This is a genomic window from Streptomyces sp. NPDC059740 (assembly GCF_042733155.1).
In the GTDB taxonomy this organism is placed as follows: domain Bacteria; phylum Actinomycetota; class Actinomycetes; order Streptomycetales; family Streptomycetaceae; genus Streptomyces.
On record NZ_JBHWGP010000007.1, the window covers coordinates 172210 to 229096 of the forward strand.

At 72.3% G+C, this 56887-nt stretch carries 47 protein-coding genes and 2 pseudogenes (1 of these 49 cut by a window edge); 24 read left to right on the top strand and 25 right to left on the bottom strand.

Features of this window, described 5'->3' with window-relative positions:
• The first annotated feature begins 197 nt into the window (after positions 1–197).
• A complete protein-coding gene (locus tag ACFV3R_RS11905) occupies positions 198–1238 on the top strand; it encodes a vWA domain-containing protein (RefSeq protein WP_385579571.1) in 1041 nt (346 codons plus the stop codon).
• Between the two features lie 203 nt (positions 1239–1441).
• On the opposite strand, the gene ACFV3R_RS11910 is transcribed toward ACFV3R_RS11905, so the two are convergent.
• On the bottom strand, positions 1442–3175 hold the full coding sequence (locus tag ACFV3R_RS11910) for a chitinase (protein ID WP_385579574.1): 1734 nt from the start codon (positions 3173–3175) through the stop codon (positions 1442–1444).
• Between the two features lie 183 nt (positions 3176–3358).
• On the opposite strand from ACFV3R_RS11910, the pseudogene ACFV3R_RS11915 reads away from it, so the two are divergent.
• Positions 3359–3541 (top strand): annotated as a pseudogene (locus ACFV3R_RS11915) (alpha/beta hydrolase); the annotation flags it as partial.
• Between the two features lie 154 nt (positions 3542–3695).
• Here the strand turns inward: ACFV3R_RS11915 and ACFV3R_RS11920 are convergent.
• The 4 genes from ACFV3R_RS11920 to ACFV3R_RS11935 all read right to left on the bottom strand — a co-directional run bounded on the left by ACFV3R_RS11920 (position 3696) and on the right by ACFV3R_RS11935 (position 6789).
• Complete coding sequence (locus ACFV3R_RS11920) at positions 3696–4463, bottom strand: TetR/AcrR family transcriptional regulator (RefSeq protein WP_385579577.1); 768 nt, start codon at positions 4461–4463, stop codon at positions 3696–3698.
• Between the two features lie 10 nt (positions 4464–4473).
• Positions 4474–4992, bottom strand: a complete 519-nt coding sequence (locus tag ACFV3R_RS11925; RefSeq protein WP_385579580.1) for a DUF393 domain-containing protein — start codon at positions 4990–4992, stop codon at positions 4474–4476.
• A 3-nt stretch (positions 4993–4995) separates the two neighbouring features.
• Positions 4996–5403 carry a hypothetical protein gene (locus tag ACFV3R_RS11930; RefSeq protein WP_385579583.1) on the bottom strand — a complete coding sequence of 136 codons (408 nt, stop codon included), beginning with the start codon at positions 5401–5403 and terminating at the stop codon, positions 4996–4998.
• Positions 5404–5829: 426 nt separating this feature from the next.
• On the bottom strand, positions 5830–6789 hold the full coding sequence (locus ACFV3R_RS11935; protein WP_385579921.1) for a MerR family transcriptional regulator: 960 nt from the start codon (positions 6787–6789) through the stop codon (positions 5830–5832).
• Positions 6790–6924: 135 nt separating this feature from the next.
• Between ACFV3R_RS11935 and ACFV3R_RS11940 the strand changes: the two genes are divergently transcribed.
• Positions 6925–8430 (top strand): alpha/beta fold hydrolase, encoded by a 1506-nt coding sequence (locus tag ACFV3R_RS11940; protein WP_385579587.1) that lies wholly within the window; start codon positions 6925–6927, stop codon positions 8428–8430.
• A 262-nt stretch (positions 8431–8692) separates the two neighbouring features.
• Here ACFV3R_RS11940 and ACFV3R_RS11945 read toward each other — a convergent pair whose 3' ends face one another.
• The 3 genes from ACFV3R_RS11945 to ACFV3R_RS11955 all read right to left on the bottom strand — a co-directional run bounded on the left by ACFV3R_RS11945 (position 8693) and on the right by ACFV3R_RS11955 (position 10902).
• Positions 8693–8887 (bottom strand): ferredoxin, encoded by a 195-nt coding sequence (locus tag ACFV3R_RS11945; RefSeq protein ID WP_385579590.1) that lies wholly within the window; start codon positions 8885–8887, stop codon positions 8693–8695.
• A 32-nt stretch (positions 8888–8919) separates the two neighbouring features.
• Entirely contained in the window at positions 8920–10149 is a 1230-nt protein-coding gene (locus ACFV3R_RS11950) for a cytochrome P450 (RefSeq protein ID WP_385579593.1), read from the bottom strand.
• 87 nt (positions 10150–10236) lie between these two features.
• A complete protein-coding gene (locus tag ACFV3R_RS11955; RefSeq protein ID WP_385579596.1) occupies positions 10237–10902 on the bottom strand; it encodes a TetR/AcrR family transcriptional regulator in 666 nt (221 codons plus the stop codon).
• Positions 10903–11302: 400 nt separating this feature from the next.
• Here ACFV3R_RS11955 and ACFV3R_RS11960 point away from each other — a divergent pair, with 400 nt between their 5' ends.
• The 3 genes from ACFV3R_RS11960 to ACFV3R_RS11970 all read left to right on the top strand — a co-directional run bounded on the left by ACFV3R_RS11960 (position 11303) and on the right by ACFV3R_RS11970 (position 13522).
• Positions 11303–11713, top strand: coding sequence for a VOC family protein (locus ACFV3R_RS11960; RefSeq protein WP_385579599.1), 411 nt, complete (start codon positions 11303–11305; stop codon positions 11711–11713).
• 100 nt (positions 11714–11813) lie between these two features.
• The gene (locus ACFV3R_RS11965) at positions 11814–12164 is read left to right on the top strand and encodes a PRC-barrel domain-containing protein (protein WP_385579602.1); all 351 of its coding nucleotides are present in this window, start codon (positions 11814–11816) and stop codon (positions 12162–12164) included.
• Between the two features lie 263 nt (positions 12165–12427).
• Positions 12428–13522 carry a PP2C family protein-serine/threonine phosphatase gene (locus ACFV3R_RS11970; RefSeq protein ID WP_385579605.1) on the top strand — a complete coding sequence of 365 codons (1095 nt, stop codon included), beginning with the start codon at positions 12428–12430 and terminating at the stop codon, positions 13520–13522.
• A gap of 117 nt (positions 13523–13639) precedes the next feature.
• Here the strand turns inward: ACFV3R_RS11970 and ACFV3R_RS11975 are convergent, their stop codons facing one another.
• Positions 13640–14350, bottom strand: coding sequence for a TetR/AcrR family transcriptional regulator (locus ACFV3R_RS11975; protein WP_385579608.1), 711 nt, complete (start codon positions 14348–14350; stop codon positions 13640–13642).
• Positions 14351–14469: 119 nt separating this feature from the next.
• On the opposite strand from ACFV3R_RS11975, the gene ACFV3R_RS11980 reads away from it, so the two are divergent.
• Together ACFV3R_RS11980 and ACFV3R_RS11985 are read left to right on the top strand one after the other, a co-directional pair.
• Complete coding sequence (locus tag ACFV3R_RS11980) at positions 14470–15603, top strand: FAD-dependent oxidoreductase (protein ID WP_385579612.1); 1134 nt, start codon at positions 14470–14472, stop codon at positions 15601–15603.
• 140 nt (positions 15604–15743) lie between these two features.
• Positions 15744–16274, top strand: a pseudogene (locus ACFV3R_RS11985) (TetR/AcrR family transcriptional regulator C-terminal domain-containing protein); the annotation flags it as partial.
• 277 nt (positions 16275–16551) lie between these two features.
• Here the strand turns inward: ACFV3R_RS11985 and ACFV3R_RS11990 are convergent.
• Positions 16552–17112: a transglycosylase SLT domain-containing protein gene (locus ACFV3R_RS11990; RefSeq protein ID WP_385579615.1), complete on the bottom strand. Its 561-nt coding sequence runs from the start codon at positions 17110–17112 to the stop codon at positions 16552–16554.
• A 632-nt stretch (positions 17113–17744) separates the two neighbouring features.
• Here ACFV3R_RS11990 and ACFV3R_RS11995 point away from each other — a divergent pair.
• Positions 17745–18344: a hypothetical protein gene (locus ACFV3R_RS11995; protein ID WP_385579618.1), complete on the top strand. Its 600-nt coding sequence runs from the start codon at positions 17745–17747 to the stop codon at positions 18342–18344.
• A 204-nt stretch (positions 18345–18548) separates the two neighbouring features.
• Here the strand turns inward: ACFV3R_RS11995 and ACFV3R_RS12000 are convergent, their stop codons facing one another.
• The 4 genes from ACFV3R_RS12000 to efeO form a co-directional block, all read right to left on the bottom strand.
• Positions 18549–18854 carry a helix-turn-helix domain-containing protein gene (locus ACFV3R_RS12000; protein WP_385579621.1) on the bottom strand — a complete coding sequence of 102 codons (306 nt, stop codon included), beginning with the start codon at positions 18852–18854 and terminating at the stop codon, positions 18549–18551.
• 241 nt (positions 18855–19095) lie between these two features.
• Positions 19096–19944 (bottom strand): iron uptake transporter permease EfeU, encoded by an 849-nt coding sequence (gene efeU, locus ACFV3R_RS12005; RefSeq protein WP_385579624.1) that lies wholly within the window; start codon positions 19942–19944, stop codon positions 19096–19098.
• Positions 19945–19968: 24 nt separating this feature from the next.
• The gene (efeB, locus tag ACFV3R_RS12010; protein ID WP_385579628.1) at positions 19969–21234 is read right to left on the bottom strand and encodes an iron uptake transporter deferrochelatase/peroxidase subunit; all 1266 of its coding nucleotides are present in this window, start codon (positions 21232–21234) and stop codon (positions 19969–19971) included.
• 57 nt (positions 21235–21291) lie between these two features.
• The gene (gene efeO / locus ACFV3R_RS12015; protein WP_385579632.1) at positions 21292–22434 is read right to left on the bottom strand and encodes an iron uptake system protein EfeO; all 1143 of its coding nucleotides are present in this window, start codon (positions 22432–22434) and stop codon (positions 21292–21294) included.
• A 540-nt stretch (positions 22435–22974) separates the two neighbouring features.
• Between efeO and ACFV3R_RS12020 the strand changes: the two genes are divergently transcribed.
• Positions 22975–23481 (top strand): hypothetical protein, encoded by a 507-nt coding sequence (locus ACFV3R_RS12020; protein WP_385579635.1) that lies wholly within the window; start codon positions 22975–22977, stop codon positions 23479–23481.
• Positions 23482–23686: 205 nt separating this feature from the next.
• On the opposite strand, the gene ACFV3R_RS12025 is transcribed toward ACFV3R_RS12020, so the two are convergent.
• Positions 23687–24454, bottom strand: coding sequence for a helix-turn-helix domain-containing protein (locus tag ACFV3R_RS12025; protein WP_385579638.1), 768 nt, complete (start codon positions 24452–24454; stop codon positions 23687–23689).
• Positions 24455–24773: 319 nt separating this feature from the next.
• On the opposite strand from ACFV3R_RS12025, the gene ACFV3R_RS12030 reads away from it, so the two are divergent.
• Both ACFV3R_RS12030 and ACFV3R_RS12035 read left to right on the top strand, forming a co-directional pair.
• Positions 24774–25571: a sulfite exporter TauE/SafE family protein gene (locus tag ACFV3R_RS12030; protein WP_385579641.1), complete on the top strand. Its 798-nt coding sequence runs from the start codon at positions 24774–24776 to the stop codon at positions 25569–25571.
• Positions 25572–25770: 199 nt separating this feature from the next.
• Positions 25771–26019, top strand: a complete 249-nt coding sequence (locus ACFV3R_RS12035) for a hypothetical protein (RefSeq protein WP_385579644.1) — start codon at positions 25771–25773, stop codon at positions 26017–26019.
• A 223-nt stretch (positions 26020–26242) separates the two neighbouring features.
• Here ACFV3R_RS12035 and ACFV3R_RS12040 read toward each other — a convergent pair whose 3' ends face one another.
• The 7 genes from ACFV3R_RS12040 to ACFV3R_RS12070 form a co-directional block, all read right to left on the bottom strand.
• Entirely contained in the window at positions 26243–27706 is a 1464-nt protein-coding gene (locus tag ACFV3R_RS12040) for an amidase (protein ID WP_385579647.1), read from the bottom strand.
• Positions 27707–27980: 274 nt separating this feature from the next.
• Positions 27981–29561, bottom strand: a complete 1581-nt coding sequence (locus ACFV3R_RS12045) for a purine-cytosine permease family protein (RefSeq protein WP_385579650.1) — start codon at positions 29559–29561, stop codon at positions 27981–27983.
• Positions 29562–30014: 453 nt separating this feature from the next.
• Complete coding sequence (locus ACFV3R_RS12050) at positions 30015–31970, bottom strand: amino acid transporter (protein ID WP_385579653.1); 1956 nt, start codon at positions 31968–31970, stop codon at positions 30015–30017.
• A gap of 481 nt (positions 31971–32451) precedes the next feature.
• Positions 32452–33216 carry an acireductone synthase gene (gene mtnC, locus ACFV3R_RS12055; RefSeq protein WP_385579656.1) on the bottom strand — a complete coding sequence of 255 codons (765 nt, stop codon included), beginning with the start codon at positions 33214–33216 and terminating at the stop codon, positions 32452–32454.
• Complete coding sequence (locus tag ACFV3R_RS12060; protein WP_385579659.1) at positions 33213–33791, bottom strand: acireductone dioxygenase; 579 nt, start codon at positions 33789–33791, stop codon at positions 33213–33215. Before ACFV3R_RS12060 ends, mtnC begins: the two co-directional genes overlap by 4 nt.
• A complete protein-coding gene (gene mtnA, locus ACFV3R_RS12065) occupies positions 33791–35620 on the bottom strand; it encodes an S-methyl-5-thioribose-1-phosphate isomerase (RefSeq protein WP_385579662.1) in 1830 nt (609 codons plus the stop codon). Before mtnA ends, ACFV3R_RS12060 begins: the two co-directional genes overlap by 1 nt.
• A 156-nt stretch (positions 35621–35776) precedes the next feature.
• On the bottom strand, positions 35777–36973 hold the full coding sequence (locus ACFV3R_RS12070; protein ID WP_385579665.1) for an MFS transporter: 1197 nt from the start codon (positions 36971–36973) through the stop codon (positions 35777–35779).
• Between the two features lie 368 nt (positions 36974–37341).
• On the opposite strand from ACFV3R_RS12070, the gene ACFV3R_RS12075 reads away from it, so the two are divergent.
• The 10 genes from ACFV3R_RS12075 (at position 37342) to ACFV3R_RS12120 (ending at position 51013) form a co-directional block, all read left to right on the top strand.
• Complete coding sequence (locus ACFV3R_RS12075; protein ID WP_385579668.1) at positions 37342–38415, top strand: TauD/TfdA family dioxygenase; 1074 nt, start codon at positions 37342–37344, stop codon at positions 38413–38415.
• Positions 38412–39158, top strand: a complete 747-nt coding sequence (locus ACFV3R_RS12080) for an alpha/beta fold hydrolase (protein WP_385579671.1) — start codon at positions 38412–38414, stop codon at positions 39156–39158. Before ACFV3R_RS12075 ends, ACFV3R_RS12080 begins: the two co-directional genes overlap by 4 nt.
• Positions 39155–40774, top strand: coding sequence for a condensation domain-containing protein (locus ACFV3R_RS12085; protein ID WP_385579675.1), 1620 nt, complete (start codon positions 39155–39157; stop codon positions 40772–40774). Before ACFV3R_RS12080 ends, ACFV3R_RS12085 begins: the two co-directional genes overlap by 4 nt.
• Positions 40775–40851: 77 nt before the next feature.
• The gene (locus ACFV3R_RS12090; protein ID WP_385579678.1) at positions 40852–41583 is read left to right on the top strand and encodes a phytanoyl-CoA dioxygenase family protein; all 732 of its coding nucleotides are present in this window, start codon (positions 40852–40854) and stop codon (positions 41581–41583) included.
• Between the two features lies 1 nt (position 41584).
• Positions 41585–42997 (top strand): hypothetical protein, encoded by a 1413-nt coding sequence (locus ACFV3R_RS12095; protein ID WP_385579681.1) that lies wholly within the window; start codon positions 41585–41587, stop codon positions 42995–42997.
• The gene (locus ACFV3R_RS12100) at positions 42994–43803 is read left to right on the top strand and encodes a hypothetical protein (RefSeq protein ID WP_385579683.1); all 810 of its coding nucleotides are present in this window, start codon (positions 42994–42996) and stop codon (positions 43801–43803) included. The genes ACFV3R_RS12095 and ACFV3R_RS12100 overlap by 4 nt, the downstream gene beginning before the upstream one ends.
• A 4-nt stretch (positions 43804–43807) precedes the next feature.
• The gene (locus ACFV3R_RS12105) at positions 43808–45532 is read left to right on the top strand and encodes an asparagine synthetase B family protein (protein ID WP_385579686.1); all 1725 of its coding nucleotides are present in this window, start codon (positions 43808–43810) and stop codon (positions 45530–45532) included.
• 44 nt (positions 45533–45576) lie between these two features.
• Positions 45577–47352 carry an amino acid adenylation domain-containing protein gene (locus ACFV3R_RS12110; RefSeq protein WP_385579689.1) on the top strand — a complete coding sequence of 592 codons (1776 nt, stop codon included), beginning with the start codon at positions 45577–45579 and terminating at the stop codon, positions 47350–47352.
• On the top strand, positions 47349–50114 hold the full coding sequence (gene acnA / locus ACFV3R_RS12115) for an aconitate hydratase AcnA (protein ID WP_385579692.1): 2766 nt from the start codon (positions 47349–47351) through the stop codon (positions 50112–50114). Before ACFV3R_RS12110 ends, acnA begins: the two co-directional genes overlap by 4 nt.
• Before the next feature lie 116 nt (positions 50115–50230).
• A complete protein-coding gene (locus tag ACFV3R_RS12120) occupies positions 50231–51013 on the top strand; it encodes a class I SAM-dependent methyltransferase (RefSeq protein WP_385579695.1) in 783 nt (260 codons plus the stop codon).
• 151 nt (positions 51014–51164) lie between these two features.
• Here ACFV3R_RS12120 and ACFV3R_RS12125 read toward each other — a convergent pair whose 3' ends face one another.
• From ACFV3R_RS12125 to ACFV3R_RS12135, 3 genes are all read right to left on the bottom strand, one after another.
• A complete protein-coding gene (locus tag ACFV3R_RS12125; protein WP_385579698.1) occupies positions 51165–52301 on the bottom strand; it encodes a DUF4185 domain-containing protein in 1137 nt (378 codons plus the stop codon).
• A 363-nt stretch (positions 52302–52664) separates the two neighbouring features.
• Entirely contained in the window at positions 52665–53045 is a 381-nt protein-coding gene (locus tag ACFV3R_RS12130) for a VOC family protein (RefSeq protein ID WP_385579701.1), read from the bottom strand.
• A 261-nt stretch (positions 53046–53306) separates the two neighbouring features.
• The gene (locus ACFV3R_RS12135) at positions 53307–54242 is read right to left on the bottom strand and encodes a MurR/RpiR family transcriptional regulator (protein WP_385579705.1); all 936 of its coding nucleotides are present in this window, start codon (positions 54240–54242) and stop codon (positions 53307–53309) included.
• 191 nt (positions 54243–54433) lie between these two features.
• Here ACFV3R_RS12135 and ACFV3R_RS12140 point away from each other — a divergent pair, with 191 nt between their 5' ends.
• Together ACFV3R_RS12140 and ACFV3R_RS12145 are read left to right on the top strand one after the other, a co-directional pair.
• Positions 54434–55846: an MFS transporter gene (locus ACFV3R_RS12140; protein WP_385579709.1), complete on the top strand. Its 1413-nt coding sequence runs from the start codon at positions 54434–54436 to the stop codon at positions 55844–55846.
• Positions 55843–56887, top strand: the 5' portion of a protein-coding gene (locus tag ACFV3R_RS12145; RefSeq protein ID WP_385579712.1) for an amidohydrolase family protein. It continues 197 nt past the right edge of the window; the window shows 1045 of its 1242 coding nt (coding positions 1–1045); its start codon is at positions 55843–55845; the stop codon falls past the right edge of the window. Before ACFV3R_RS12140 ends, ACFV3R_RS12145 begins: the two co-directional genes overlap by 4 nt.

Here is a 56887-nt window from a genome sequence, read left to right on the forward strand (position 1 = left end):
GCCCCTGGCGTCCGGCTGGAAGTCGAGCGCCGCCCGGCGCACGGCGGAACTCCGTCCGGGCCGCGCCGGCAGCCCGGACGGCTCGTCCCCATTCGCGTCCCGGGCGTTCCGCTGCGGCATCCGACCCGGTGCTCACCCTCGATTGTCAGTGGTGGGTGGGAAGGTGAGTACATCAAGACGGAGAAGGGGGAGGACTCATGTCCGGGAACCAGAACTACATCAATCACGTCGCTCTTGTGCTGGATGCCAGCTCGTCCATGTCACACCTGAGCCACAAGGTCGTCGAGGTCGCCGACCAACAGATTGCCTATCTGGCCCGCCGGTCCAAGGAACTGGACCAGGAAACCCGCGTCACGGTGTACGTCTTCGCGGACAAGGTGGAATGCGTCATCTACGACAAGGACGTGTTGCGGATGCCGTCCTTGAAGCAGCTGTACCGGGTGGGCGGAATGACGGCGCTGCTGGCGGCCACGCTGAAGTCACAGCAGGAGCTGGCGCAGACGGCGCAGCTCTACGGGGACCACAGCTTCCTGACCTTCGTCCTGACCGACGGGCAGGAGAACGCAAGTCACCGCTCCCCGGACGCGCCCGCCAGGGACCCGCGGGAACTGGTGCAGGCGGTGGCCAGGATGAGCGCGACGCAGGAGGACAACTGGACGCTGGCCGTGCTGGTGCCGGACCAGATGGGCAAACGCGAAGCCATGCAGTGCGGTTTCCCGAAGGACAACATCGCCATCTGGGACGCCACGAGCACGCAGGGCCTGGAGGAGGCCGGTCAGGTCATCAAACAGGCGACGGAGAACTTCATGGTGGGTCGCGCCCGGGGTATCCGGGGATCGCGGGCGGTTTTCTCCACGGGCGCCGAGGCCGTCAACGAGGGCACCATCAAGGCAGCCGGCCTCACCCCGCTCGGTCCGTCCCAGTACCAGCTGATACCGGTGGCTCGCGACGCGGCGATCCGGGAATGGGTCATCGAATGCGGCCACACTTTCCGTACCGGATGTGCTTTCTACCAGCTGAGTAAGTCGGAGAAGATTCAGGCGCGGAAGCAGATCGCGGTACTGGAGAAGAAGACGGACCGGGTGTACACGGGCCCGGAGGCCCGCACCCTGCTCGGCCTGCCGGATTCGGAGGTCCGCGTCAAGCCGGACCACAACGACGACTTCACCATCTTCGTGCAGAGCACGAGCGTGAACCGGAAGCTGGTGCCCCACACGCGGCTGCTGCTCATGATCTGAGGCCTCGCCGGCCCCGTCGGCGGGGGCTGGACCACCTCCGCCCGCCACCGGCGCGCACCACGCGCCACGTGCGGCTGCGAGACTTCCCGCAGCCGCGCGCTGCGTCCCCCTACCGGGAGGGCGTGGCACAGCCGATCGGCACGGCCGTGAACACACAGCCGCGCCGATCCCGCTCCCGGGAGGAGGTGCACCACAGTGCGTACCTACGGGAGGGCGTGGACGTGCGGCCCGACCGTGTTGGACCAGGCGTTCCCGGAGGAGGCGTCCCAGTTGGTGGACCAGGTCATCGCCCCGCGCAGCGCCGGGTAGGTCTTGGCCGGTTTGAACGCACCGCAGCCCGTGCCCCTGGTCAGGCAGTCGAGTGCGTTGTTGACGACCGTCGGTGAGACGTAGCCGCTGCCGGCGCCGCTTGTCGAGGCGGGCAGCCCGAGGCCCACCTGCGAGGGGTCGAGTCCACCCTGGAGTTGGATGCAGGCGAGCGCGGTGAGGAAGTCCACCGATCCCTGCGAGTACACCTTGCCGTCACAGCCCAGCATCGAACCGCTGTTGTAGTACTGCATGTTGACGACAGTGAGGATGTCCTTGATGTTCAGCGCCGTCTGGAAGTACGAGCCCGAGGTGGACTGCATGTCGATGGTCTGGGGAGCCATGGTGATCACGGCCTTGCCGCCGGCCTTCTGGGAAAGGGTGCGCAGCGCCTGGGACATGTAGGTGGCGTTGAGTCCGTTCTCCAGGTCGATGTCGACGCCGTCGAAGCCGTAGGTCTGCATCAGCGAGTAGACGCTGTTGGCGAAGTTGGAGGCCGATGTCGTGTCGGAGACCGAGACCGTGCCGTTCTGCCCGCCCACCGAGATCACCACGGACTTGCCTGCGGCCTGTTTCGCCTTGATGTCCGCCTTGAACTGATCGACGGTGTAGCCGCCCAGGCCGGCGGAGTCGAGGTTGAAGGTGACGGCGCCCGGCGTCGTCGTGGCGTCGGCGAAGGCTACCGCGATGATGTCGTACTGGCTGGGGACGTCGCTGATCCTCTGGACCGCCGCGCCGTTGTTGAAGTTCTGCCAGTACCCCGTCACCGCGTGCTTGGGGACGCTGGGGTGGGTGCCGCCGTCGCCGCCGCCCGGGGCCGTCGTGGCCTTCACCGCGGCGGACTTGGGTGACTCGCCTGCCGCGTTGCTCGCCGTCACCTGGAACTGGTAGGCCGTGGCGGCGGCGAGTCCTGCGACCGTGGCGGAGGCACCGGACGCCGTCTGGACCTTCGTACCGTTCTGGTAGACGGTGTAGCTCGTCGCCCCGCTCACCGCGGTCCAGGACAGCGCCACCGACGAGGACGTCACCGTGCCGACCCCGAGTCCCGTCGGGGCGGCCGGGACGGTGGGGCCGGGGTCACTGCCGCCCCCGCCGTCCGGGCCGAGGACGCTGATGTCGTCGGCGTAGTAGGCGGGCTGCCCGTACCAGCCGTGCGTGTAGACCGTGACCGACGTGGTGTTCGGCCCGGTGGTGAAGCTGGTGGACAGCTGCTGGTAGCCGGAGGTGCCGGCGGTCCACGTCGAGACGTCGGTGGTCCCGGTCCCGGAGGCCCCGAGGTAGACGTAGGAGCCCTGGACCCATTCGGAGAGCCGGTAGGTGGAGTTCGGCTTCACCGTCACCAGCTGGGAGCACTGGGCGTTGTCGGAACCGGCCGGTGTTCCTTTCAGGGCGAGGCCGCCGCCGTGCACCGGGCTGCTGACGGTGGTCCCACTGCCGGACGAACAGGTCCAGCCGCTCAGGCCGGACTCGTAACCGGCGTTGCGGGCGACGTTGACGTCGGCCTGGGCGGCCGCGGTGGCGGTACCGGGCGCCGTGACGGTGGCGAGCGCCGCAGCGGCCAGGGCCGCCAGCACCGGGGTGAACCAGCGTCTGTGACGGGTGGGAAGGGACTGGGATAGGGCACGGAACATGGCTGTCTCCGGGTCGTGAAAGCGGGGTGTCGCCGGACGGCACTGCGCTGTGACGGTGGCCACCGTTCCTGCCGTGAAGATGGTTCAGACCAATCGGGATGTCAAGAGGTCGACACCCCGCCACGCTCGGATTTGACCGGCTATAGGGCGAGTTGAGGTGATGTTCAGGGGCAGCGCCTCCCCGGGTGGCGCCTCACACCACCCGGGGGAGCTCACAGGGGCGGGCTGGAGCGCCGGCTACGTCCGGTCACCGACGGCCTCACCGGCCCTCTCCTCGAAGACTGCGGGCACATCATCCCGCTGCACCGTCCCGACGCCCTGCCCGGTCTCCTCCGCCCGTTCCTGGCCGGTCACCCGGTGTGCTGAAGCCCGCATCCGCCCTGCCCTCGGCGTGCCTTCGCAGCTGCCGCAGGCGACCGGGCCAGAGCGCGGTCTCCCTGTTCCGGCGCGGCCTCGGGCACCGAGCTCACCGCGTCCCCACCGGTGAGGCACCGTCCGCACCTGCCGCGCCGGCCTCAGCTCAGGAGCTCTTCCGCCGCGCCGGGTCGGGCAGCGTTCTGGTCATCCCCGGCAGGAACTCCGTGAACAGGCCGTGGACGTCGTGCACCAGAGGCCGCAGCACCCGGAAGCGGGCCAGTGCGACGCCGCGCGCGGTGAGCCGCGCTCCGCGCGCGGCAAGCCGGTAGCTTCGCTCGCGGCCCTCCGTGCGGTCGAAGATCCAGTACAGGACCAGCCCCATCTGCGAGAGCCACATCAACTCGGGCAGGGCGTCCCGGAGTTCGCTCGGCACCTTCGACTTCGCCCCGGCCAGCACTTCGCGGTGGACGCTGATGGCCTCCGTGCGCGCGTGCTCCGACTCCGGGGAGAAGGGGCTGAGCGGACTGTCGGGGTCAGCGGCGTTCTTGAAGAACTGCACGGCGAACTCGTGGTACGGCCGGGCGACGTCCAGCCAGGTCCGCAGCACCCCGCCGAACCTGGCCTCGAGGTCGGTCTCGCGATCCAGCACCTCCCGTACGGCCACCCGGTGTTCGGCGGCCAGCCGGTCGTAGAAGCCCGTGATCAGGTGCTCCTTGCCGGCGAAGTAATAGTACGCGTTGCCGACGGAGACCCCCGCCTCCTGGGCGATGGCCCGCATCGTCGTCTTGTCGTACCCCCGCTCCTGGAACAGCCGCAGCGCGGTCTCCAGTATCAGGGCGCGGGTCTGCTCGCTCTTCGCGGGGGCCTGCGGGTGCCCCTCCCCGCCTGTTCCGGAGGGGCCGGTGTCGGGGTCGTCTTTCGGATCTGGCACGGGGACGAGCTTAACGATCGGGTGTGGGGCGGCGGACGTCGCTGTCGCGGGCGGGGGGTGCGTAGCTCCACCCTGAGCGGCGGTCGTACCGCCAGCCGCCGATCCCCTCATGGACGCCGCCTCTCCCCCGTGGGGTCCCCGAGGGGGTCTCCCGCCCCTTCACGGCGGCGAGCACGGCTGCCCTGGCCAGGGGCGCACGCGCCGGGGTGCTGAGCCGGTGGGCCAGCGCGCGGTGCCCTCGCAGCGCCCAGAGGACGGCGACCCAGGCGGCGTCCCCCTGGTAGACCTGCCCCCCGTCGCCCACCACCGTGATCTCGGCCGGAGCGGCCGCCTGGCCGAGAGTCGGGAAACGGTGCACGGCCTCCGGTGAACCGGCAGGGACGAACCGGACGGGGACGAGTTGCGCCTGTGCGCCGAGCCGACCGCGCAGGAAGGTGCACACGGAAGAGCCGGGGTCATGGACGACGGTGAGCCCGAGGGCCGGGACCTGTGAGGCGTCCCGGCCCGGGGCGGCGGATGCGCCGGTCAACGGTCACACCCCGGTGGTGGGCTCGATCCGGCCCGTGGGCGCCACCGGCGGCACCTGCTCGCGCTCCAGAGCCCCCCGCCGCCGGATCCTGTTCAGTACGTACACGTTGCCCAGGTGCATGATCCCGAGCACGAGCAGCACGACACCGAGCTTGGCGGACAGGGCCTCGAAGACTTCGCGCGCGGTGCTGATCCCGGTGTCCTGGCTCAGGTAGAGCGCGACGAAGCCCAAATTGACGAGGTAGAAGCCCACCACCAGCAGGTGGTTGACGGCGTCGGCGAGCTGCCCGTTGCCGTGCAGCACGTCGGCGAGGAAGATCCGCCCGCTGCGACTGAGGGTCTGCGCGACCCAGACCGTCAGCCCGATGCTGACCAGCAGATAGATGACGTACGCGATGACCGTGAGGTCCATGTCCCCACCCCTTCTTGAACGCGTTCAAAACGCTGTCTGAGGAGAATGTAGACCTGTTTTTGAACGCGTTCAACCCAGCTCGGCAGTGCAATTGAGAGCGCGTCAGGTCAGGCGGGGAAGGGGCATGACGGCTGCGCCCGGCACGGCACATTCGGGTGGCCGGCACCGGCCCCGGCCATGGGACCCAGGGACGGGAACCGGACGCGAGCGCGGGCGCAGAAAGACGGGCGCAGCCGCAGGGCCGGGCATGCGCGGCGGCCGGTCGGAGTCGAGGCGCGCAGGGACCGGAGTCGGCTGGGAGCCGTGTGACGGGCTGAGACGATGCCCGTGTGGGTCACGGGCCGCCGCACTGGGGCAGCGGTTCGCGGGCTGGAGCGGCCGCGACGGAGCGGCTGTCGGCCCGGGCGAGCCGCGAGCGGGCCGGCCTCACTCCGTGGTGGTCTGCGCCCACCTCTCGTCCGGGCCGATTGGTGCAGTGCACGGCAGGCCCCGCCCCTCGCCCGCCAGGTCGGCCCGGAGGGCGGCCAGCAGCCAGTCGTGGAGGGCGCCGGGGGTGGGTTCCGCGGAGCCTGTGAGCTGCTCCGTCAGCCGCCAGTAGACGTCGATGCGCGGCTCCGCGACGAGCAGACCGGCCAGCCCGCTGCGGAAGGCGGGAGTGTCCCGTACTCCGCGGGCGGTCGCGTACGCGGAGACGAAGCAGTCCAGGGCCTCTCCGGCGAACGGCTCGCGCCCGGCCCGCAACCGGGGCGCCGCCAGCGCGTAGGCCTCGACGAGGCCGCCGTAGAGGACAGCGGGGTCGTACCCGCCGTCGCGGCGGTGCACGAGGGGTTGGGAGGCGGCCTTGCCGGGACGCGCGTCGCGCACCAGGACGTGCAGCCGGGCGAAGGCGAGCGTCTGGTCCGTGGTGGGATCCGCGGGCGGCTGCGGCACGGACTGCTCCAGGATCGCGGTGAGCAGCGGCGCCGGGAGGCCCGGCGGCAGCCAGCCCCGCCAGAACCGTGCGAGGGCTTCGGTGTCGGGCGGGGCGGGCACCGAGCCGACGAGGAGCAGTCGTTCGGCGCGTTCGCCGGGCGGGCAGTCGGCCACCAGCCGGAGGGCCGCCTCCCGCCAGCGGAGCGCTGTCAACGTACCTGACACCTCGCGGAGTTGCCCGGCGAGGACCTCTGCCAGCGCGTCCCCGTCCAGCGCCCGGCCGACCTCGGGTACCGGCAGGTCCAGGGCGCGCAGGGAGCGGATCAGGCGGAGGCGCTCCAGCGCGTCCGCGTCGTAGCGGCGGTGTCCGCCCGCGCTGCGGGACGCCTCCGGCAGCAGCCCCCGGTCGGAGTAGAAGCGGACGGTCTTGACGGTGACTCTTGCCCGTGCGGCGAGTTCACCGATGGTCCACATGTCGTCGTCCGTCACCCTTGAACCTCCCTCAGGGGGAGTTCCTACGGTACGGGCACCGCGCACCGCCGGTGAGCCCGGCCGTGCGCACGCCGTGGACGGAAGCGGACGGGGACTCAAGGACACAGGGGTGAGGGCATGACGGTGTTCGTGCTGGTGCCGGACCTGCACACCGGCGGCTGGGTGTGGGACGAAGTGGTGCAGGCGTTGCGCGAGTCAGGAGCGCAGGCCCATGCGGTCACGCTCACCGGAATGGGGGAGGACGGGAGGGCAGGCGGGGACGCGGACCTGGAGACGCACATCGGGGACCTGCTGCGGGTGCTGGACTCCCTGTCCGGGTCCGATGCGGTGCTGGTCGGGCACGGATACGGCCTCTTCCCGGTCCTCGGTGCCGCCGACCGGCGTCCGGACCGGGTGGCCCGGATCGTCTCCCTGGGCGCGGGCATGCCACCGCGTGACGGCGACACCGCCCTCAGCCTGGTCACTGACGAGGCGGTGCGGGACGGGCTGTCGCGCGGCACCGGGGAGGGTGACGGACGGTCCGTCACGGCGCCGGAACTCGACGGCTGGCGCCGCAGGGGCAGTACGGCCGGCCTGTCCGAGGAGGCGCTGGCCATGCTGGTCCGCCGGGGGGCGCCGCAGCCACCGGCCACGCTCACCCGGCCGTTGCGGCTCTCGGGAGCGGCGGAACGGCTGCCGGTGACGGGCTTGCTGTGCACCGGCGACGGGGAGAGCATCGCGCTGGTCGAGATGTCGGTGAGCTTCGGCGACCCACGCCTGCAGGTCCTCACCGAGCCCCGCTGGACCCTCCTGGAACTCGACACCGGTCACTGGCCGATGCTCTCCGCCCCCGCGGAACTGGCCGGTGTGCTGGTGCGGGCCGCCGCGGGAGAGGGCCACCGGGTGGCGGACTCGGTCCGTGAAGACCCACCGCACCTGCGTCCGTTCCCGCTGGAGGTGCCCGAGCGGCCCAGGGAGCGCAGGGGCCGGGTCGACCTCCATCTGCCCGAAGCCGACACACCACGCCCCGCGGTGGTGTTCGTCCACGGCGGACCGCTTCCGCCCAAAGCCCAGCCGACACCCCGGGACTGGCCGGTCTTCACCGGTTACGGTCGGTACGCGGCGAGCCGCGGGGTCGTCGGGGTGACTGTCGACCACGAGCTGCACTCGCCGGCCCACTACGAGCACGCTGCTGCGAACGTGGCGGAGGCGGTAGACCTCGTCCGCGCCGATCCACGCGTGGACGCCGACCGGATCGCACTGTGGTTCTTCTCCGGTGGTGGGCTGCTGTCCGCGGACTGGCTGGCGGCGCCACCGCCCTGGCTGCGGTGCGTGGCGGCTTCCTACCCGATCCTGGCGCCTCTGCCGGGCTGGGGGCTGGACGTCTCGCGGTTCCGGCCCGCGGCGGCGGTGCACCGGGCGGGGCGGTTGCCCTTCGTGCTGACCCGGGTGGGGCGGGAGAGCCCGGAGATCGCAGCGACGGTGAAGGAGTTCCTGGAGGCCGCCGCGGACTGCGGAGCCGTGGTGGACCTCGTCGACCTGCCGGAGGCCCACCACGGCTTCGAGACCGTCGACCCCGTCGAGGCGGCACGACAGGCGGTGCATCGTGCGGCGGACACGGTGTGGGGCCACCTGGGAGCCTGAACGGTCCGCCGGAGGACCGCGCGGGGCTGGGGGTCCGACCGCTTCACTGCTCGGGCGGCGCTGTGCGCGGTGGCAGCGACATGCGGCAGCGCGCTGCACCGGTCCGGACCACGAGCACGACACACCCCCGCCCGCGGCCGGACGACGGGTCCGAGCCGTGGGCGGGGGTTCGAGCCGTGCGGGCCCGGCGCGGCTCGTGGCCGCTCGGGCCGGCCGGCGCCGGGTACCCGTGGGGCTCGCCGTGGCGGGTTGCGAGTCGCGGTCAGCTCTCCTGCAGCCGGATCGCGGCAGCCGGGCAGATCGCTGCCGCCTCGCGGGTCCCGTCGTGGTGTTCGGACCCGGGCTGGTCGGTGAGCAGCACGACGATGCCGTCGTCGTCCTGGTCGAAGACCTCGGGGGCCACCAGGACACACTGCCCGGAGGCGACGCACTTGGGCTGGTCGACTTCCACACGCATGGACTTCTCGTTTCTCGTGAGCAGGGCGCCGGTTACCAGGTGACGGGCAGTTCGTAGACGCCGTAGACGATGCCGTCGTGCTTGAACTCGATCCGGTCGAGGTCGGTGGCCAGAGCCAGGGTGGGGATGCGCTTGTACAGGGTGCTGTAGACGACCTGGAGTTCCACGCGGGCCAGGGGTTGGCCCAGGCACTGGTGCACGCCGAAGCCGAAGGCGACGTGGCGGCGGGCGTCGCGGGTGAGGTCGAGCCGGTCAGGCTCGGGGAAGGCCTCCGGGTCGCGGTTGGCGATGTCGTTGGCGAAGATCACCCCGTCGCCGGCGCGGATGGTCCGGCCGTCGATCTCGATGTCCTCCAGCGCCACCCGGCGGCGGCCGGAATGGGTGATGTTCAGGTAGCGCAGCAGTTCCTCCACCGCGGAGGCGACCACCTTCGGGTCCTCGCTCTCACGCAGCAGCGCGAGTTGGTCGGGGTTCTGCAGCAGAGCGAGGGTGCCCAGCGCGATCATGTTGGCGGTGGTCTCGTGACCCGCGCCGAGCAGGAGGACACCCATCTGGGCCGCCTCGCGCTGTGACATCTGCCCGGTGGCCACCCGTTCGGTGGCCAGCGTGGAGAGCAGGTCCTCGCCGGGGCGGGCGAGTTTGGTGGTCAGCAGACGGTCGAGGTAGTCGGTCAACTCATCGCTTGCGGCGACCACTTCCTCAGCAGTGCTGTGACGACGGACGATGACCCGGGTGTTGCGCTGGAACAGGTCGTGGTCGGCGTACGGAACACCCAGGAGTTCGCAGATGACCAGGCTCGGTACCGGCAGCGCCAGCGCCTCCACCAGGTCCACCGGCTTGGGACCGGCGAGCATCGCGTCGATCAGGTCGTCGACGATCTTCTGGATCGACGGGCGGAGGGCCTCCATCTTCTTGACCGCGAAGGGAGCGGTGACCATCCGGCGCTGACGCGCATGCTCCGGGTCGTCCATGGTCAGGAACGTGCGCCGGCTGACGTCGTTGGCCTTCCCGCCGGCGCTGCGGTGCGGGAATCCCGGCTGGGTGGCGTCGGAGCTGATGCGCGGGTCGCCGAGCAGGGCACGCACGTGGTCATGACGCGTGATCAACCACGGGGTGGAGCCGTCCCATATCCGCACCCGGGACACAGGGGCGTCGGCTTGCAGGGCCTGGAGGGCGGGAGGCGGGTCGAAAGGACAGCCGGCTGCCCGGGGACTGGGGTGCTCGGGCACTTTCACTGCGGTGTCCGCCTGCGCCTGTGTCATGTGTGCCTCCATGGGGAACGGTTCCCGTCCGTCATTTCCTAACAGCGTTAGGTGCCTATGGCAACCATATGGAGGCCAGGGAAGGCTCTATCTGGACAGTGCGAGTTCCAGGTAGTCGTCGGCCGACTGCACCATCTGACGGCGGCTCACAGGGAACGGCACCGCCATCGCCATCGCCACGAGGCCGTGCAGGGCGGACCACAGCAGCTTGGCCACCCGCTCGTCGTCCGCCTCGCTGCCGCGACCCACTCGGCAGGCGGCAACCGCTTCGGCCCACCTCTCGTACACCAGCCACAGGGGGTGCGAGGAAGCTTGTTCACGGGGGACCTCGATGCGCTGGATACCGAACATCAACCGGTAGATCTTCGGGTTGTCCAGGGCGAAGTGGCAGTAGCGGTGCGCCATGGCCCGCAGCGCCGCCTCCGGTCCGTGCTGCTGCCCCCGCGCCTGCTCCGGTACCTGTGTTCGTTCCTTCTCCGTCCCCTCCCCCTGTTCCCAGGCGTCCCGCAACTCGTCGGCGAGTCTGGCGAAAGCCCGCCGGGTCAGCTCCTGCACCAGCTCCGCGCGGTCCTGGAAATGCAGGTAGATGCTGGGGGCGGAGATGCCCACCTCCCGTGCGATCGCTCGCAACGACAGGTCCCCTTCCCGGCCGGACTCCATCAGCAGCCGCGCCGCAGCCCGCAGGATGTCCTCCTTCAGCGCAGCTCCCTCCCCCAGCCGGCTCTGCGCACGACGCTTGAACCCCTCGGACATCCTGTCCCCTTCCGACCGTCAACCCGCGACCGATTGTGGCGTGAACTCATCGGTCCGCGCGCACGGCAAGGCGCCCTCCCTCCTCCGACGCGCACGGCAAGCCCGGCACGGCCGGAGTCGGTGCAGCAGTGCCCGAACAGCAGGACGAGGGCACGAGCCGGACGGGCGCCGTCCGCGGCAACGGGGAGCCGGCAGCGTGGTGAGGAGGACTTTCAGGGTGGCTGGGCGGCTGTACCCGCGGAGGGCGTAGTCTCCGGTGAACGCTCGGCGGGGCCGGCCACCCTCACCGGCGGGCTCCACGCGGGCACTCGGGCCGGCCCGGTCTGCCTGCCAAGTGGTGCATGCGTGCCGGGCAAGCCTCGGGGCATCATCGTGCGGGACCGGGCTCAAGGGGTGGAAGATGTCGGGAACGGCCAGGGGAACGCTCCACCACGTCGAGATCTGGGTGCCCGACCTCGACCGGGCCGTCGGCTCCTTCGGCTGGCTGCTGGAGAGCCTGGGGTACACCCCGTTCCAGAGTTGGGAGGGTGGGCGTAGCTGGCGCCTCGGCGCTACCTACCTCGTCGTCGAACGCTCCCCGGCCCTCACTGCCCAGGAGCACGACCGGTGCCGGCCGGGCCTGAACCACCTCGCCTTCCACGTCGGCGAGCCGGGCACGGTCGACGCACTCGTCACCCGAGCCCGACGGCACGGTTGGGACCTGCTCTTTCCCGACCGCCACCCCCATGCCGGCGGTGAGGACACCTACGCCGGGTACCTGGTGAATGCCGACGGCTTCGAAGTCGAACTGGTCGCCACCGGCACCTCCTGACCGGGCCGGCGACCGCCCTCACCCTGCGTCCAGGCACCGCCATGTCCGGAGTGGTCGTGGGCACACGCCAGGTGGAGGCACCGTCTCGGCGAGGAGGGCCATGCTCGAAGCAGAGAACATCCGTGACTGGCGGGACCACGATGTCGTCGACGCCGAGGGCAGCAGGATCGGCACCCTGGAGTCCGTGTACGTGGACACCGCCACGGACCGTCCCACCTTCGCCGCCGTCACCACCGGCCTTCTCACCCGCAGGCGTATCACGTTCGTCCCGCTGGACGGGGCGGTCGTCGCGCCCGCCTACGTCAAAGTGGCCTGGTCCAAGCAGACGGTGAAAGGCGCGCCGGCGATCGACACCGACGGCGAACTGCTCGCCGAGCAGGAACCGGAACTCTTCGCGCACTACGGCCTGGACTACGGGTCCGGCTCCACCCGCCGCCTGGCTCGCCGTTGACCCTTCCGGCAGCGGGTTCGCCCCCACCGACACCGCACTGCACCCCGGGCACCGAGCACCGGCCACCGGGCGGAGGTGGCCGAGAAGTGCAACGGAAGGGCGCTTCTAGCACGACCGCGGCCTGAGCCGGCTTGCTCGGGCGGGGCCCGCCCCGGCCGGCCGCTTTCCCGGGGTCGGCCGGTCAGGTCGGTGACGGCGACGGGGCCTCGATGGGTGTCGCGTCATATGCGGGACGGAGCCGGCGCCTGGTGTACCGATAGGGCATGGCCTACCGGGACCGTACTGCCCGCCTCCTGAGCCCCCGGCGTCCTGCCGGGGCACTCGTACTGCTTCCCCTGGCGCTGATCTTCGCCATCGTGCTGACCGATGTGCTGGTCCCTCCTTTCGTCCACCTCGGGCCTCTGCTGGTGGTGGCACCGGCTCTCACCGCGTCGCTGACCGGGCCGGGTCTGACCGCCGCGGTGGCAGCGGTGGCTGTCGCCTGCCAGCTGGCGCTCGGAGCGATCCGCGAGGATCTGGACGCACCGGGGACCGGGGTGCAGGCGGGGGCGCTGGCCCTCATCTCCGTCGCGCTGGTCTTCTACAGCCGGAGCCGGCAGCGGCGGGAGGCGGAGTTGGTGCGGGTACGGTCAGTGGCGGACGCCGCCGGCCGGGTGCTGTTGCGACCGCCGCCGGAGCGCATGGGGTCTCTGCGGCTGGCGACGGTGTACCGGGCCGCGGGCGAGGAGTCACGTGTCGGCGGTGACTTCTACGGGGCCGTCCGATGCGCCGGCGGCACCCGCCTCCTCATCGGCGACGTCCGGGGCAAGGGCCTGGAGGCCATGGACGACACCGCTCTGGTCCTGGGTGCCTTCCGGGCCGCAGCCCACCTCAACCTCTCCCTCACCGACCTCGCCGCCCACTTGGACGCCGCGCTGGCCTGGCACAACACGGAGACGGGGGCCGCGGAGGACTTCGCCACCGCACTGCTGGTCGACATCCCCGACGACGGAGAGGACCTGGCCGTGCTCTCCTGCGGGCACCCTCCCCCCTACGTACTGCGCAGCGGGCAGGCAAGGGCTCTGAAAGCCGGCCGGCCCGCCCCTCCGCTGGGCCTGGGAAGCCTCACACCCGACGCGTGGGTGGTGGAACGCCATGCCTTCGTCGAAGGCGAGACCCTGCTGCTCTACACCGACGGGGTCATCGAAGCCCGCGACCGCACCGGCACCTTCTACCCGCTGGCCGAGCGGCTCGCCCTGATGGATGCCGAGTCCACGGCCAAGGAGCTGGTGCTCAGTCTGGTCGACGACCTGCTGCGGCACACCGGGGGCCGTCTCGACGACGACGCGGCCCTGCTCACCACACAGCGCGCGCGGTGACCTGGCCCCGCCGGTCTTCCGTACCGTCGACGCCCCTGCAGACCGGCGCGGCGAGAGCCGGCGCCCGTGGTCGGAGCCGAGGACCTCACCCGGCTCGGGAACGGGTGGGGCCCACGCTCACCCACTGGGCGTGTGGAGAGCGGCGATGCCGTTGAGAACGAGGTCGAGCCCGGCCAGGAACTGCTCGCGGTCGTCGTGCTCGCGCACCTGGTTCGCGACGGCCCGGGTGAACGGGTAGTCGTCCGGGTCGAGTTGTTCCCATGCGCTCGAGACGGTGTCGAGGAACTCGGCGCGGTTCACGTCGGGCGCGAGAGTCCGGGCACCGGCGGTGTTCGCGGAGTTCTGACCGGCGGCCCCGAAGATGTAGTGCATCAACGCCGAGGCCGTGGTGAACCAGCTGCCCTCCGGCACGCCCAGCGCACGGACCTGTCGGCCGATGCTTTCGAAGATCCGCGGGGCCACCGACCCCGCGGGACTGCGGGAGAGCTGCGTGGCGAGCTGTGCGGCAAGCCACGGGTGCTCCTCGATCGCGTCGAACAGGCCGAGCGCCACAGCGCGGACCCCGTCCCGCGGCGAGTGCGGAGTTGCGGCGGGCCGGGGTGCCACAGCTGCGGCGACGACGGCGTCGGTGGCCGCACCGAGCAGCTCGTTCTTGTTGGCCACGTGCCAGTAGATGGCCCCCGGCCCGGTGGCGAGGCGCTCGGTCAGCGCCCGGAAGGTCAGCCCGCCCTCGCCGGCCGCGTCGAGCAGCTCGACTGCGGTCTCCACGATGCGTTCCCGGGAGAGGGCCTCTGTGCGCCGCTGCGACCGCCGTGTCCGTGTTGCCATGCTGCCATTTTGACACGCCTGGAGCGTTGTTCCAACATGGAACGACGTACCATAATGGAACGACGTACCAGAAGTGTCGCCCCGCGCCCAGCGGCGGCCTCCGTCCAGAAGGAGTCACCATGCGCACACCCGTCACGATCATCGGTGCCGGACTCGGCGGCCTCACGCTCGCCCGCGTCCTGCACGTCCACGGAATCCCCGCCACGGTCTACGAGGCGGAGGCCTCGCCGACAGCACGTGCGCAGGGCGGGATGCTCGACATTCACGAGCACAACGGCCAGCCGGCCCTCAGTGCGGCAGGGTTGACCGAGGAGTTCCGCAGCCTCGTCCTGGAGGGCCGCCAGGCGACGCGGGCCCTCGCCCCGGACGGGAGCGTGCTGTTCGAAGAGCCCGACGACGGCACGGGGGGACGCCCCGAGGTGTTGCGCGGCGAGCTGCGACGGGTACTGCTCGACTCGCTTCCGGCCGGTACCGTCCGGTGGGGGCACAAGGTCAGCACCGTCCGTTCCCTCGGCGACAGCCGCCACGAAGTGGCCTTCGCCGACGGCACCACCGTCACCGCGAGCCTGCTGGTGGGCGCCGACGGCGCGTGGTCACGGGTACGGCCGCTGCTCTCCGGGGCCACGCCCCGGTACGTCGGCACGTCCTTCGTCGAGACCTACCTGTTCGAGAGCGACACCCGGCACGCCGCCAGCGCGAAGGCGGTCGGCGACGGGGCGATGTTCGCGCTCGCGCCGGGCAAGGGGATCCAGGCCCACCGGGAGAGCGGCGGCACACTCCACACCTATGTGGCGCTCTCCAAGCCGCTGGACTGGTTCGCCGGTATCGACTTCGCCGACGCCGAGACGGCCACCGCACGGATAGCGCAGCAGTTCACCGGCTGGGCACCGGAGCTGACCGCACTGATCACCGACGGTGAGACCGCACCGGTCCTGCGCCCGCTGCACGCCCTGCCGAACGAGCACCGATGGGACCGGGTACCCGGGGTGACCCTGCTCGGCGACGCCGCCCACCTCATGATCCCCTCCGGGGAAGGCGCCAACCTCGCCATGTACGACGGCGCCGAGCTCGGCGCGGCGATCGCCGCGCACCCCGATGACCCCGAAGCTGCGCTCACCGAGTACGAGCAGGCCCTGTTCCCCCGCAGCGCCGCGGAGGCCGTCGAAGCCGTCCACCTCCACGAGCTGATGTTCGGGGACGACACGCCCCACAGGCTGATCAGCATGTTCACCGAAAACCAGCAGCCCGGATGAGCCGCTCCGGCTGCGGGCTCGGCACCTCCTCCGAAGCGGGCACGGACCGGGATTCAAACCGCCCGACCAGCGGATGCTCGCCGGGCAGGTCGATACGCTGCGTGACGCCCGCGATCTTCTTGACCGCGTAGGTGGTTCGCGCACTCAACACCGGTCCCGCCTCGTTCTACGCCCACGTGGTCAACAAGGCCGACCTCGACGAGCTGCTCATCGGCCGGTTGTGCGCCGAGCTCATGCTGCCCGAGCCCGACCCGGCGACCTGGCGGGAACAGATCCGCGGCGCCTGCACCCGGATGCGCGACCAGTATCTGAAGTACCCCCGGCATCTCCCGCGCCGCGCTCGCCATGGTCCCCACCGACCTTGAGACCCTGCGCGTGAGCGAGGGAATGCTGGCGATCCTGCTCGCCGGTGGCGTCGCCCCCGCAGACCGCCGTCTGGGCGATCGACGCGCTCCTGCTGTACGTGGCTGCCTACTTGAGGTGTCGATCGTGCGCCGGCGATCCACCCAGGGTGACGCTGCCCGGGTGTCGACCGCGACGAACTGCTGCGTCGGCTCACCGCCCTGCCGCCTGCGACCTTTCCGTACACCACTCATCACGCCGCCGAGCTCACCGCCGGCGAGGGCCACGACCGGTTCGACTTCACCCTCGGTCTGATGGTCGAGGGCCTCCGGGCAGCACTGACCGTTGCGGGCCGGCCCACCCGTTCGGGAGGCGAGCGCGGCATCGGTCAGGCCCCGGCGACAGCCGGCCCGAACACCGCTGCACGAAGGGAACGCGGCTTCCGTTGCGGCCTGGCGCCCCACTGGAGCAGCGAGCGAACACCGGTGAGGCCGGGCAGGTGCCTCCATGCCCGGCCTCACCGGTGTGCCTGAGCCCCGCCGCTCCCGGCTACCGGGGCAGCTGTCCCCGGAGCTCAGACGGGCTGTGTCAGTCCGCTCGGCCTGATCAGTAGGCGGAGTTGACGTTGTCCATCGAGCCGTACCGGTCGGCCGCGTAGTTCGTCGCAGCCACGATGTTGGCCACCGGGTCCGTCAGCGAGTCCTTGGTGCCCTTGACGTGGTAGGTGTCGAAGGTGGGCTGGATCACCTGGAGCAGGCCCTTGGACGGCACGCCCTTCTGGGCGTTGATGTCCCAGTTGTTCTGAGCGGTCGGGTTGCCGCCGGACTCACGGATGATGTTCTTGTGGATCCCGTGGTAGCTGCCGGGGATGTGCTCGTAGTGCATCACGTCCAGCGCCGTGCGGATCCAGCCGTCGAGGTCGTCGCCGTGCTTCTTCTTGCCCTGCTCGACCAGCTTGGCGACCTTCGCCGCCTCCTTGGCCTGCGCGTCCTTCGCATCGGCCTTCTTGCCGTGGGCGACGGAGACAGCCGCGGGCTTGGCCTCGTGCACCGGGGCAGCATGCGCCGGGGTCGGGGCCAGAGTCGCGGCGGCAGCGGCGGCACCCGCGGTGGCGATACCGGCGACGGTGTACTTACGGAAACGGGTGGCGGTGGTGGTGGCAGTCATGGCGTACCTCTCTACGGGGGACATCGTGGGGAGGCCGACAGGCTGTCGGCGGCAGCACCCAGGCCCGGAGGCTCCGGTGCGTGCCCGACGCGGCGGGCGCGTCATGGGGCCGGTGTCAGGCTCAGGCGAGAAGGACTCCCGCCCGGTCCGGCGCTGGCTCCCCGGTACGTCCACCACCCTGGGAACCGGCTCCCCACCGGCGCCAACCTGTGACCTACGAAAGCGCGTAGCAGGAGGCTCCGGGCCAGGCCGCTCCAGGCGCGCCCAGATGCCGGTGATGGCTACTACCCGGCCGGGGCTGTGACGCGGGTCCCGTGCCCGCCCTCACACGCGGGCCCCGACTTCGAGCACCTTGGGACGCCGGATACAGCCGGAAGCACAGTGACTGATCACCCCGGGCACATGAGCAGCGATGCCCCCGCGAGGGACGGGCACGATGCGGGGCAGGACGCGCCCCTGCCACCGCCTGTAGTGGCCCGGGCCCCTCACCGGCCGAGCAACTCTGTGCCGGGCCACTGCGTCATGGCCTTCTGTGCGGCGGGCGGGAAAGGGTGCCGACCGACGTCACAGGGACGAAAACCGAGAGTGACGGTCCCCGATCACGACGGCCACGATCACGGAGGAGAGCATCGATGCCGGAGCAACCCACGCACGTACCTGAGTTCATCATTCGCCAGAAGGTGAAGCTCGCTGTCAACCAGTACCGGATCCTGGGTGTGCAACCGGACGGTACGGAGGGCGAGCTGTTCGCGTTCGCGCAGCAGAAGCTCTTCAAGCTCAAGGAGGAGGTCGTCTTCTACACGGACGAGTCGCGTACCCGCCCGCTGTTCTCCTTCAAGGCCCGCAAGACCCTGGACGTCCATTCGGGGGTCGACGTCCTCGACCACGAGGGCGAGCCGATCGGCTACTTCAAGAAGGAGTTCGCCAGGAGCCTGCTCCGCTCCACGTGGACGCTGAAGGCCGAGGGACTCGAAACGCTGGGGCAGGAGCGGAGTCCCGTGATCGCCGTGGTGCGGCGGCTGTGGCAGTTCCTTCCCTTCGTGAGCGACATCCCGGCTCCGTTCCCGTTCCACTTCGACTTCGTCGACAACGCCACCGGCAAGGAGGTGATGAGCAGCACCAAGAAATTCGGGCTCCGCGACCGGTACCTCATCACTGTTCCGGACCGCCGACTGGACTATCGGGTGGCGGCAGCGATGGGCGTCGCGCTCGACGCCCTCCAGTCCAGGTGAGCCGAGGATGCGGCCCGAGGCTGCGGGCCGCACACCACCAGCACGCCTGACCACCACCGTGCGGGAGGCCCCGGCTCGGACCGGGCATCGCCTCCGGCCGTATCTTCCGGGTCCCACTCTCAGCCGCCGTTCTCCCGCCCCCGGACTGAACGGTGTTGGGACACGCCGGTCACCCGTGGACCACGCAGAGGTGGGCGGCCCCCTTCACGCGCCTGTGCCGTGCTCACGCAACCGTCGTCGCACGTACTTCTCGGAGACGCCGAGCCGTTCCGAGATCTCCGAGATCTCCCATCCCTCGGCCACCGCCTCGGCGACCAGAGCGGGCAACTCGGCCCTGGTCGCCTTCCACGCGCGCCGGGTCCGCTCGGCCTCGACGACTCGGAGGTACAACGAGGGTTCGGGCAGCGGGAGTCCGGTCTGTCGTCGCAGAGCCCGGCTGAGCGTACCGAGCCGGTCCGCCACCCACTCGTCGGTGAACGGGGCCGGGTCGTGCGGGAGGGTGGGGCCCATCTGTGCTCCTGACGGCAGGCGGCGCTCCGGGGCGGGCGCCGGCACGGTCGACGACGCCGGGAGAGACGACCGGTGGGCGTGGGTCGGTTCCTTGCTTTCCGGCGCCCTGAAGCACCGTGCGCGCACATGCACATGTCGCTGTCGGGCAGCGCAGGCCCACGACGGTGGGCTGAACAGCGCAACCGTCGTGGGCCTGACGGGACCAATGACGGCCTCCGGCGGCGTCCGCAGGCGCCGCAGGTCAGCCGTGGGCGGCGGCCTCGGCCTCGCTGGGCACGCGTGCGGGCGCCGGGCGGTGCGGAAGGAGGTAGAGGGTGAGGACCGGCACCAGGTACAGGAGCCACACGACGGACTGGAGCCAGGTCGGGTCCGGCTGGAAGTTGAACACGCCCTTGAGCAGGGTCCCGTACCAGGAGTCGGCCGGGATCGTCCCTGAGATGTCGAAGGCCTGAGCGGTGAGGCCCGGCAGGACGTCGGCCTCCTGCAGGTCGTGGAAACCGTAGGCGAGGACACCTGCTGCGACGATCACGAGGAACCCGCCGGTCCAGGTGAAGAACCTGCCGAGGTTGATGCGCAGGGCACCGCGGTAGAACAGCCACGCCAGCACGACGGCGGTGACCAGGCCCAGCATGACGCCCACGAACGGGCTCGCGGTGCCGTCGGAGGTGGCCCGCACCGTCGCCCACACGAACAGTGCGGTCTCCAGTCCCTCCCGGCCCACTGCCAGGAAGGCCGTCAGTACGATCGCGAAGGTCCCCATGCGCAGGGCGTTGTCGAGCTTTCCGGTCAGCTCGGCCTTGAGGTGGCGGGCGGTGCGGCGCATCCAGAAGACCATCCAGGTGACCAGGCCGACCGCGATGATCGACAGGGAACCACCGAGCGCCTCCTGCGCCTCGAAGGTCATCTCCTGGGAGCCGAACTCGAGCGCGCAGCCGAAGCCGAAGGCCAGGAGCACGGCGACGGCGATGCCGAGCCACACCGGTTTCAGGGCGTCCCGGCGGCCGGTCTTGACGAGGTAGGCGATGAGGATGCAGACGACCAGGCCAGCCTCCAGGCCCTCCCGCAGCCCGATCAGATAGTTGGCGAACATGCGCGGTCCCTCCCGGGGTGAGCGTCAGGCGAACAGCCCGCGGCCCCACCAGCCGTCCGCGTCGCGGACGCCCGGCGGGATCGCGAAGACCGCGGAACCGACGTGTTGGATGTACTCGTTGAGCGCGTCGTGTCGGGCGAGGTTGCGCTGCACCCGGACAAAGCCGGTACGCACGTCGCGCTGGTAGGCGAGGAAGAAGAGGCCCGCGTCGAGGCGGCCGAGACCGTCGGTGCCGTCGGTGAAGGAGTAGCCGCGGCGCAGGATGCGGGTGCCGCCGTTGGAGTCCGGGTGGGCGAGGCGGACGTGCGCGTCGGGCTTCATCGCCTTGAGGAAGGGCGCGTCGTGCTCGTGGGTCTTGCCGACCGGGGCACCGGAGACCTTCCCCCGGCCGAAGACGTCCTCTTGTTCCTGGAGGGCGGCACGGTCCCAGGTCTCGATGTTCATCCGGATACGGCGGGCCACCAGGTAGGAGCCGCCGGCCATCCACTCCTGCCCGTCGGACGCCTTGGCCCACACGTGCTCGGCGAGGCCCGTCGCGTCGTCCCCGGCGATGTTGCGGGTACCGTCCTTGAACCCCATGAGGTTGCGCGGGGTCTGCGCGCCGGGCGTCGTCGAGGAGGTCTTGCCGAAGCCGAGTTGCGACCAGCGGATGGCGGCGGTGCCGAAGGCGATGCGTGAGAGGTTGCGGATGGCGTGCACGGCCACCTGCGGGTCGTCGGCGCAGGCCTGCACGCACAGGTCACCGCCGGAGTGGGTGGCCGCCAGGTTGTCGCCGGGGAAGTGCGGCAGTTCGGCGAGGGCGTCGGGGCGGCGGTGGGTGAGCTTCAGCTTCTCGAAGAGGGACGGCCCGAAGCCCAGCGTCAGCGTGAGCCGGGAGGCGGGCAGCCCGAGGGCTTCCCCGGTGTCGTCGGGTGGGGCTTCGGCGAGCCCGGCGGCGCCGGAACCGACCGTGCGGCCCGCCGTCATCCGCCGTGCGGCCTGCGTCCAGGCCTTCAGCAGCGCGGTGACCTCGGCCCGGTCGGTGCTCGTCAGGTCGAACGCCGCGAAGTGCAGGCGGTCCTGGACGGGAGTGGCGATACCCGCCTGGTGGACGCCGTGGAAGGGGACCGCCGCACTCTGGGACGAGGCAGTCGGCCCGGTGCCGGAGCCGGCCTCCACCGCGGCGACCGAACCGCCCGCCGCCACCGCGCCCAAGGCGAGCCCGGCACCACCCCAGCCCAGCAGTGACCGCCGGCTGGGTGCCGCGCGCCGCTCCTCGTGCCCGTCGCCGCCGGTGCTGTCCGTACCCATGTCCCGTCCTTCTTCCGCTGGTTGCCGGCTGGTTGCCGACCCCGGACCCCTGCATCCCTACTTGACGACTGTTGCGGCCAGCCGGGACAGGGGCTCGGCGAGCCCGTTGACCGCGTCGGAGAGCTGCTTGCGCTGAGCGGTGGTCACCTTGTCGTAGGCCGTGAAGTCGGCGTCACCCGAGCCGGTGCGGTAGTGGTCCAGCAGCTTGCCGATCGCGGCGAAGCGGCTGTCGAGCTGCTGCGTGAGGAGGGCGTCCTTGTCCGAGGCGACGGGCTTGAGCAGGTCCCATGCCTTCTCGGCTCCCCCGACGTTGGCCTGGAAGTCGGCCAGGTCCGTGTGGGAGTAGCGGTCCTCCTCACCGGTGATCTTGTTCGTGGCGACCTCGTCGAGAAGTTCCTTGGCGCCGTTGGCCATGGAGGTCGGCGTGATGACGGCCTTGCCCACGCGCTGCTGCCAGTCGGCGAGGTCCCGGTCCAGTTCGGTGGCGAGGGACTTCTCCGCCGTGCCGATCTTCTTGTCCTGCCAGAGCGCCTTCTCCAGCCGGTGCCAGCCGGTCCACTTCTGCCCCTTCTCCAGGCCGTCGGCGCGGGTGTCGGTCTTGGGATCGATGTCGCCGAAGGACTCCGCCACCGGTTCGGTCCGCTCCCAGCCCACCCGTGAGGGGGCGTAGGCCTTCTTCGCCGCGGCCAGGTCGCCGGCCCGGATCGCGTCGGTGAAGGTCTTCACGCGCGGCAGGGTCTGGTCGGCCTGCTCCTGGGCGTAGGTGCGGTAGGCGGCGACGGCCTTGTCCAGTTTCGGGTCGCGCTTGGCGGCTCCCTTGCCGGTGACCTTCACGTCGTGCCGCATCCCCTTGCCCTTCATGCCGGGGATGCAGGCGATGCGGTAGTCGCCCGCCTTGACCTCCGCGGTCAACGAGGCGCTGAGGCCGGGGCCGAGGTTCTCGCGCTCGGTGACGATCCGGTCGTCGGGGAAGAGGAGTTCGACCTCGGCGACGCGCGAACCCTTGTTGGCCACCTTCAGCGTGACGTTGCCGGCGGGGAACACCTTGGCGGAGACGTCGCAGGAATCGTCGGTCGCGGTCACGCTCACGCTCCGCGTCCCGCCCGCCCTGGCATCGTCCTTCGCCGCGCATCCCGAGACCGTCAGGGCCGCGGCGAGGACGGCGACCGCAGCAGCGGTGGTGGCGCGAAGTGCGGACATGGGTGCTCCTGATGAGTGCACGAGGGGACACGAGCGCCACGGGACGCCACGACCCACTTCCCGAAGTGAGGCTCACCTAACTTAGCCGCGGCTTACCTCGCAGGAACACCGATTGCGTGTGTTTCCCTTCACATTCGACCCCCGGAAGGCCTCCCGCACAGCGAAACCACAGTCTTCCCGGGTAGTGGAGGCGTCTGCCTTCTCCCGCACGGCACCGGAGTCTGACGGTCGTCGGTCAGCCACCGAGGAAGCCCCACCCCAGGGCCGGCCGGCCGATGGCGCAGACCGGGCCAGGCCTGCCACCCGCGGACGGGACGGGACGTGGCGACGGCCCGCCGGACGGGGAGGGAGGGCGGCGCCCGCAACCGTCCGGACGGGCCGCTCGTGCGATCCGAACGCACGACAGGGAGTACCTCCGCACCGAGACCAGGTCCGTGGCGATACTGAGACATTCTTCGCGAAAGGCTGGGGGCATGGTTCGGGTGACCTGGTCCTGCCGGACTACTCCGGCAGGACCTGCGAACTGAGCTAGGAGCCCAGATGCTGCGTGCCTACCGGAACACCGCCCTCGTTCTCGCCGCGACCTCCCTGGTGGGTGGTGCCGGCGTGGGAGTGGCGCAGGCTTCGTCGGCGACCACCGGCGTCGCCCCGTCCGCCTGCCGACCGGCCAACCACACCGCGAAGATCACCAAGGCGCCGGACAGTGCCGGGCACCGGCACTACCGCGTCACCCTCACCGCGCCGCGCGGGTACGACCCGTGCCGGCTGGCCGGTTCGCCCACCGACGTCCGCTTCTCGCACCACGGCTCGCGGAGCAGCATCACCACCGGCCGCTACGGCGTCCAGAAGCACGTGGTGACGTTCGGCCCGGGGCATCCGGTGCACTTCGACATCCAGGTGCCCGGCAGCGGCCACGCGATCACCGCGGACGAGGCGACGTTCACCCTCCAGGCCCCGGGCGGGGAGATCCCCGGCACCTCCTTCGCCCGGGGGGCACTCAAGGTGACCAACGGCACCCGCATCGGCCCGGTGGAACGCGGCGCCTGAGGCAACGGGCGGGGGCCCGGACGTCGACGGGCCGGGAAGAGGCCGTCCTGTCCTGGACGGCCTCACGGTCAGGACCGTGTCCGCCGGCGTCCGGCGCCGCACTCGGTACTGCTGGTACACCGCGCGAGGGAACGGGCGGGCTGCGGGCGGCTGCTCACCGGCGTCGCCCGTTCGGGGTGTCAGGTGTGGTCGCTGGGGACGCCGCCTACCGGGGCCCTGCGGAGAAGCGGGACGGGGGCTTTCCGAAGGCGCGAGTGAAGGCGGCGGTGAACGCAGCGGGTGAGGCGTAGCCGAGGCGGCCGGAGACCTCGCTCACCGACGCCGTGCGCAGGAGCGGAAGGGCCGCGAGCAGGCGGGCCCGGGACCGCCAGACGGCCGGGCTCTCGCCCGTCTCCGAGCGGAAGCGCCGGGTGAAGGCCCGCTCGCTCATGGCCGTCCGCGCAGCCCACGACGCGTTGGTGACGCCGACGTCCGGGGCGGCCAGGTACTCGCGGCAGAGGGCTGCCAGGTCGACGGAGGCGGGAATCCCCACGTGGAACGGGAGCGGCGCCCGCGCGGCGATCTCGTGCAGGAGGAGATCGGCGATGCTGCCCTCCCGCCCGGACAGACTGTAGTCGGCCTCGAACTCCACTGCGGCAAGCAGCAGTTCGCGCAGCAGCGGCGGGACGTCCACGACCATGCAGGTGGCGGGCCACCAGGGGACAGCGCCCGGCTCGATGTACAGGCTCCGGGTACTGACCCCGAGCATGCGGACGCGGTGCCGGGTGGCAGCCGGAATGAGTACCGCGCGCTCAGGCGGAACGGTCCAGCTGCCCTCGGCGGTGTCGACGACCATGAGCCCGGTGGCGCCGTAGAGGAACTGCGCACGCCGGTGTTCGTGCCAGTCCAGCAGATGACCGGAGGGGTAGTCGGTGCCGATCGGCAGGACCGCCCGGGCCACCTGGTCGACGTCGGCCAGGGAGACGTTCTTCACCACCCCACGCTAAGGGGTCCTTGCAAGATGAGCGTCCGATGAGGTCGCGTGGTCTGGTGCCGTGCATCGCAAGGCGCCGGAGAGTCCTCGTAGCGGAGCTACCAGGGCTTTTCGGCAACGCCGCGTGGTCTGGTGCCGTGCACCGCAAGGCGGGGAGCCACCCGTACTGGGGGCATCGGGGCGATGCGGCAACGCTGCGAGGCGCCGTGCCGGGCGTCGGGAGCCCGCGGATGTCACGCGACACCCCGTGGCTGACACGCGAAGAAATGACGCCGACCATCGCATGCGGGACCTCCCCGGCGGCTGGTGGGGTGGTGCCATGAACGATGTCGTCCTGCTCGGGATCGGGCTCCTCACCGGAGTCACGACAGTGCTGTTCGGGTTCGGCGGGGGTTTCGTCACCGTCCCGACCGTGGTGTGGGCGGATGCGGCCCTCGGCGGTGACGCGATACGGGTCGCGACGGCCACCTCGGCGCTGGTCATGGTGGTGAACGCCGGGTTCGCCACGGCCGCCACCCCCCGTCGGGTGCTCCGCGCCCTGCGCAGCAGCGGCCTGCTGCTCCTGTTGCTGGCGGTCGGAGCCTTCGCCGGTGCACTCGCCACCCACCACTCCCCCGCGGCCCTGATCCGCTGGGCGTTCGTCGCCTACCTGGCCCTCACCGTCCTCGACCTGCTCCTGCGCCCCGGCTTCCTGCGCCCGCGCGGGCCGGTCGAGGCAGCGGACCGGGCGTCGCGGCCGCTTCCGCCCCTGCTGGGCGCACCAGTCGGTGCCGTGGCGGCGTTCCTCGGCGTGGGCGGAAGCGTCATGACCGTTCCCGCGATGCGCCGGGCCGGTCACACGATGGCCGTGGCGACCGCACTGGCCAACCCCCTCACCCTGGTCATCGCCCTGCCGGCCGCCGCCGTGTCCCTGAGCGGCACCGTGAGCGCGGAGGCTGCGCACCCGCACCTGCTGGGCCTCGTCGACCTGCGCGCCGCCGCAGCGCTGCTGCTGGGCGCCCTGCCCGTGATCGCGATCCTCCGCCGCCACCCGCCGCGGGTACCCGACCGTGTCTACGCCTGGGCCTACATCGCGCTGTTGGTCCTGGTGACGGTCGCCGTCGTCCTGGCGGGCTGAGTCGCATCCGTGCGCCCTCACGCGAGCCCGCACGGGTGCGTCAGCGTCGACCGTGTCCGCCACCAGCCGTTCCCGTGAGGCGTGAGCCAGTGACCGGTCACGGACGGCCCTCCCCGGATGTGGGGCGCGAGCCGGGCCGGGTACCCGGGCGGCGGACACGCGGTCCGGCACGCCGCAGCCGCGCACCGGGACTCGACCCGTGATCAGCGAGGCACACGCACAGGCACTGCTGGAAGGACGCGACGACGCCGAACTCGTCGTGGTGGAGGGGCGCGCCCACGTCGTGTCCGCCGACTCACTGGAGCGGGAACCCTACAGGGGGGCGCTGCGCATCGTCTCCCGTCCCGACCTGGCGGGGCCCCTCGGCGACATCCGCTCCCTCTCCGCCGACACCCTCGCAGAGGTGGCCGGCCGCCTCGACGCGACGGCCACCAGGCTCGGAGCGTAAGGGCTGTCCCGTGGCCCCCGGCGGGCTCCCGGCGTCCAGGACGGCGCCTCGCCCCGTTGTCGAAGCGCCCGAACACACCAAGTACCCAACTGGAAGGCGAAGGAGGAGGCGACCATGGGTGAGGGCGAGCAGCACCGCGAAAAGGGCGGTGCACGACGCCGCGATCCCGCCGACCGCCCGGGCGGCCCGAGGGCAGGCCGCACCACGGGCCCGGTCCGCCGGCCTACGCGCAGAAGGGAGGGCGCTGCCCGGACCACGGAGCGGCCTGCTCCAGTTGGGACGCCAAGCGGATGAGCACGTCCTCCCGCCCGTGGGCCGCGACGAGTTGCACGCCGATCGGGAGTCCGTCGGAGTTGCGGTACAGGGGCAGGGAGACGGCGGGCTGGCCGGTGACGTTGAACGGCAGGGTGAAGGCGATGAACCGGGAGACCTCGGCGACCAGTTCCATCGGGTCCTTCGCGTCCGGAGCCAGTTCCCCCAGGGGAGGCGGCGGGGCGGGCAGCGTCGGGGTGAGCAGGACGTCGACGTCGTCCTCCCACAGGGCGGCCACGCCTCGCGCCCACCGGTGCCAGGCCTGTATGCCGGAGACCCACTGCGCGGCCGTGACCGAACGGCCCAGCTCCGCGAGCGCCCCGTTCATCGGTTCCAGGTCGGCGGGTTCGAGCCGTTCGCCGAGGCGCTGCGACCACTGTTCGAGCTCCCAGGCGAGCACGGCTGAGAACATGGTCGGCAGTGTCTGGAACAGTTCGGGGGCGTCCAGAGCGGCTGCCGGTGCCGGCTCGACACGGTGGCCGAGGCCGTCGAGCAGCCGTGCGGTGTGTTCGACCGCGGCCACGCAGTCCTCGTGGGCCGGGGCGGTCGCGCCCGGCGGTGTCCAGCGGAAGCCGATGCGCAGGGTGCCGGGAGGGGCTCCGACCTCTTCGCGGTAGGGCCGGGCCGGCGGCGGGGCCGCATACGGGTCGCCGGTTGCCGGACCGGCCGTCACGTCGAGTACGGCGGCGGTGTCACGGACCGAACGGGTCAGCACGTGTTCGTGCGTCACCCCTCCCCAGTACTCGCCGTGCTGCGGGCCCAGGGTGGTCCGTGCCCGGGTGGGTTTGAGACCGACGACTCCGCAGGCGCTCGCGGGCATCCGGATCGAACCGGCCATGTCGTTGCCGTGCGCCACCGAGACCATGCCCGCGGCGACGGCTGCCGCCGAGCCACCGCTCGAACCGCCCGGGGAGCGGCTGGTGTCCCACGGGTTACGGGTCGCCCCGTGCGCCAGCGGCTCGGTGGTGACACTGGTGGCCAGTTCGGGGAGGTTCGTCTTGCCGCAGAAGACGAAGCCTGCCGACCGGAACCGCGCGGCCAGAGTGGAGTCCTCCGGAGCCCGCCAGTCCCTCTTCTGCAGGGCGCGCATCGCTCCGTACGTCGGGTCGCCCGCGGAATGGCACAGCATGTCCTTGAGCAGCATGGGAACACCGCGGAAGGGCCCGTCGGCCAGCTCCGCCGAGCCTGCCTCGGCCAGCGCCTTGTTGAACAGGGGCGTGATGACGGCGTTGAGCCCGCCGTTGAGCCGCTCTATTCGTCCGATCGCTGCCTCGACGAGTTCCTTCGGCGACAGTACCCCGCGTCGCACGAGGTCGGCCTGGGCCGTTGCGTCCAGCCATGCGAGCTCGTCGCCGGGCACCGAACTCTCCGTCATCTCTTCACCGTTCCGGTCGTTGCGCTCAACCGGCCGGAAAGTCGCCCGCGTCCTGTTCCTCTCCGGACGCGGCGACGGATGCGTTCCGGCCGCGGTCATACGCTACGGAACATCGTGCGACACCCTGAAGGCAACCTGGCGTCGGCTGCACCGGGCGGCGACCGGGCGGGAGAGCGGCGCGAACGGGCACCCGGCCGCCCGGAGGGCACCGGCGCGCACCGGTGAGGGCAGCCCGGGTCCGGGGCCGTGGCAGCTCTCGCCGCACGGGGCGGCGTCATTCCCGCGCGAGGTCGAGGGGGTCACGGGGCCCGCGGGATACGTCCTGGGCGCTGATCGCGGGAACGGGTGTGTCCGCTGTGGGCACCAGTCGGGCTCCGTCCGGGCCGAACACGGCGCGGGGCTCGGGGAAGAGGACGAGCAGGCCGAGGTAGAGCACGGCGGCGACGGCCAGCGACAGCGGCAGGCTGATGTCGACGCCTCCGGCCAGGTCCCCGAGGGGCCCGACGAACTGGCCCGGGATGTCGGTGAAGAGGACACCGAGCACGGCACCGGCCCACCACGCCGTCAGTCCGCGCCAGTTCCAGCCGTGCGTGAACCAGTAGCGGCCGCCGCGCTGCCGCCGGTTGAAGACCTGGAGGGCGTCGGGGTCGTACCAGCCCCGGCGGGTGAGGTGTCCCAGCATCAGCACCACCATCCAGGGTGTGGTGCAGGTGACGATGACGGTCGCGAAGGTGGAGATCGACTGCACGAGGTTGAAGGCGAACCGGCCCACGAAGATGAACGCGAAGGAGACCATGCCGACCAGCACGGTGGCCTGGACCCGGGACAGACGGGGGAAGACGGAGGAGAAGTCGAGGCCGGTGCCGTAGAGCGAGGTGGTGCCCGTGGAGAGGCCGCCGATCAGCGCGAGGAGGCAGACCGGCAGGAAGTACCAGCCGGGCGAGACGGCGAGCAGCCCGCCGACGAAGTCGGGCGCCGACGCGTCCACGTACCGCGGTGCCCTGGTGGCGATGACAGTGGCCGTCGCCAGGCCGAACACGAACGGCAGGAGCGTGGCCACCTGGGAGAGGAACGCCGCAGCGACCACCCGCCGGCGCGGGGTGGCGGACGGGATGTAGCGCGACCAGTCGCCGAGGAACGCGCCGAAGGAGACCGGATTGGAGAGCACGATGAGGGCGGCGCCGATGAAGGCGGGCCAGAAACCCGCCTGCGTCGTGGCGGGGGCAGGGCCGGTGAAGGAGCCCGGGTACGAGGGGTCGAAGTCTCCCGCGAAGGCGAACACGCCGAGTGCGAACAGCAGGCTGGCCGCCGCGACGGCGATCTTGTTGACGAAGAGCATGAGGCGGAACCCGTACACGCACACCACCAGGACGAGCCCCGCGAAGACGGCGTAGGCCGCCGCGTAGGACCAGTTCCCGCGCGGCAGCCCGAACAGCCGGTGGGCGCCGCCGACCAGGGCGTCGCCCGAACTCCACACCGATATCGAGAAGAAAGCGACGGCCACCAGGAGGGAGAGGAAGGAGCCGACCACCCGGCCGTGGACGCCGAGGTGCGCGGAGGAGGAGACGGCGTTGTTCGTGCCGTTGGCGGGTCCGAAGACGGCCATGGGGCAGAGGATCAGCGCCCCGACGCCCACCCCCAGGCACGTCGCCGCCAGCCCTTGCCAGAACGACAGGCCGAACAGGACGGGGAACGCGCCGAGAACACAGGTGGAGAAGGTGTTGGCGCCGCCGAAGGCGAGGCGGAACAGGTCGAACGGGCCGGCGTGACGGTCGGAGTCGGGGATGCGGTCCACCCCGTGGGTCTCCACGTCGGTGAGAGCCGGGGCGGCGGTGGGCGGGTCGGGAGCGGACACGGGGACTCCACGGGGCGTCGGTCGGGGACTGGGGGCACGCCGCGGGACGGCCGCCCGGTGCGGCCCGCGTGCTCGACGGGGACGGAACCGGTCGTCGCGGGGTGCGGAGCGGTGCCCGGAGCGCCGCGGGGGTGTGCAGCGCGCGGCGGCGGAGCTTCTGGCTCACCGGGGGACGCTATCCACGGCCGGCACTCCCCCACCAGGCGCGCAACCGTCCAGCCCCCGCCACCGGCATGGACGATTGCTCCACTCGCGAACCCGGGGGAATGCCGCAGATGCCCTCAAGGACCCCGTGTGCGTCCGGCACCCGTCCGCCTGCTGCCGCGAGGAGGCGACCCGGGGCGGTGGACGTCCCGCAGGAGGAGGCACCGGGAGCCTCCGCACGCTGATCCGTCCTGGCAGGGAACTCCTCCGGTCCGGCGGCCGCTGACGCCGGCCGGACCGGTCTTGGTCTCAGGCCGTGTGGACGCGGGGGCGGCGGGTGCGGTCGGGTTCGGCCTCGCGCAGCACCTCGCGGGTCACCGGGGCGACCTCACCGTGGCCGAAGAGGAAGAAGCGCAGGAAGTTGGCGAACGGGTTGCCCTCGGTCCACTCGAAGTACATGTGCGGGGTGCAGCCGGTGACGTCCCGGACGTGGAGGAGGAGCGCGGCCAGGGCGTTGGGGACGGAGGAGGACTCCAGGGTCAGGACGCGGTAGCGCTCGTGCAGCACCTCGCCCCGGATGCTCAGGCTCGCCTCGAACTCGGAGGGGTCGGTGACGGTGACCTCGGCGAAGACGAAGTCCTCCTGTTCCGGCAGGTCGTTGTCGGCCCGGATCTGCTCGATCTTGTCGCGGTACTCGGCCTTGTCCCGCCGGTCGGGCTCGTTGGCGATGAAGCGGATGCGGCGGTGGGACATGTCGCGGATGAAGCGTTCGGCCATGTCGTCGGTGGTCACGCTGGTCACGCGCAGTTCGAAGGCACGGGCCAGCCGGGAGGCCAGGGACACCAGGATGATGCCGACGATGAAGCAGGCACCGATCTTCACACCGTCCGGACGCTCGATGACGTTGACGACCGTCGTGTAGAGGAACACCGTCGCGACGAGCGCGAAGGCGGCGGTCCGCAGGCGTTGGCCGGCCTTGTGTGCGGCGATGGTCACGGCGACGGCTGCGGAGCTGATCAGCACCAGCACCCCGGTGGCGTAGGCGCCGCCCTGGGCGTCGACGTCGGCGTCGAAGATCCAGGTGACCAGGAAGGCGATCAGGATGAAGACGATGACCATGGGGCGGACGGCCCGCGCCCAGTGCGGCGCCATGCCGTAGCGGGGGAGGTAGCGCGGCATCAGGTTCAGGAGGCCGGCCATCGCGGAGGCGCCGGCGAACCAGAGGATGCTGATGGTGGAGATGTCGTAGACCGAGCCGAACGCCCCGCCGAGGTACTGGTGCGCGAGGTAGGCGAGTGCCCGGCCGTTGGCCTGGCCGTCCGACTTGAACTCCTTCTCCGGGATCAGGACCGTGGTGATGAAGCTGGTGGTGATCAGGAAGGCGCTCATGATCAGTGCGGCGGTGGTCAGCAGCTTCTTGGTGTCGCGGATGCGGCCCCTGGGGTGCTCCTCGGTGTCGTCCTCGTCACCGCGGACGTGCGGCATGACGGCGACGCCGGTCTCGAATCCGGACAGGCCGAGGGCGAGTTTCGGGAAGACGATCAGGGCCAGGCCGACCATCACGAACACGTTGCCGTGTTCCGCGGTGAGCGCGCCGGTCCAGTCGGTGACCAGGTGCGCCGCGCTGACGACCTGCCACAGGCCGGAGACGACGACGACCACGTTGAGCGCGAGGTAGACGCCCACCAGGGCGACCGCGACACCGATGGCCTCCAGGAAGCCCTTGAGGAAGACCGCGCCGAGCAGGGCCACCAGGAACAGGGTGATGACCAGTTGGTGACCGTGCAGGTAGCCGGTCAGGTGGGGGTTCTCCACGAGGTGGGTGGAGGCGTCGGCGGCCGAGAGGGTGATGGTGATGAGGAAGTCGGTGGCCGCGAAACCCAGCAGGGTCAGGACGAAGAGTTTGCCCTGCCAGAAGGTCAGCAGGCGCTCCAGCATCGCGATCGACCCCTGACCCCGCGAGCTCTCCTCAGCCACCCTCCGGTAGACCGGGAGGGCGCCGGCGAGAGTGACTATGACCAGCACGATGGTGGCGATGGGCGAGAGCAGGCCGGCCGCCAGGGCCGCGATGCCGGGCTGGTAGCCGAGGGTGGAGAAGTAGTCGACGCCGGTCAGGCACATCACCCGGTACCAGAGCTGGCCCTTGTGCGGTGGCTCCGGGACGGCGTGGGGCCCGGTGTGGCCGCCCTGCCTGCCCATGTCGGACAGCCCCTCCAGCATCCAGGTCCGCAGTCGGCCCGGGGAGCGGGGTTCGGTGGCAGCCATGGGATGTGCTCTCCTGACATGCGGTTCAGCGGAGTGCCGGCGATCTTGCAGGTGGCTGAACCAGCGTAAGCAAGGAGTGGGGGACGGGCCCGGCTGACGGGTCGTCCAAACGTGTCAAGGAGATGGCGGCACCTCGGGAAACCGGCTGGGCCGGGGCAGGGAGCCGACGGCGCCGGGGGGCGAGGACCTGGCTCAGGGAGCGCAGGGCCCACAGGTCGGCGAGATGGTCGACGCGGTGCGGCGGGTGGGCGTGGCCGGCGCCGGCGGGTGGGCGTGGTCGGCGCCGTGGCGGGGCAGGAGCGCCACCCGCCGGCCGGCGACCGTTCCCACCGCGACGGTGTCGGAGGGATCGCCGTAAGGGGTGGTCACCTTGGCCGGCCGGCCGGGCATCGGCGAGCAGCGCGCAGCGTGCAGAACCCGCTGCCCCTGATGACGCCGCTCTCCGCCGGGGTCCGCGGCGCCGTCCGCGTACTCTGTCCGGTCATGGCGGGGACACCTCGTTCGCGGAGTCGGGGCGGGGGGTCGGCCCGGCTCCGCGGTCGGCGGTGGTGAGGGGGACGTCGTCGAGTGAGGTGACGGTGGGGTGGCCGGGCACCTGCGGCCCGTCGGGGTCGCCGGGCCGCCGCACCCCCAGGACGCGCCAGCCGGCGACCGCCGCGGCGTCCAGTTCCGCGGCCACGTCGCTGAGGAAAAGGATGTCGCCGGGCACGCCGCCGACCGCGCGGGTGATGGCCCGGTAGGAGTCGGGCGCCCGCTTGGGCCCGGCGCTCTCCAGGTCGAAGTGGCCCCGCAGCAGGCCGGTCAGGTCGCCGTGGTCGCTGTACCGGAACCAGTCCCGCTGCGCCTGCAGGGAACCGGAGGAGTAGACGTACACCTCGATCTCCGCCCCGGCCCACCGGCGCAGCGCCGGGGGCACGTCCGGGTAGACGTGTCCGGTGAGCGAGCCGTCCGCGTAGCCCTGTGCCCAGATCAGCCCCTGCACCGTCTTCAGCGGGGCCGCCTTGGTGTCGCTGTCCGCCCAGGCGGCCAGTGCGGCGACGGCTCCCGCCTCGTCCAGCAGCGGGTCCGACGCCGTCGCCCGTACCGCCTCCAGGACTTCGGCGTGGCGGGCGGTGCCGCGCTGGTCGGCGAACCAGCCGGCCAGGCGCTGCCGGGCGTAGGGGAAGAGGACGTGGTGCACGTGGTCCGCCGAACCGGTGGTCCCCTCGATGTCGAGTACCACGGTCCGTACCGTCAGCGGGCTCACCGCGCCTCCTGCAGCAGCGTGTCCAGCGGGGGGAAGCGCCGGGCGAGGGTGTCCTGGGTGAAGTCCCCGACCCAGCCGTCCTCCTCCCGGAAGAAGCGGATGGCGCAGAAGTCGGGGCGCGGGCCCATGTCGAACCAGTGCCGGGTGCCGGCCGGTACCGACAGCAGGTCGCCCGCCTCGCACACCACCGCGTGCACCCGGTCCTCGACGTGCAGGTAGAAGCAGCCGCGGCCGTGGGCGAAGAACCGCACCTCGTCCTCGGCGTGCCGGTGTTCCTCCAGGAAGGCCTCCCGGGCGGTGCGGGCCCGCTCGCGCCACTGCGGCGTGTCCTGTGGGGTGAACCGGACGACGTCCACCACCCGCATGTCCTCCCGGGCGCGCAGCTCCGCCACCGGGTCCCGGTAGTGCTCCAGGACGTCGGCCGCGGGGGCGCCCGGGGGCGTCGCGCCGCGCAGCGGCCAGCGCTCGAACGCCACCCGGCAGTCCCGCAGCACCTCGGTGATCTCCTGCTGGTCGCGGGTGCGCAGGAGCACCTCCTCGGGCGCGTCGTGCGCCATGGTCTGCAGCAGGGTCATCAGTCGTCCTCTCCGGTGGGTGCGGGGGCCTGGTCCCATACTGACGGGCGGGCTCCGAGCAGCAGCAGTTCGCAGATGCTCTCCAGGCATTCGAGGTGGTTGCGTGCCTGGGCGGGGTCCGCCCCCCACGCGGTGATGCCGTGGTCGGCGATGAGGAGGCCGGGGGGCGCGTCGGGGGTGCGAGCGAGGTAGGCGGCCACCTCCTCCGCGATCCGGCCCACGTCGCGGTGGTTGGCGAAGACCGGGAGTACGGTGCGGGCGGGGTCGTCGAGGCTGAGGCCCTTGAGCAGCTCGAAGTGGCGCAGCGTGAGCCGCTGGAGCCCGCGGTCGGCGGCGCGGCAGGCCACCGCGGTGGCGTACGGGGAGTGGACGTGGACGACCGCGCCCGCTCCGGCCGCCCGGTAGAGCGCGGCGTGGATGGCGGTCTCGGCCGAGGCGCGCAGCGGCCCCGGGGTCACCCTCCGGCCGGTGTCCGCTTCGACGAGGACGGTGTCCTTCTCGGTCAGTTCCCCCTTGTCCCGCCCGCTGGCGGTGATCAGCGCGTGGTCCGGGCGCTCCGGGAGCCGTACCGAGAGGTTGCCGGAGGTGCCGGGCATCCACCCCCTCTCGTACAGCCGGCGGGAGAGGGCCGCGAGGGTGCGCGCCAGGAGGGAGGAGGGGGCGGCGGGCGACGGTGTGGCGGCAGTGCCGGAGTGCGCGGACGTGTCGGCCGGGGCAGGCCCGGCTCCCCCGGGACGGAACGTCTGCTCCTCGGAGACCAGAGCCGTGATCAGTTCGGCCGGCGTGACGTCGAACGCCGGGTTGAAGACGCGCGCACCGCTCGGGCCGGTCCGCACCCCGGCGTGGTCGAGGACCTCTTCCGGTGCCCGTTCCTCGACGCGGATGCCGGTGCCGTCCGCGAGCGTGCGGTCCCACGAGGACTCGGGGGCCACGACGACGAACGGGATGCCGTGCCGGGCGGCGGCCACCGCGAGCGCGTAGGTGCCTATCTTGTTGGCCGTGTCGCCGTTGGCCGCGATCCGGTCGGCCCCCACCAGCACGCAGTCGACCAGGCCGCGGGACATGGCGGCGGCCGCCGCGGAGTCCACGCACAGCCGGTAGTCCACGCCGGCCTCGCCCAACTCCCAGGCGGTCAGGCGCGATCCCTGGAGCAGTGGGCGGGTCTCGTCCACCAGCACCTCGGCGACCCGGCCCCGGGCGGCGAGTTCCAGGACGGTGCCGAGTGCGGTGCCGACGGCTGCGGTGGCCAGGCGGCCGGTGTTGCAGTGGGTCAGCAGCCGCAGGGGGCGGTCCCCGGCGAGTGCCGTCACCAGGTCGGCGGCGCGTTCCACCGCCCGGCGGTTGGTCTCCCGGTCCTGGGTGAGCATCGACGTGGCCTCGGCGAGCACTGCCTCGTGGCCTTCGGGCAGCCGTCGCAGGACGCGGTCCACCGCCCAGCTCAGGTTGACGGCGGTGGGGCGGGCCGCGGCGATCCGGGCGGCGTCGGCGCGGACGGCGGCCTCGGCCACAGCGCCGCCCGGCAGCCGGTGCGCGCGGGCGGAGAGCGCCACACCCAGCGCACCGGCCAGGCCGATGGCCGGGGCGCCGCGCACCGCCAGCGAGCGGACGGCCGCCACCACCTCCTCGACCGTGGTCAGCCGCAGGGTGCGGACGGTGTGCGGCAGGAGCCGCTGGTCGATCACGACTACTGCGCCGTCGTCCCAGTACAGGGAGGTGTCGGAGGGCGGCGAGGGTGCGGCGGGGGCTGTGGCGGAGGCGTCGCGGCCCGGTACGGCGGTGCCGTCGGGGCTCGGGGCGTCATGGGGGGTGGCGGAGAGCGGGGCGGACATGGTTCTCCTGGTGTTCGGCTGGCAGTGGGGATCGCGCCCGTGCGAGGACCGTGCGGAGAGACATGGCGGGGTGCTGCGTGACGGCGGTGCGGCGGGGGATTGCGCGCCGCCGCATGCGTGCGGACCGGACGTTACCGCGGGAGCCGGGTCGAGGGCTCAGGCCGCGGCCTGCTGCGGGCCGGGGAGCGTGGCGAACCGGGACTCGGCGCGGCGTGCGACGGGCGGTACCGCCAGGCCGGCCACCAGGAACATGGCGCCCAGCGCCAGGCAGCCGCCCCAGCCCCAGCCGACCATGGCGCCGGTGGCGACCAGCGGGGTCAGGACCTGGCCCAGGTCGCGCCCGACTCCGAACAGCCCCTGGTACTGGCCCACCGCGTGCTCGGGGGCGAGTTCGAAGGACAGCCCCCACGATCCGGCCGCCTGGTACAGCTCCCCCGTCACGTGGACGGCGCAGCCCGCCACCAGGAAGGCTCCGGCGAGCCAGAGCGTTCTGCCGTCGGCAAGGGCGAACAGGACACAGCAGCCGGCCAGCATCACTCCGGCCCGCAACTGGGCCCGCGCCGCGCCGCGTACGGTGTCGGTCCCCCGGCTGACCCGGACCTGGAAGAGGGTCGCGGAGACGGTGTTGACGAGGACAAGGACGGAGTAGAGGGCGACGGGGACGTCGGTGTGCGCCGCGATGTAGAGCGGCAGGGCCACCGTGAACAGGCCCAGGTTCATGCCGAGTGCGGCGTTGAGCAGGGTCAGCGCGACGAAGGGCCGGTCCCGCAGGACCACCCAGCGCGGCCCGTCGGTACTGCGTGGCACCGCCGGGACGGCCGGCACCCGCAGTGTGGCGAGGGCGGAGAGGAGGTAGCAGCCGGCCGCCACCAGCAGCACGGCGACGTAGGCGCGGCGGGTGTCGGACAGCAGCGCGGCCCCCGCGAGCAGGGCGCCCACGGCCCAGCCGGCGTTGGTGACCGCGCGGAGGTAGGCGCGGGTGCGCACCCGCTGTTCGGAGGGCACCGAGCCGGCGATCAGGGCCCCTTCGGCAGCGAGCCCGGAGGACTCGAAGAGGGTCACCAGGCAGGCCACCACGAGGAAAGCGGCGAAGCCCTCGACCAGAGCGTAACCGCACAGGAGGAGGGCTTCGGCGGTGCGGGCCGCAGCCCGCAGACCGCGAGGCCCGAGCCGGTCGGAGAGGTGGCCCGCCGGGACACCGCCGGCCATACCCACCAGGGAGGCCACGGTGAGCCCCACACCCACCTCGCCGGCGGGCAGGCCCACCACCCGGGTCAGGTAGAGCGGCAGCACGGTGTAGAAGAGGCCGCGCCCGATACGGCTGGTGAGTGCGGCGACGGCCAGCGGGCGCACCGGGCCCGGCTCCGGAACGGCAGCTCTCCAGAGGTTTAACGGCCTGGAACCCGACATCTCTCTCCTCGCGGTTCGCGGGCAGTGCGCCACGCGCTTTGCCTTCCGGTGATGTTGCCGCAACCACCGTGGCGACACATGGCCCGCGAGTCAACAAGCGGAAGCGCGCAAGAAATTCATCCACCTCCCGCACACCCCAATAGCCAAGTTTTTAGTGTGATATGCGTCACACTGGACACGGTTGTCCCAGGCTGCCTAATCTCTTGCATGGCTCGCGCCGCCCCGAAATTCCTGCGGCGACGACCCCCCTCCCCAGTCTCCTCAGAGATGGGATATCCGCTTTGCCTTTTCCAGTTCATGACCAGAATTCGGTGGCAGAGTTATCCACGACCGCAGTCGGCGGCTGGCTGGGCGGTGACCTCGCTCGCCGGGAAGAACGCTGGCGCATTCCGCTGCCCGCCGGGGCGGCAGCCGAACTGACCGCCGCGGCAGCCTCGGCGGCCGCCCGCAACGTACGTCCCCACTTCACCACCGACCACTCCCCCACCTTCGGCCACCTCTCCGGTCTGGACCACACGGCGGCATTCGCCGCCCAGGTGCGGGACCGGCTCTCCGGCGACCCGGGATTCACCGTCGTCACCGGATTCCCGGTGACGGGCCGCGACCCGGCCGAAGTCGAACTCGCCTACTGGCTCTTCGGGTTGCTGATCGGCCGACCGGTCTCGCAGAGCCGCAAGGGTGATCTGCTGGGCCGTGTCGAGGACCGCGGGGCCGACATCAGCAGCCCCGTGCAGCGCGGTTACGAGAGCGCCGCGGAGCTGCCCTTCCACGCGGACCGCACCGACGTGATCGGACTGCTGTGCGTGCGGCCGGCGGCGTCCGGCGGCCTCAGCCGCCTGGTCTCCTCCAAGGCCCTGCACGACCTGCTGTCGCGGGAGCATCCGGAAGTGCTGGCCGAGCTCTACCGGCCGTTCCCCAACGACCGGCGCGGCGAGGAGCAGCCCGGCGAGCGCCCCTGGTCCGACATCCCGGTCTTCAGCCGCGCCGGTGGCCACTTCGCGGCGCGCTACGTCCGCCGCTTCATCACCGGCTCCCAACGCCACCCGCAGGCCCCCAGGCTGACCGAGGCGCAGGTGACGGCGATGGACACCCTGGACGCGCTGCTGCACCGCCCGGGCGTCTCGCTGGACATGGACCTGCGCGCGGGCGAACTCCAGCTGATCAACAACTTCCACATCCTGCACGCCCGCAGCGCCTTCACCGACGGCGGGGGCGCGGGACGCCTGCTGTTGCGGCTCTGGCTCGCCTTCCAGGACAGCCCCGAACTGCCGGACCACTACGCCGCCCTGTACGGCGCGACCTCCGCAGGCTGCTACCGCGGTGGCGTCTGGCCGCAGGGAGCGGTTCCCGAGCTCGTCGGCCGGCCCGTCACCGCCGCCCGGTGAACGGCCGCACCCACCGGCCCCCGGCAGCGGGGGCGCCGCGTCCCGCGCTCGCCACCAACCCCCGCATCCCGCTGCTGGACTGCGACCACGTGCCGGGGCAGGCGACCGGCCGCACGGCCCCCGGTTCCCTGCTCCTGCTGCACGGCTTCGCCGAGGACAAGACCGCCCTGCGCCCGCTGGGTGCGGCGCTCTGCCCACGGGGCTCCACCGCCGTCCACCCCTCGTTGCGGGGCCACGGCGCGAGCCCCCGCCCCGCCTGGGGCTACTCCCCCCTGGACTTCGCCGCCGACCTGCACCGGATCGCCGACACCTTCCCCCGGCCCCTGCACGTGGTCGGCTACTCCTTCGGGGCGCTCGTCGCCGCCGTCACCGCGGTCGCGCTGGGGCCGGACCGCATAGCGAGTGTCGCCGTTCTCGACCAGTCCTTCGAGGCCGTGCCCGAGAGATACGAGGGGGGTCCCTGGGCTGAGGCGAGCCACCTGAAATGGAACTTCGACCACACGCATTACCTGGACATGTTGTGCACCGCCAGAATTCCGGTTCTCTCCGTCCTTGCCCGCGCGAGTCCGGTAGTTCCGGAACCCGAAAAGAAGCGTATGGCGGACCGTCGCGGGGAATTCTTCTCCTGCACCGTAGCGGAAGGTGATCACCGAAGTTTCCTTCGGGAATCCGCCGTCACCTCACTTGCCGATTTCTACGGTCGCCACTTCCCGGTCACCACCTTTACGGAGGCCATTTCGTGACAGCACCCCACAGCCGCGTCGGCCAGGAGACGCTCGCGGCCCTGCTCCGCATCCACCGCGAGGTGCTGGACGACGAGGGGATCGGCCCGGAGGACAACTTCTACGACCACGGCGGCAACAGCCTGCTCGCCCTGCGCATCATCCGCAGGATCGCCGAGGAGCTCGGCGTCCGCGCCCCGGCCCGGGCGGTGTTCACCGCGCCGACCGTCGCCGACCTCGCCACCCAGGTGGCGGCGGCCGGGCGGCAGGAACCCGCCACCACCCCCGCGCCGGACGGGACTTCGGGCGGCGGGGTCTCGGGCCGGGCCTCGATGGCCCAGGAGTGGGCGATCCTGGCGCAGTTGAAGGACCCCGACGCACCCGCCCTGCAGTTCCATGTCGCCTACCGGGTGCGCGGGCCCCTCGACATCGATGTCCTGCGGCAGGCGCTCCAGGTCCTCACCGACCACCACCCCGGCCTGCGGACCGCCTTCCGGGTACGGGAGGGCCGGGTCTTCCAGGAGGTCGCGGACGCCGTCCCGGCGGACCTGCGGGTGGAGGACTTCTCCGGGCTGCACGAGGACGAACGGCTGGGCCAGGCACTGGACTTCCTCGACGAGGAGGTGCGCCGCCCCTTCGACCGCGCCACCGCGCCGCTGGCCCGGGCACTGCTGGTGCGGTGCACGGCCGAGGACCACCTGCTGGCGCTCGTCTTCGACCACGCCGTCGCCGACGGCTGGTCGCTGGAGACACTGACCGAGCAGCTCTCCGAGGTCTACGAAACGCTGCTGTCCGGCGGCCTTCCCCAACTGCCCGCCGCTGGCTCGTACCTGAGGTGGGCGGCGCAGCAGTGGGAGCGGTACGAGGCGGGCCGCGGCAAGGAGGTCGCGGACTACTGGCGGGACCAGCTCGGTCCGGATCCGGCCGCCTTCGCGCTCCGGCTGCCCGGCTACCTGCCGGGCAGCGGCCTCTCGGGCCCGGCCGCCCTCAGCCTGGAGGTGCCGCCCGCGGTGGCCTCCGCCCTGGACGCCGCGTGCCGGCGGCTGCGCACCACCCCGTACTGCGTCAGCCTGGCCGCGCTCAAGGCCTACGTGGCGCAGCAGACGGGCGAGGAGCGGGTCATCATCCTGAGCACCTCGGCCAACCGCCTGGAACCCGAGTACCAGGACACCGTCGGCTGGTTCGCCAACGGCGTCTTCCCGGTCACCCGGGTGGACGCCTCGGCCGGCTTCGCGCAGCTGGTCGAGGAGGTGCGCACCACCTCGCTGGCCGCCACCGTCCACGGCGACCTGCCGGCCGCCTACGTCCGCGACCTGATGTGGTCCCGGTCGCAGAGCGGCTTCCGCAAGGACCCGGGCGTCTACTTCATGTGCAACGACCTGTGGGGCGGTGCGCTGCGTCTCGGGGCGGCCGAGGTCGCACCGGTCTTCCTCGACGAGCACGCGGACTCACCGGGACTGCACATGTGGCTGCTGCGCCACCGCGACGGCCTGCGCCTCCAGGTCCTGCACTACCGGTCGGAGTACCCGGCCGGCTACGTCCGGCAGTTCGCCGAGGGCTTCCTGGCTGCCCTCTCGGCCCTCTGCGGCACCCCCCACGGGGCCGTCGGCGACGTGCTGCCGCCCGCGAGCCTCTGAACCGGCCCACCCCTCACCGGGAGCCGCCACCCCGAAGCCCCGTCCGTGGGGCCCACCCCCATCGGGAAAGGAACGGCATGCCTGTCATCGACCGCGACGCCTACCTCCGGGACGGGTACCACCCGCTACCCGGTCTCCTGGACGAGAAGGACCACCGCCGGGCCGTCGAGTTCTTCGACACCATGGACGCGGCCGGCACCGTGTCCGACTCCTACGAGCCCGAGTACGACCAGGCCGACGGTGTGCGGCGGCTGCGCAAGCTGCGCCGCCTGCTCTGGAACGACCCCGGGCTGTGGGGCCCGCTGCTCAACCGCACGGGAGCGACCGACCTCGCCCGGCAGGTGATCGGGGAAGGGGCCACCGCCGTCTTCCACGCCGCCTTCCTCAAGCCGGCCCGGGTGGGCACCGAGGTCGCCCTCCACCAGGACCAGGCGCTGTGGACGTACACCTACCCGGGTGCCTTCAGCGTCTGGTTCGCCCTGACGGAGGTCTCGCCCGCCAACGGCGGCCTCTTCGGATGTCCCGCCTCCCACGCGCGAGGACTCGTCCCGCACCGCGACCGGCCGCACTACCGGTGGCACCCGAGCCTGGACGCGGCCGAGGACGGTCTGCGCGCCCCCGTGCAGTTCGTCCTGCGCCCCGGTGACGCGGTGATGTGGGACCGGTACTTCGCCCACGGCAGCGCGGCCAACACCTCACCCGACGACCGGCGCGGCATGGTCGTCGTCTTCGCGGACTCCGGCGCTCCCGGGTTCCGCGCCAGGGACAGCTTCCCCCTGGCGGACATCGCAGCCCTCGGAGGTGCGTGACATGGCGAACCCGACACCGGCCGGCACACCGGGGGTCTGCCTCATCGACAGCACGCTGCGTGAGGGCATGCAGTCGGCGCACGGCCGGCTGACGGTGGAGCAGAGCGAGGAGGTCGCCGCGCTGCTGGCCGCCAGCGGCGTGGACACCGTCGAGTGCGGCCACCCGGCGGTGGACGACACCGAACTGCGGCGGGTCTCCGCGGTGGTGGAAGCGGCCGGCGACGTCCCCGTCCTGGCCCACGCCCGGGCCCTGCCCGAGGACATCGACGCAGTGGCGAAGTCCGGTGCCGCCTGGGTGGGTGTCTTCCTCGGCATCAACGAGACCTCCCGCCGCTCCCGGCTCCCCGGGCGCACCCTGGGGGACCTGTACGGGAAGATCGAGCGCAGCGTCGGCCACGCCCGGCGCTCGGGCCTGCGGGTGCGCTTCACCGTCGAGGACAGCAGCCGCACCGACACCGCGGAGCTGGTGGAGGCGTACCTCATCGCCGCGGAGGCGGGCGCCGACCGCATCTGCTTCGCCGACACCCTCGGCGTTCTCGAACCCGCCCAGGTGGCCGAACGGGTCGCGCAGTTGCGGGCGCGCTGCCCGGGGCCGGACATCGAGGTGCATCTGCACGACGACCGCGGGCTGGCCACGGCCAACGCGCTGGCCGCCGTCGACGCGGGCGCCACCTGGGTGTCGACCTCGGTCAACGGGCTGGGTGAGCGGGCCGGCATCACCGACTACGCGGCACTGGCCGTCAACCTGCACCACCGGGGCACCCGCCCGCTGCCGGACGGGGCACTGCTGACGGAGCTGAGCCGCCGGGTGGGGGCCTACTCGCGGTCGATGCCCGACCACCGCCGTCCCGTCGTGGGCCGCGACGCCTTCCACCACGTGGCCAAGCTGCACGTGCGGGCCGTCGAGCGCGACCCCGGCTCCTACGAGTGGCTGGACCCGGCGGTAGTGGGCCGCAGCCGCAGCACCGAGCAGCCCGCGCTGCCCGCGGAGCCCGTGCAGTGGATCGTCGACCCGCAGGTGATCTCCGCCACCGAGCTGCGGTACCACCGGGCCGGTCCCGGTGAGCGGTACGTGCTGGTGGACAACAGGTTCGTGCCGGGCGCCGGGCAGTACTGCATCGCCCGCCGCATCCCGCACCTGGAGGACTACGGCGCGGGCCACGTCGACACCCATGTGCACCACTGCGACAGCCTGTTCATCTTCCTCGGTGAGGAGGAGGGCTACCGGGGGCTGTCCGTCGAGGTCACCCTCGGGGACGAGGTCTTCCAGGTGTCCAGCCCCGCGTCGGTCCTCATACCCTCCGGCGTCGCACACGGCTACCGCGTCGTGGGCGGGGCGGGCACCTACCTCAACCACGTCCTCGCCGGGGACTACAACTCCAGCCTGCTCGAACCGATGGGGAGCCTGCGATGACCGCACAGACCGACCGGATGGGCGAGGCCAACGCCAAGTCGGCCGCCTGGGACCTGATCGGCTCCCTCTTCTGGGAGTCGGGCCGCACCACCGCGAAGCCCAGCGACGAGGAGATAGGGCTCTTCCTCGACGGTGTGGCGGCCGGGGCCCGCTGCACGGTCGTCGGCGCCTCCACCAAGGACCTGGTGGAGAAACTCCTGGAACGCGGCGCCGAGGTGACCGTCCTGGACTTCTCGACGCGGATGTGCGACGACCTGCGGGCCGCACTGCCCCCAGGCTCTTGTCAGGTGCTCCGGCACGACATCACCCGCCCGGCACCCGAGGGCCTGCGCGCCACCCAGGACTTCGTCCTCAACGACCGGCTGGTCAACCGGTTCGGCGCGGACGAGGCCCAGGCCGGCGTCACCGGCATGCTCGACCTGCTCGCTCCGGGGGGCCAGTTGCGGGCTTCCGTGAAACTGGGGCTCTACCCGATGGACGAGCGCATGATCGCCGCCGGGCGCGAACGCGGCACCCTGGCCGAGTTCTACCAGCCCGAGGCCAAGGTCATCGACTTCGCCGCGGCGGGCGAGGTGCTCACCGACGCGCTGCTGCCGCACGGAGCCATCTCACCGGACCTGCTCCTGCAGTGGTACCGCGGCCGGGGCCGGGAGAAGCGCTTCGACCACCAGGACGTGATCGCGCTGGTCTCGGGGGCCGCGGTCGACGGGCGGGCCCTGCGGCTGGTCTCCTCGACGGAGTTCGGGCAGGCGCCGCAGACCCGGATGTACACCGCCGAGGCCGTCGCCGACGGCCGGGACGTCTGAGCCGGTGTGCGGGATCGTCGCCGTCAGCCTGGCCCCGCAGACGGGGCCGGGTGCCGGCAGTGACGCCCGGCTGCTCGCCCGGCGCGCCGTGCAACGCCTCCTGCACCGCGGACCCGACGGGTTCGGGGTGAGCGGTACGGAACGCTCCGCGGTCGCCATGGCACGGCTGCGGGTCCGCAGCCGGCCGGCCGACGAGGTGCCCTTCCACGGCGTGGGCGCCCAGCCCGCCCATGCCTACAACGGGGAGGTCTACACCGTCGGGGGGCGCGACGGGCAGGGGCCCTTCCGCGTGCCCTCCGGCGGGCTGGAGGAGGCCGAGGCCGTCCACGGACACGACCACTCCTGCCTGGACGGCATGTACGCGCTGGCCCGGCTGACGGCCGACGGCACCGTCGAGGTCACCCGGGACCCGCTCGGCATCAAGCCGCTCTACCTGCGGCGCGGCCCGAGCGGTGTGGCGGTGGCCTCGGAGGTGCCGGCGCTGCTGGAGGTCTTCGGGCGGCCGGCCGTACGCCCCGCCGCACTCGCCCAGTTCCTGCTGCTGGGCCGGGTGGTGGACGGCGGCACGTTCTTCGAGGGCATCGAGCCGGTGGCGCCGGGCAGCCGCCTCCTGCTCAAGGAGGGGCGGGCCGAGGTGGTGGCCGGCGCCGCACCCCTCCCCTCGCCGGCGGAACCGGGCGCCGCCGAGCCGGGGCCCGGGGCGTTGCGGGAGGCGGTCGGACGTGCCGTGGAGCGGGTGCTGGTCTCCGACCGCCCGCTCGGTCTGGCGGTCAGCGGCGGCCTGGACTCCACCGTGCTCGCCGCTGAGCTGTCCCGGCGCGGCGTGGGCGGGCTGCGGACGGTGAGCGTCGTGCCGCAGGGCAACGGCGACGGGGTGCGGGACCTGTCGGCACTGGGCCTGCCGGGCACGGCCTGGCGCGACTGGAACCACCACTGGGTCGGCTTCGGCCCCGGCGACCTGCTGGACGGGGTGGCCGACGCGGTCGCCGCGCTCGGCGAACCGACCGCGCTCAGCAGCGTCCCGATGTACGCGGCGCTGGCCCGCCTGGCGCGGGAGAGCGGCATCGTCGTGCTCCTGGTGGGCGAGGGGGCGGACGAACTCTTCGGCGGGTACCGCAGCTACCTCGCCCTGGCCGGCCTGGCGGCCGCACGGGACTTCTACCTCACGCCCGGACGGCGTGAGGTGGTGGGCGAGTTGCTGGGCGCCGGGGCACTGCGGGCCGCCGAGGCCGCGCTGGATGCGGCGCTGCCCCCGGCCACCGGCCGCGGGCCCGCCGAGGTGGTGCGGGACTTCGAGTACGCGCACAGCCTGGAGCCGCTGCTGCGCCGAGCCGACCACCTGCTGATGGCGCAGGGAGTCGAGGGGCGCGTCCCGTTCCTGCACGGCGGGGTCCCCGCACTGGCCGCGTCGCTGCCGTCCGGCGCGCTGGTGACGCGGGGCCAGACCAAGGTGGCGCTGCGCCGGGCCTACGCCGGTGAACTGCCGCACTTCCGCGACGAGGTGAAGAAGCCCTTCCGTGCGCCGCTGGACGACTGGCTGCTGGGCGCCGGCCGCGACCGCGTGCTTGCGGAGCTGCGCGGCCACCGGGAGCTGCTGGTCGACGCGGGTCTGCGGGCCGGGGGCGTCGACGCGCTGGTACGCCGGGTGCAGGAGGGCGGCCCCGGCACGGCCGGGCCGGCCTTCGGCGTCCTGACGCTGGGCGCATGGCTCGCCTGGCTCGCCTCGTGAAGGGCGCGCCGCAGAGGGAACCGGAAAGCGGAGGAGGTCACGTCGTGTCGGAACTGGCGACCGTCTCGGGGGTGGTGGCGAGCGTGCTCGGCCTCGACCGGGTCCGCCCCGAGGACTGCTTCGGGGAGCTGGGCGGCACCTCCCTCCAAGCGGTACGCGTCTGCGCACGGCTCCGCCGTGAACTGGGCGTGCGGGTGGACCCCGGCCTGCTGCAGGGCAGCGCCAGCACCCGGGAGTTCGCCGCCTCGGTGGCCGCCCTGCGCCGCGACGCCACCCGGTCGGGCGACCTGCCGGCCGCCGGGACGGTCCATGCGGCGGTGGCCCGGCAGGCCCGCCTGCGCCCCGCGGCCCCGGCGCTGCGGCACGCCGCAACTCTCGTCACCTACGCGGAGTTGGACGCCGCGGCGGACTGCTGGGCCGCCGCCCTCCAGCGCCGTGGTGTCGGGCCGGGCACCCGGGTACCGGTCATGCTGCCGCGCTCCCCGGAACTGGTGGCGGTGCTCCTGGCCGTCCTCAAGTGCGGTGCGGCCTACGCGGCCGTGGACCACCGGTGGCCGGCCGGGCGGGTGCGCGCCGTCGTGGCGGCGCTTGCTGCGCCGGTGCAGGTCACCGACGGGCCGGGGGTGGGCACGGCGCCGGTGTGGAGCCCCGGCAGAGGCGGGGTGCGGGCCGCCGCCGCGGCGGGCGGTGCCCCCGCGCCGGTGGCCGTGACCGGCACCGACCCGGCCACGGTCTTCTTCACCTCCGGGACCACCGGTGAGCCCAAGGGTGTTCTGTCCCCGCACCGTGCGACGCTGCGGCTCTTCGGCGGCAGGACCTTCGCCGACTTCGGCCCGGGCCGGGTGATGGCCCAGGCCGCGCCGGTCGCCTGGGACGCCTTCAGCCTCGAACTGTGGGGGATGCTCACCACCGGTGGCAGCTGCGTCATCAGCGAGGGGGACGTCCTCTTCCCCCAGGACCTGCGGCGACTGGTCCGCGAGACCGGCGTGGACACGGTGTGGCTCACCGCCTCGCTGTTCAACCTCTTCGTGGACGAGGACCTCGCGTGCTTCACCGGGCTGCGCCAGGTGATGACCGGCGGCGAACGGCTCTCGCCCACCCACGTGGCGGCCTTCCTCGACCATCATCCGCAGGTGGCTCTGGTCAACGGCTACGGACCGGTGGAGAGCTGCGTGTTCGTCTCCACCCGCAGAGTGCGCCGGGCCGACTGCGAGCTGCCCGACGGCGTCCCCATCGGCTCGGCGGTGCCGGGTACCGAGGTGCACCTGCTGGACGGGGAAGAGGTGGTGGCCGAGGGGGAGGCGGGTGAGATCTGTGTCGCCGGGGACGGCCTGGCCCTCGGCTACCTCGGGGCGCCGCAGGCCACCGCCGAGAAGTTCGTCACCGTACCGGTCTCGGGGACGCCGACCCGGCTGTACCGCACCGGTGACCTGGCCCGGCGCGACGACGCGGGTGTCCTGCACTTCCTCGGCCGCGCCGACCGGCAACTGAAGATCTCGGGCTACCGGGTGGAGCCGTCCGAGATCGAGGCGGTCGCCGCCCGGCTGCCCGGGGTGCGGCAGTGCGCGGTCGTCCCGGTGAGGTCGGCGGGCGGGGCCGTGGAGCAGCTCGCCCTGTTCTACACGTCCGACGGTGACGGCACCGACCCCGAGACTCTCCGGCGGCAACTGGCCGCGACGCTGCCCCACTACATGGTCCCGGCCACCGTCCGGCACACCGCCTCCTTCCCCACCACCGACCACGGCAAGCTGGACCGTGCCGCCCTGCTCGCCACGCCACCCCCGGCACCCACCCGACCCGAGGAGGGCACCACACCATGACGACGAGCGGCCCGGCGACACCCCGCGTCCCCCCTCCGGACACCCCGCCGACGCCCACCGCTGCGGCCCGGCAGACCGCGGCGTCCACCCGGGCGCCGGTGCCCCTGGGCGGGGCGGGCAGCGCGCTGCTGCGCCATCCGGTGCCCGAAGCGGCGGCCGCGGCGGGTGTCGACCTGGCCCGGGTCCCTTACACCGCCCGCATCCTGCTGGAGAACGCCCTGCACGCGGTGGCCTGCGGCCAGGCGGGGCCGGAGCTGGTGGACGCGGTGACGACGTGGTCGGTCACCGGCCGGGCCGAGGCGGACCTGCCCTTCCTGCCCCATCGTGTGGTGCTCCAGGACTTCTCGGGTGTCCCGGTGGTACTCGACCTGGCCGCCCTGCGCACGGCCGCGGTCCGCCGCGGCCTGCCACCGCAGAGCGTGCAGCCGGTGCTCCCCGCCGACCTCGTGGTCGACCACTCCGTGCGGGTGGACGCCGCAGGTACCGCGGAGGCGCTGCGGATCAACGCCGGCCAGGAGTACGCCCGCAACGGCGAGCGCTACGCCTTGCTGCGCTGGGCCGAACAGGCCTTCCCGGCGCTGCGGGTGGTGCCGCCGGGCACCGGGATCATCCACCAGGTCAACCTGGAGCGGCTGGCTCCGGTGGTGGCGGTGACCGACGCGCCGGGGGGCGGCCGGCTGGCCCGGCCCGACACCGTGCTGGGCACCGACTCCCACACCCCCATGATCGGCGGGCTGGGAGTGCTCGGCTGGGGGGTGGGCGGGATAGAGGCGACGTCCGTGCTGCTCGGCGAGCCCGTGTTGATGCGCCCACCGCGCGTGGTGGGCGTGCGGGTGACCGGCGCCCCCGCACCCGGCACCACCGCCACCGACCTGGTGCTCGCCCTGACCAGGCGACTGCGCCGGCTCGGGGTGGTCGGCGCCATCCTGGAGTTCCACGGGCCGGGGGTGGCCCGGCTGAGCGTCCCGGACCGGGCGACGCTGGCCAACATGGCGCCCGACTACGGCGCCACCACCTCCATCTTCCCCGTGGACGAGGAGACGCTCCGCTTCCTGCGGGCCACCGGACGGCCCGTGGCGCAGGTGGAACTCGTCGAGCGGTACTGCAGGGCCCAGGGCCTCTTCCGCCCAGGCGCCGACGACGACGGGCCGGCGTACGCGGAGCAGGTGGAGTTCGACCTGGGGCGCGTCGAGCCGGGCGTGGCCGGACCGCGGCGGCCGGACCAGTGGCTGCCGCTGCGGGCGGTCCCGGGCAGCCTCCCGGCGTCCCCCGGCCGTGAACCGGGGCGCCCCGCACCCTCACCGACCGGCGCTGCGGGGCGCGGCGGTCCGCTGCCGGACGGTGCGGTGGTGATCGCCGCGCTGACGAGTTGCACCAACACCTCGCACCCCGGTTCCATGATCGCCGCCGGGCTGGTCGCCCGCCGCGCGGTGCAGCGGGGGCTCACGGTGCCCTCCTGGGTCAAGACCAGTCTGGCGCCCGGCAGTCGTACCGTCCCCGCCTACCTCGACCGGGCGGGCCTGCTGGCTCCCCTCGAGAAGCTCGGTTTCCACCCGGTGGCCTTCGGCTGCACCACCTGTCACGGGATGAGCGGGCCGCTCACCGAGGAGGCGGCCCGCGCGGTCACCGAGGACGGTCTGACCGGCGTGGCGGTCCTCAGCGGCAACCGCAATTTCGAGGGGCGCATCCATCCCCAGGTGGGCGCCGCCTACCTGGCCTCCCCGGCCCTGGTCGTGTGCTACGCGCTGGCGGGCACGGCCGGCCGGGACCTGACGACCGAACCGGTGGCCACCGCACCGGACGGCCGCCCGGTCATGCTCGCGGACCTGTGGCCCGCCCCGGAGGAGATCGAGGAGGCGGTCCGCACCGCGGTGACCCCTGACCTGTTCGAGGACGCCTACGGTGACCTGACCGCCGGTGACGAACGCTGGCGGGCCCTCGACGCGCCGCAGGGCCTGCAGTACCCGTGGACCACCACCTCCGACTACCTCCTGGAGCCCCCCTTCCTCGGCCCGGACCGCCCGGCCCCCGTCGGGGACAGCGTGACCGGTGCCCGCATCCTGGCGCTGCTGGGGGACGCCGTCTCCACGGACCACATCTCCCCGGTGGGCGCCATCCCCCCGGACGGTGACGCCGGGCGGTACCTGCGCGACCTCGGCGTCCCCGAGAGCAGGTTCAACAGTTTTGGTGCGCGGCGCGGCAACCACGAGGTGATGGTGCGGGGGGCGTTCGCCAGTCCCCGTCTGCGCAACGCCGCCGCCGGCGGGCGCGAGGGACCGTGGGCACGTCACCTGCCCAGCGGCGAGGTGGCCTCGCTCCACTCCGTCGCGGAGCGGTACCGGGCCGAGGGCGTGCCGCTGGTGGTGGTCGCCGGCCGCGAGTACGGATGCGGCAGCGCCCGGGACTGGGCCGCCAAGGGCACCGCCCTGCTGGGCGTCCGCGCGGTCCTCGCCGAGAGCTTCGAGCGGATCCACCGCAGCAACCTGGTGGGGATGGGGGTGTTGCCGCTGGTCCTGCCCGCCGGGGCTGACGCGGACCGTCTCGGCCTGGACGGTTCGGAGGAGATCGACCTGCTGGGCCTGGACCTCCTGCGCCCTCGGGGACCGGTGGCGGTGCGGGTCCGGCGCCCGGACGGCCCGGCCGTGGAGTTCGAGGCGACGGCAGCGGTGGAGACCGACCGCGAGGTGGCCTACGTGCGGTCCGGAGGCATTCTGCCGTTCGTCGCCGAACGGCTCGACTCCCCTGCTCCGCAGGTTGGGTGAGGCACCGTCATCCACTAGGTTTCGAAGATCCGCACGGGACCGGCCGCCCCGGTTCCGTGCGCGCCGGCGCCGCACCCGCGGCACCCGTTCGTCGCCCCCTTTCCTGGAGACGCCGCATGACGCAGCAGTTCGACCCCGACTTCGGGCTCACCGCACAGGACTACAGCCGCCACCGCGCCGGGTTCCCGCCGCGGCTGGTCGAACGTCTCACCGCCGCCGGACTCACCTTGTCCGAGCGCGACGTACTGGACGTCGGTACCGGCACCGGCAGCCTGGCGCGGCTGTGTGCGCAGGCCGGCGCCCGCGTGACGGGGCTCGATCCGGCCGCGTCCCTGCTGGAGCAGGCCGCCGAACTGGACCGTGAGGCCGGCGTGAAGGTCGACTACCGGGTGGCGACGGCTGAGGAGACCGGCCTGCCCGACGCCTCGTTCGACGTCGTGACGGCCGGCCAGTGCTGGCACTGGTTCGACGCGCCGAAGGCCGCCGCCGAGGTCCGGCGGCTGCTGCGGCCCACCGGGGTGGTGGTCATCGCCCACTTCGACTGGCTTCCCCTGCCGGGCAACCTGGTCGCCGCCACCGAGGAGCTGATCACCTCCTACAACCCGGAGTGGACCATGGGCGGCGGCACGGGCCTGTACCCGCGCTGGCTCACCGACCTGGCCACGGCGGGCTTCGGCGGCATCGAGACCTTCTCCTTCGACCTGGACGTCCCCTACACCCCCGAGGCGTGGGTGGGCCGTATCCGGGCCAGCGCGGGGGTGGGGGCCAGCCTGCCGCCGGAGCAGGTGGCCCGCTTCACCGACGACCTCACCCGGGTCCTCGCCGACCGCTTCCCCGGTGAGGTCCTCGCCGTCCCCCACCGCACCTGGGCCGTCACGGCCACCGCACCGACCCGGTAACACGGGCCGCCGGCACCCCGGCCCCGGTGCGGCGGAGGTGCGTGAGGCACCTGTCCGCGCCCCTCCGCCGCACCGGGCGGGCGGCTCCTCCGTCCCGGCCGGGCAGGCCGGGCGCGCCGCCCGGGGAACGCCGCCGGGCCGGGGCCCTGCCTCAGGACAGCATGTTGACCTTGTACTGCATGAACCGGTAGTTCCTCGCGTCGTACCACTGGCTGACGACGATGTGGAAGTTGCCGAACGTCGAGCCGGGGACGACGAATCCGCCGTACGGGCTGGCGACCAGGTTGGCCACCTCCTGGCCCGGCGCGCAGGGCAGGATCATCGTCTGCTCCAGCGTCCTGGTCAGGTCCGAGGTGGGGAGCGCGAAGACCATCGCCCGGATCGACAGCGCGTTCATGTTCAGCCAGGTCAGGACGTACTTGCCGTCCATGGCGCGGAAGCAGATCTCGCCCCACTTGCGGATGCCGAAGACGGTCGTCGGAGGCGCGCCCCACCGCCAGGCCCCGTCGGCGTAACCCCACGGCTCGTAGGCGTCGGCATTGCCGAGGCTCTCCTTGCGCACCCGGTGCAGCAGCATTCCGGAGTCGGCGCCGCGGTTGAAGACCGTGGACAGGACGTAGCAGTAACCGTCGTCGGCCACCGCGTAGGTCTTCTGCTGGAACTGGCCGCCGTGCAGGTCACCCGGCCACTGGCACAGGTACTCCCAGGTCTCGCCGTTGTCGGTGGAGCGCCAGAAGTCGGTGTGGTGGGTGTCGTAGATGACGCCTCGCATGAGGTGCATGTACATGACGCCGTCGACGACGAAGACGTCGGAGGGAATCGCGGTGGTGGCCTTGTCGCCGACCGGGTTGTGCGGCTCATCGACGAGGCTGTTGGCGTGCCCACCGCCGACACTGCCGTCGATGCGCAGGTTGTTCGGGTCCGAACTGCTGGAACGCAGCCCGACCGGGGCGCGCCAGTCGTCAGCGGGCTCGCCCGGCTGCGGTACGTGGTCGCCGTTGAAGGTGTCGCCGCCCACGAACAGCATGGTGCCGTCGGGGCACCGCACGGGGATGCCGAGGTCGGTCCAGGGGGAGGCGAAGGGGCCCGTCTCGGCCGGGCCGCTCAGGTTCTTGACCTTGACCGCCAGCGTGGGGCTGGTCGGGTCGTTCGGTCCGCCGGCCGCCGCCACCCCGGCGCCGGAGGCGACGCCGCCCGCCCCCAGGGCGACGCCGATGCCGATCCTGAGGAGTTGACGGCGGGAGTGCCCGCCGCCCCTCGCGTCGTTCTCGTCCGATGCACGTGTCATTGCGTCGACACCTTCCAGAGTCGGCTCAGCTGTCCAGGACGTCCCTCGGTGCCGCGGTCCTTCTCGAGGGCCGTGGACAGGATGCCGTTCCCGCGGCGGGTCGCGCAGGAAGTTCTGGAATTTTTTCCAGATTCGCTGCCACGCATCCAGCGCACGCAGGGGCCCGCAAGGAGGCGGCCGCCCGCTCACGCGGGTCAGCGGGACAGACGGAAGGGCGCCGTGACCGCGGAGATCTTCGGCAGGGGCCGGCCGCAGCGTCACCTCAGACGCAGGGCGGTGCGGTTGCGGAGCAGCCGGTGCCGGAGATGGCGGTCGGACGGAAGCAGAGCGCGGGCGGCGGACCGGCAGCGGGGACGTTCTTCCTCAACTGCTCGGTGCGCGGCTCAGGTCGACGACGCAGAAGACGTTGCCGTCGGGGTCCGCGAGGACGACGAAGTCCGGGTCGGCCGGGTAGAGGTCCCAGTCCGGCCTCGTCGCACCGAGCGTGAGCAGGCGTTCGACCTCGACGTCCTGCTCGGCCGTCGTCTCCACGAACAGGTCGAGGTGGACGCGGGGGCGGGGTTCGACCGGTGACCGGCTGCGCATGAGCCCGAGCACGCGGTCGGAGCCGTCCTTCCGGCACAGCGTCCGCCAGTCCTCGCTCCGCCACTCCTCGGCGACGGTCAGGTCCAGTGCTGCTGCCCAGAACTCGGCAGCGCGGGCGACGTCCGAAACACCGATCACGGGGACACCAAGGGTGAGCATGCCCTGATGCTAGTGCGGTGACCGCACGGGTTCGCCGGGTCGGGGGACTGCGTCGTCGGGGTGCGTGGGTTGATGTCGAAGTGATACCCGACCGCCGCGGCGAGGCTCGGTGGCGCAACCGGTCAGGGAGGTCAGAAGCTCCTGCGGATCGTACGGTGGGCAGCACGAGCGCGGTGCGTTACCGGCGGGCGAGGATGCTGCCGGCCTCGGCCCGGCAGGCCGCGCGTCCTCGGGCCCCGGTCGGCCTCCGAGGGTGACTGTTCAGCGGCCGGGCTCGGCGCTCCGTGGCGCCCGGGGGACATGGAGGACGTCGAAGCGGTCCCACAACTCCTCGGCGCGGCGCAGACTGTCGCCGGTCCGGGCCGGGTCCAGTGCGGCGAGCCGGGCACACAGCGCCTGGGCGACTGCGACAGCCGCGGTGAGTGCCGGGAAGAACGCGGCGCCTTCCGCGGGGACGACGAGCACGTGGTGCGCGGCTTCGGCGAGCGGGGTGCTGGCGGAGTCGGTGAGGGCGCACACGGTGGCCCCGCGCTCCCGCGCCACCTGGGCCGAGCGGACCGTCCTGGCGTACAGCCGCCACAGGCTGACCGCGACGACGGTGTCCTGCGGGCCGACGCCCGAGAGCGCGTTGAGGAGGTCGGACTTGCTGTGGCCGCCGAGGAGTTCGACCGGGTAGCCGGCCAGTTGGGCGTTGTGGGCCAGGGCGAGGCCGATCGCGGCATAGCTGCCCTCGGCGATGACGAGGGTGCGCGGACTGCCGGCGATCGCCGCCACCACCTGCTCCACGGCCTCGGGCCGGAGGTGACGGCCGGCCAGGGCGACCGACTCCACGTCCCGCCGCAGCGAGTCGGCGAAGGCGCCCCGCCGGTCCGGGCCGCCGTGCTCGGCGGCGATCTCCGGCACGCTCAGCGAACTGAGGTAGCGGGCGCGCAACTCGGTTTGCAGGGCGGGCCAGCCGGAGAACCCGAGTGACTGCGCGGCACGGGTCACGGTGGCCATGTTCACGCCGGCTGCGTTCGCGATCTGCTGGGCGGGACCGTAGGTGCTCATCCGCGGCTGGGTGGTCAGAACCTCCAGGACGGCACGGGCCTTGGGGCTCAGCGAGACCGCGGAGGCCCGCTCGTTCAGCCACTCCCCCACGACCTCCGAGGCCGGGTGCGCGGCATCGCGCCTGACCGTCTCCTCGGGTTCGGCCACCGCCCCCTCACCTCCTGATCGCCCGTACGCTCCCCCGGCGCACCGCATCGCACTGCATCGTACGACGCCGGGTCGACCACGTCGGGCGGCCGAGAGCAACTTAGCAAGATTCATTGCGCATCCGAAGGCATGCAAACTATCTTGCAACCGCCCTCGGGGCACCCCCTCCCCTCGTGTCGAGAGGCGCGCTGATGAACCTTCTCGCGAGACTGGACAGGCTCCCCCTGTCCTCACCCCACTACCTGCTGCTCCTGCTCGGCGGCCTCGGTTACACCTTCGACGGCATGGACGCCGCGGTGGTCTCCTTCCTGATGCCGAGCACGCAGGCCCTGTGGCACCTGACCGACGGGCAGCTCGGCATGCTGGGTTCCGCCAGTGCCGTCGGCTACCTCCTGGCCGCGGGCTTCACCGGCGTACTCGCCGACCGCGTCGGTCGCCGCCGGGTGATGATGTACGCCCTGGTCTGTTACGCCTTCTTCTCCGTCGTGGCCGCGCTCGCCCCGGACTTCGGCACCTTCCTGGGTGCCCGGGTGCTGGCGGGTGCGGGCGCGGGTGCGGAGAGCGTGGTGATCGCACCGTTCCTCTCGGAGTTCGTGCCCCCGGCGCGACGCGGCTGGTTCGTCGGGACGCTCGCCGGTTTCTTCTCCTTCGGCTTCGTCGGTGCCGCGTTCCTCGGCCGGTTCGTGGTGGTCCAGCCGGACGGCTGGCGTTGGGCCCAGGTGATCACCGCAGCGCCGATCCTGCTGCTGCTGTGGTGGCGTCGCACCCTGCCGGAGTCGCCGCGCTTCCTGCTCGCCGCCGGCCGGGAGGCGGAGGCCGAACGGGTCGTGGCGGATCTGGAGCGCCGGGTCGAGGCCTCGACCGGACGGCCGCTACCGCCGGTCCCCGAGCAAGCTGCCGTCGCCCCCGCCGCGGAGCAGCCCCCGCTCGGCCCCGGCGCCGCCCTGCGCCACCTGTGGTCCCGCCCGATGGCGCGCCGGACCGCCACCACCTGGCTCATCTGGTTCGTCATCACCTTCGCGTACTACGGCTTCTTCTCCTGGATCCCCACGCTCCTGGTCCAGCAGGGCATCACCGTGACCCGGAGCTTCAGCTTCTCGATCGTCATCTACCTGGCCCAGATCCCCGGATACTTCTCCGCCGCCTGGCTGTGCGAACGGATCGACCGCAAGAACACCATCGCGGTCTACCTGGCAGGCTCCGCAGCTGCCGCCTACTGGCTCAGCCAGACGCACACCCCGACCGCCATCACCCTGGCGGGAGCCGTCCTCTCCTTCTTCCTCAACGGGACCTACGCCGGCGTCTACTCCTACACGCCGGAGGTCTTCCCGACCTTCATCCGCGCCACCGGCACCGGCTACGCCAGCGGCTTCGGCCGGATCGGGAGCATCACCGCACCGTTGATCATCGGTGCCCTCGCCACCTCCCTCGGCTTCGCCGGGGTTTTCGGGCTCACCACCGCCGTCCTGGCGGCCGGCGTCGTCGGCACCCTCGTCTTCGCCCTCCCCACGGCCAACCGCTCGCTGGAGGCGCTGGCCGGACGGCCACCCGCCGGAGCGGACCGGACCGACCGCCCCACCGACCAAGGAGCTCTCCACCCGTGACCACCACTCCCGCCCCCGCCCTGCTGCTCCGGAACGCCCGTTTCCTGGACGTGGAGTCCGGCCGGTACACCGAGGGCGAGCTGCTCGCCGCGGACGGCCGGATAGCCGAGACGGGCACCCGCCTCACAGCTCCCGCCGACACCGAAGTCCGCGACCTGCGGGGCGGGTTCGTTCTGCCCGGACTGGTCGACGCACACGTCCACGTCACCGCGATCACCGCCCATCTGGCCTCCCTCGCCACCACCTCGCCGCTCTACGTCGGCGCCTACGCGGCGCAGATCATGGGCGGCATGCTCGACCGCGGCTTCACCACCGTCCGCGACATGGCGGGCGCCGACTACGGACTCGCGGCCGCGCAGGCCGAGGGTGCGATCCGTGGCCCCCGACTGGCCTTCGGCGGCCGGGCCCTGTCGCAGACCGGTGGCCACGGGGACAACCGGGGGCCCGGTGCCCACCTGCGCGACGACCACCCCTGCTGCGGTGAACACAGCAGGATCGCCGACGGTGTCGACGCGGTCCGGGCCGCCGCGCGGGACGAACTGCGCAAGGGCAGCCACCACGTCAAGGTGATGGCCTCCGGCGGCGTCGCCTCCCCCACCGACCGGATCGACTCCACCCAGTACTCGATGGACGAACTGCGTGCCGTGGTCGAGGAGGCGACGGCGTTCAACCGGTACGTCGCCGCCCACGCCTACCACGCCCGCGCGGTCAACCGGGCGCTGGAGGCCGGCATCCGCTCCGTCGAGCACGGGAACCTGATCGACGACGACAGCGTCCGCCAGCTCGTCGAGCGGCAGGCGTTCCTCGTCCCCACCCTGGTCACCTACTGGGCCCTGCAGAAGGAGGGGCGGGAGTTCGGGCTGCCCGAGAACAGCTGGCGCAAGGTCGACGAGGTGCTGCACGCCGGCCTGGGCGCACTGGAACGCGCGGAGCGCGGCGGCGTGCGGATCGCCTACGGCACCGATTTGCTGGGCGGCATGCACCGTCACCAGAACGAGGAGTTCCGCATCCGCGCCGAGGTGCAGCGACCGCTGGCCCTGA

Bases quoted from the DNA above. Each gene is read 5' to 3' on its own strand.
- ACFV3R_RS11905 (WP_385579571.1), top strand. From the start codon at position 198: ATGTCCGGGAACCAGAACTACATCAATCACGTCGCTCTTGTGCTGGAT.
- ACFV3R_RS11910 (WP_385579574.1), bottom strand. From the start codon at position 3,175: ATGTTCCGTGCCCTATCCCAGTCCCTTCCCACCCGTCACAGACGCTGG.
- ACFV3R_RS11930 (WP_385579583.1), bottom strand. From the start codon at position 5,403: ATGGACCTCACGGTCATCGCGTACGTCATCTATCTGCTGGTCAGCATC.
- ACFV3R_RS11935 (WP_385579921.1), bottom strand. From the start codon at position 6,789: ATGTGGACCATCGGTGAACTCGCCGCACGGGCAAGAGTCACCGTCAAG.
- ACFV3R_RS11940 (WP_385579587.1), top strand. From the start codon at position 6,925: ATGACGGTGTTCGTGCTGGTGCCGGACCTGCACACCGGCGGCTGGGTG.
- ACFV3R_RS11945 (WP_385579590.1), bottom strand. From the start codon at position 8,887: ATGCGTGTGGAAGTCGACCAGCCCAAGTGCGTCGCCTCCGGGCAGTGT.
- ACFV3R_RS11950 (WP_385579593.1), bottom strand. From the start codon at position 10,149: ATGACACAGGCGCAGGCGGACACCGCAGTGAAAGTGCCCGAGCACCCC.
- ACFV3R_RS11955 (WP_385579596.1), bottom strand. From the start codon at position 10,902: ATGTCCGAGGGGTTCAAGCGTCGTGCGCAGAGCCGGCTGGGGGAGGGA.
- ACFV3R_RS11960 (WP_385579599.1), top strand. From the start codon at position 11,303: ATGTCGGGAACGGCCAGGGGAACGCTCCACCACGTCGAGATCTGGGTG.
- ACFV3R_RS11965 (WP_385579602.1), top strand. From the start codon at position 11,814: ATGCTCGAAGCAGAGAACATCCGTGACTGGCGGGACCACGATGTCGTC.
- ACFV3R_RS11970 (WP_385579605.1), top strand. From the start codon at position 12,428: ATGGCCTACCGGGACCGTACTGCCCGCCTCCTGAGCCCCCGGCGTCCT.
- ACFV3R_RS11975 (WP_385579608.1), bottom strand. From the start codon at position 14,350: ATGGCAACACGGACACGGCGGTCGCAGCGGCGCACAGAGGCCCTCTCC.
- ACFV3R_RS11980 (WP_385579612.1), top strand. From the start codon at position 14,470: ATGCGCACACCCGTCACGATCATCGGTGCCGGACTCGGCGGCCTCACG.
- ACFV3R_RS11990 (WP_385579615.1), bottom strand. From the start codon at position 17,112: ATGACTGCCACCACCACCGCCACCCGTTTCCGTAAGTACACCGTCGCC.
- ACFV3R_RS11995 (WP_385579618.1), top strand. From the start codon at position 17,745: ATGCCGGAGCAACCCACGCACGTACCTGAGTTCATCATTCGCCAGAAG.
- ACFV3R_RS12000 (WP_385579621.1), bottom strand. From the start codon at position 18,854: ATGGGCCCCACCCTCCCGCACGACCCGGCCCCGTTCACCGACGAGTGG.
- efeU (WP_385579624.1), bottom strand. From the start codon at position 19,944: ATGTTCGCCAACTATCTGATCGGGCTGCGGGAGGGCCTGGAGGCTGGC.
- efeB (WP_385579628.1), bottom strand. From the start codon at position 21,234: ATGGGTACGGACAGCACCGGCGGCGACGGGCACGAGGAGCGGCGCGCG.
- efeO (WP_385579632.1), bottom strand. From the start codon at position 22,434: ATGTCCGCACTTCGCGCCACCACCGCTGCTGCGGTCGCCGTCCTCGCC.
- ACFV3R_RS12020 (WP_385579635.1), top strand. From the start codon at position 22,975: ATGCTGCGTGCCTACCGGAACACCGCCCTCGTTCTCGCCGCGACCTCC.
- ACFV3R_RS12030 (WP_385579641.1), top strand. From the start codon at position 24,774: ATGAACGATGTCGTCCTGCTCGGGATCGGGCTCCTCACCGGAGTCACG.
- ACFV3R_RS12040 (WP_385579647.1), bottom strand. From the start codon at position 27,706: ATGACGGAGAGTTCGGTGCCCGGCGACGAGCTCGCATGGCTGGACGCA.
- ACFV3R_RS12050 (WP_385579653.1), bottom strand. From the start codon at position 31,970: ATGGCTGCCACCGAACCCCGCTCCCCGGGCCGACTGCGGACCTGGATG.
- ACFV3R_RS12060 (WP_385579659.1), bottom strand. From the start codon at position 33,791: ATGACCCTGCTGCAGACCATGGCGCACGACGCGCCCGAGGAGGTGCTC.
- mtnA (WP_385579662.1), bottom strand. From the start codon at position 35,620: ATGTCCGCCCCGCTCTCCGCCACCCCCCATGACGCCCCGAGCCCCGAC.
- ACFV3R_RS12090 (WP_385579678.1), top strand. From the start codon at position 40,852: ATGCCTGTCATCGACCGCGACGCCTACCTCCGGGACGGGTACCACCCG.
- ACFV3R_RS12095 (WP_385579681.1), top strand. From the start codon at position 41,585: ATGGCGAACCCGACACCGGCCGGCACACCGGGGGTCTGCCTCATCGAC.
- ACFV3R_RS12100 (WP_385579683.1), top strand. From the start codon at position 42,994: ATGACCGCACAGACCGACCGGATGGGCGAGGCCAACGCCAAGTCGGCC.
- acnA (WP_385579692.1), top strand. From the start codon at position 47,349: ATGACGACGAGCGGCCCGGCGACACCCCGCGTCCCCCCTCCGGACACC.
- ACFV3R_RS12120 (WP_385579695.1), top strand. From the start codon at position 50,231: ATGACGCAGCAGTTCGACCCCGACTTCGGGCTCACCGCACAGGACTAC.
- ACFV3R_RS12125 (WP_385579698.1), bottom strand. From the start codon at position 52,301: ATGACACGTGCATCGGACGAGAACGACGCGAGGGGCGGCGGGCACTCC.
- ACFV3R_RS12130 (WP_385579701.1), bottom strand. From the start codon at position 53,045: ATGCTCACCCTTGGTGTCCCCGTGATCGGTGTTTCGGACGTCGCCCGC.
- ACFV3R_RS12140 (WP_385579709.1), top strand. From the start codon at position 54,434: ATGAACCTTCTCGCGAGACTGGACAGGCTCCCCCTGTCCTCACCCCAC.